Origin of the sequence: Phycicoccus sp. CSK15P-2 (assembly GCF_016888005.1) — a bacterium.
Taxonomy (GTDB): Bacteria; Actinomycetota; Actinomycetes; order Actinomycetales; family Dermatophilaceae; genus Phycicoccus.
Window position 1 is genome coordinate 173,015 of sequence record NZ_JAFDVE010000008.1, and the last position, 52,760, is coordinate 225,774.

Genomic DNA, 52,760 nt, shown 5'->3' on the forward strand with positions numbered 1-52,760 from the left:
CCCCGGCCCGGCCCAGGACTCGGCGACACTGACGATCTCGTGGAAGCAGGGCAGCCCGAACGGCCCGCCGACGACGCGGTACAGCCTCTACCAGCGGGTCGGCGGCGGCGCCTGGGCGAAGGTCAAGGACACCGCCCCGGATGTCCGCTCGGCCAAGGTCGTCATCCCCTACGACGGGCGGACGTACGAGTACACCGCCACGCTGACCAACGGCGCCGGCATCGAGGGCCCGAAGAGCAACTCGACGTCCTTCACCTCCAACGGCATCCCCTCGAACCCGACCGTCAAGACGACCACTCCGGGCAGCGACCGGAAGATCGAGGTCACCGTCGGCGTCGGCCAGCCACGCGCCGGCTCGTTCGACTCCATCCGCTGGAGCAGCAGCGACGGCCGCAACGGCAGCGTCTCGTGCGGGTGTGCCGCGGGCTCGCAGAAGGTCTTCACGATCGGCAACTACGACACGAGCCCCACGAAGAACTACACGGTCACCGTCTGGACCGTGAACTCCGGCGGCAACGAGAGCAACCGTGCCCAGGACGGCGCGACCCCCTACGGCAACACCATCACACCCTCCGGTCTCAAGGGCTCACGCAACGGCGACCAGGTGACCTGGACGTGGAACCTGCCGACGAACGGCCGCAAGATCGACCAGGTGCAGCTCCAGGGCGCGGTCGACGGGACCTTCGGGGGCAACAAGACCCAGGAGTCGATCAACCGGGGTCCGGGTACGTACCGGCTGCGGGTCCGTTCCCAGTCCGCTGCCGGCTGGTCGGACTGGACGGCCTACGAGTCGGTCACCGTGCCGAACCCGCCGCCCCCGGACCCCCAGGTCTACAACGTCCGCAAGTCCGGCCAGCGCTACGTCGACCCGAACGGCCAGGGGTCCTGCAGCCGCAGTCCGGGGTGCCCCGAGGTGCTGTTCGACATCCGCGACTTCCCGCCCAACTCGACCTGGAACGTGCGCTGCCGCAGCGACAACGCCGGTGGCTTCGTGTCCAGCTCCCAGCTCCGGGTCGGAGGCGGCGGCAACGGCTACTCGTGGGGCGGGCGGTGCCTCTTCGGCAACAACGTCGGCCGGGTGTACATCGACCTGTTCAACGGCTCCGGGACCCACACCGGCAGCGTCTTCTGGTCCTAGCGGACCGCATCCGTGCATGAGAGGAACTCACCGCCCATGACCGTCACGACCGACCAGGCCGCCTGGTTCGCCCAGACGTTCGGCGCGATGGTCGCCAACATCGACAAGGCGGTGCTCGGCAAGGAGCACGTCGTCCGGCTCGCCCTGACCTGCATGCTCTCCGAGGGCCACCTCCTCCTCGAGGACTTCCCCGGCACCGGCAAGACCCAGCTCGCGCGGGCCATGGCCGGCACGGTCAAGGGCAGCAACTCGCGCATCCAGTTCACCCCCGACCTGCTCCCCAGCGACGTCACCGGTGTGACGATCTACGACCCCAACAGCAAGGAGTTCGAGTTCCACGAGGGCCCGATCTTCGCGACCATCGTCCTCGCCGACGAGATCAACCGCGCCTCGCCGAAGACCCAGTCGGCGCTGCTCGAGGTGATGGAGGAGGGGCACGTCACCGTCGACAAGGTGCGCCACCCCGTGGGCGAGCCGTTCATGGTCATCGCCACCCAGAACCCGATCGAGCAGGCCGGCACCTACCGGCTGCCCGAGGCCCAGCTCGACCGCTTCCTCATGAAGACGACGCTCGGCTACCCCGACCACGAGGCCACCGTCCGGGTGCTGCGCGACGCCAAGGTCCGCGACCGCACCCGGGCGCTCGAGCCGGTCGTCACCGCCCAGGTCGTCGGCGACATGGCCGACCTCGCCGACGAGGTGCACGTCGACGACGCCATCCTCGACTACGTCTCCCGGATCGCCGAGGAGACCCGGCGGCACGTGAGCATCCGGCTCGGCCTGTCCGTGCGCGGCTGCCTCGCGTACGTCCGCTGCGCGAAGACCTGGGCGATCAGCCAGGGCCGCGACCACGTCGTCCCGGACGACGTCAAGCTCCTCGCCCAGCCGGTGCTCAACCACCGTCTGCTCGTCACGGCCGAGGCCCAGTTCGCGGGCATCACCACCCCGCAGGTCATCGACCAGATCCTCGCCGAGGTCTCGCCGCCCACGGAGCGCGTGCCTGCATGAGCGACCCGTCCCGCCTCCCCGACGACGCCGACTCCACCGTCCGGCGCTCGGACCTCACGCCGCCGCCCGCCGCCCGCGGTGCGGACGCCCCGGCGCGCCCGGACGACGGCGTGGCCTCGGAGGAGCAGCGTGGCCGGGCCTCGGTGGGGCGTGGACCGGCACGCACTCGCGATGCGGCGGCCGGGAAGCGGCGCCTGCGGGTGAGGCTGCCCCGGATCGGGCGTCCGGGACGTGGCGGGACATCCCGGACGATGCCGGTCGGCGGGTCGGGCACCGGTTCCCGTGGTGGTGCCGCGGCCGGCAACACCCGGACGATCACACTGCCCCGGGTGCAGGTGCCGAGCGCGATCACCGACACCGGTGCGCGCATCCTCGTCCTCACCGGTGATCGCATCAGGCCCCTCGCGCAGCAGACCCGGCCGGTGTGGCATCCCGTCCTCGAGGTCCTGCGCTGGGTCTCGCCGCTCGGCTGGACCGTCCTCGGCGTGGGCCTCGTCTCGTGGTGGCTCGCGGCCCGGTTCACCTGGGCCGAGCTCGCCATGGTCGCGGCGGGATGCCTCGTCCTCGTCCTCGCCTGCGTGGTCCTCGCCGTGGGGCGGGCACGGCTGACCATCCGCGCCGACGTCGAGCCGAGCCGGGTCACGGTGGGCGACCCCGCGACCGGCCGCGTGGTCGCGACGAACGTCTCCAGGCGCGTCCTCCTCCCACTCCTCCTCGAGCTGCCGATCGGCCGGACCGCCGCGCGGTTCACCCTCCCGACCCTGGCGGCCGGCCGGGCACACGAGGAGCTCTTCGTCGTCCCCACCCACCAGCGGGGTGTCGTGCCGGTCGGGCCGGCCACCACCGTCCACGGCGACCCGTTCGGGCTCGTCCGGCGCACCGTGGCCTGGACCGAGCGCACCGAGCTCGTCGTCCACCCGCGGACCGTCTCGCTCGAGAGCCTCGGCGCCGGGCTGCTGCGTGACCTCGAGGGTGAGGTCACGCCGGACCTCTCGATGTCCGACCTCGCCTTCCACGCGCTGCGCGAGTACCAGGCCGGCGACGACCGGCGGTACGTGCACTGGCGCTCGTCCGCCAAGCACGGGCGGCTCCTCGTCCGCCAGTTCCTCGACACCCGGCGCTCGCACCTCGCCGTCGTCGTCGACACGAGCACCGAGGTCTACACGCGCGCCGAGGAGGACGTCGAGCTCGGTATCTCCTGCGCGGCGTCGCTCGCGGTGCGCTCCATCCTCGACGAGCAGGACACCACGGTCGTCTGTAACGGCGAGACCGCCTCGCGCACCACCGCCCCGCTCACCCTCGACGCCCTCGCCCGGGCGGTGGTGGCGCCGCTCGACCTCTACGCCTCGGTGGGCGAGGCCGCCGCGCTGGCGCCCGACGCCAGCGTCGCCGTCCTCGTCACCGGGGTCGAACGGCCCTTCATCCAGGTGCAGCGCGTCCTCGACCAGTTCGAGCCGGAGGTCGTGCGGGTCGCGCTCGTCGTCGACCCCGAGGTCCAGGTCGGGGTGCGGCGCCTCGGCTCGATCGTCATCCTCCACGTCCGCGAGCTCGCCGACCTGCGGCGGGTGCTCTTCGCCGGAGCCCTGACATGAGCGCCGTCGACCCCACGCCGGCCGGCGGGTCCACGGGGGCCTCGCCGAGTCTCGCCACCGCGCTGCGCGGCGGCGGGAAGCGTGCCCGGCGCGTGCGCGACCCGGAGGCGCCCGGCGTCCTCGCGCAGGCGCTGCCCGGCCGCGACGCGCTCGTGGACCTCGCGTTCGGCGCCGTGCTCGTGAGCATCGCCCTCGTCGGGATGCGCACCGGCTTCCTCGGCGTCGAGTGGGTGGTCGCGGCCTGGTCCGGCCTCGTCCTGGGCCTGGTCGTCGGGCACCTCGCCGGCGCCTTCCGGTGGATGGCGGTCACCTCGCTGCTCGTGCTCGCCGCGGTGTACTTCCTCCTCGGCGGCCCGCTCGCGGTGCGCGACCACCTCGTCGCCGGGGTCCTCCCCACCCCGCAGACCGTCACCGACCTCGCCGAGTGGTCGGTCCTCGGCTGGAAGCGCTGGCTCACGCTGCTGCCTCCGGTCGACGCCCGCGGTCCGGTGCTCGCGCTGCCCTGGCTGGCCGGCCTCCTCGGCGGCGCGCTGACCCTCGGGGTCGCCCGGCGCTGGGCCTCCGTGCCGCTCACCGCGGTCGCGCCGCTCGTGCTGCTCGGCGGGTCCATCGCGTTCGGCACGCTGCAGCCGGCCGGGGTGCTCGTCCAGGGCGTCGGCTTCGCCACCGTCCTCGTCGCGTGGCTCGCGGTGCGGGCGCACCGGTCCCGCCCGCCCGTCCAGAACGGCGCCGGCCGCAGCGCCCGGGTCGCCACCGGCGCCGGGCTCGCCGTGGTGGCCGTGGCCGCGGCGGCGCTCGCCGGCCCGGCGCTGCCCGGGTTCGCGTCGCCCGACCGCCGTGAGGTCGTGCGCACCGCGCTCGTCCCACCGCTCGACGTCTCGCAGTTCCCGAGTCCGTTGCCCGGGTTCCGGCAGTACACCGAACCCAACGAGGCGGAGCTCTACGAGGAGGAGGTGCTGCGCGTCTCCGGGCTGCCCGCGGGCGCCACCATGCGGTTCGCCACCCTCGACCGCTACGACGGGCTCGTCTGGGGCGCCGCCGACCGCACCGCCGACGGCGTCCCGTTCCAGCAGGTCGGCTCGCGCATCGCCCCGACGTCCGACGGCACGCCCGTCGACGTCGAGGTCACCGTCCCGGACGGCGGGTACCGCGGCACCTGGCTGCCGACCGTCGGTGCGCCCACGCGCGTCGAGTTCTCCGGGCCGCGCGCGGACGACCTCGCCGACGCCCTGTGGCTCAACGTCGACACCGAGACCGCCCTCGTCCCGGCCGGGCTCGGTGGCGGCGAGACCTACCGGATGAGCGCCCTCCTGCCCGACCCGCCCGCGACCGAGCTCCCCGAGGAGCTCGACGTCGCCGGTGGCGGCTCCGTCGGCGTGGACGCCGACTGGCTGGACGCCCGCATCGACGCCTGGACCGGCCGGGCCGAGGGCGGGGCGTGGTCGAAGCTGCGGGCCTACGCGGCGGCGATGTCCTCCGAGGGCACGTACACCGACGGCGGCACCCCGAACAGCTTCGAGAAGGTCTACCTGCCGGGCCACGCGGTGTCCCGGCTCACCCGGTTCGTCGGGTCCTCGAAGCTCGCCGGCAACGACGAGCAGTACGCGGCGACGCTCGCCCTCGTCGGCCGCCGGCTCGGCATCCCGACCCGGGTCGTCATGGGGGCCGTGCCACCCGCCGACGGCGTCGTCCGGGGCAAGGACGTCCACGCGTGGGTCGAGGTGCAGCTCGACGACGGCTCGTGGTTCCCGCTCGGGTGGGACACGTTCGTCCCGAGCCGCGACAAGACCCCGAGCGAGCAGCAGCTGAAGACCGAGGAGCAGCAGGTGGGCGCCCAGGTCCCGCCGCCGGCCGGGGTCAGCCCGCCGTCGGTGCTCCAGGGTCCCGACCAGGCCCAGAACGCCACCGACGTCACGAAGCGCAAGAGGAACCCGTTCGACGTCACGGCGTGGCCGCTGTGGCTCAAGATCCTCACCGGAGCGCTCCTGCTCGCGCTGCTCGGAGTCGGGTACGTCCTCGTCGTCCGTCTGCTCAAGACCCGGCGTCGGCGCCGGCACGCGACCCTCGGGCCGGTGCCCGGGCGCGCGGCCTGGGTGTGGCGCGACCTCGTCGCCGAGGCCCGCTCCCTCGGCGTGGCGGTCCCGCGCGGGGTCACCCGGCTCGAGCAGGCGTGGGCCGTCGACGCCGCGGTCGCGCTCGCCGGGCAACGGACCGCCGAGGCGACCGGTGCCGGCGCCGAGTACCTCGGGCTGCCCGAGGACGCGGTGTCCGCCGCGCACGTCGCCGCCGCGGTGGACGCGGTCGTCTTCGGTCCGGGCGACGGCGACCCCGAGGCGACGAGCGCCGCCTTCGCCGAGGCCGAGCGGGCCCGGGACGGTATCCGTGGTGGCCTCGGGCGATGGTCACGGCTCCGCTCGGACGCCGACCCCCGTCCGCTGTTCGCCCATCGCGAGCGCACCGGCCCGCCCACCCCGTGGTGGCGCCGGGTGCGGCTGCCGAGCCTGCCCCGCCGCGGCAGCACCCCCACCCCCGCCTGACTCGGACCGGCGGTTTCGGTGCGGGATGCGAGCAGGCACGGACGCTGTGCGGAGACGGCCGACCTCGACCACCTCCCCGCTCGCGTCCGTGCCTGCCTCCTGCGACGAAGTGTCAGGTCACCGCCCCGTCGGCGACCCCGGACCGTGCGTCAGGGACATGAGTAGTCCACGCAGACCGGGGGGATCAGGCGGCCCCGGACGCTGATGCTGGAGAACTGCTTGGACTGGTCGCCGAGGATGCGTCCCGACCAGCGCAGCGTGCCGCCGTAGTCGTTGACGAACCCTGTCAGGTCGGCGCGGGTGTTCGGCCCTCGGGCGGTCAAGGTGTAGTCGTTGCCCTGGCGTTGGCCGCTGATGGTGGCACCGGGGCTGAGGACGAGCTCCCCTTCGACGTTGTCGATGCCGGGCGTGCCCGAGGGGGTCACGCGCAGCACCATCGTCGTGGTGGTCTGCCGAGACCGGCCCCGGATCGTGACGGGGTAGCTCGTGGTGGTCGTGTTCGCCTGGGATGCGGTCTGGCTGGGTGCCGCGGGTGCTGCGTGAGCGGTACCCGCGGTCGCCATACCGGCGGGCGCGAGCGCCACGAGGAGTGCTGTCCTGAGTACGAACTGTCGAATCCGCATTGTGGGTCCTTCCGGGTCACGTGCGTGGCAGGGTTGCCAGCTCGTCCCTCGTCACGCTAGGTCGGTCACAGGCCGTGACGAACGGTCGGACTTCTTACGGTCTCGTGACGTGGGCCGGCGGCGCCCCGCTCAGACGGCGACCGCCGGCGCCTCCTGGGTCCCGCCGGCCGGTGTCGCTCGGGTCTCGGGCTCGGCGGCCGGGCGGGTGTGCCGGCGGAAGGCCACGGCGGCCAGGACCGCCCCGGCGGCGAAGAACCCCGCACCCCACCAGTAGGCGGTGGCGTAGCCGTGGACCGCGGCCTCGGCGGCGGTCCCGGCCGTGACCGGGGCGTGCGTCGTCAGGTAGTCGGTGACCGCGGTGGCGGCGAGAGTGTTGAGCAGGGCCGTCCCGATGGAGCCGCCCACCTGCTGGCTCGTGTTGACCAGGGCACCGGCGACCCCGGCGTACTCGCGGTCCACACCGAGGGTCGCGGTCTGCATCGACGCAGGCATGATCGTGCCCATCCCGGCTCCCATGACCATGAGCGGCACGAGGATGTCGGGTGCGTAGGAGCTGTCCACCCCCAGGCGGGTCAGCAGCAGCATCCCGCTCATCGCCAGGGTCATGCCGACCGGGACCATGACCTTCGGGCCGAACCGTGGCACGAGGACGTTGGTCCCCAGCTGCGCGGCGACCACGAGCATCCCGATCATCGGCAGGAAGGCCAGTCCGGTCCCGATCGGCGAGTAGCCGAGCGTGGTCTGGACGTAGTAGGTGACGAAGAGGAACACGCCGAACATGCCGATGGCGGCGATCATCACCGACGCGTAGGCGGTGGCGCGGTTGCGGTCCGCGAGGATGACCGTCGGCAGCAGCGGGTGGCCCACCCGGCGCTGCGAGGCCGCGAAGGCGCCGAGCAGCAGGGCGGCCGCGGCGAGGAAGCCCCAGGAGGTGGGCGAGCCCCAGCCGTCGCGCTCGGCGTTCGAGAAGCCGAAGACGAGGCCGAAGAGGCCGGCCGACACGAGCACGGTGCCCGGGACGTCCAGGCGCGGCCGGCGCCCGGTGCGCTCGAGGGCCGGGACCAGGGCGAGGGCACCGACGAAGGCCACCACGGCGATGACGTCGTTGATGTAGAGGTTCCAGCGCCAGTCGAGGTTCTCGGTGAGGACCCCGCCGAGCAGGAGGCCGATGGCGCCGCCGGCCCCGGCGAGGGCGCCGAACACCCCGAAGGCGCGGGCCCGCTCGCGGGGGATCGTGAAGGTCGTCGTGAGGACGGCGAGGGCGGTGGGCGCCAGGAGGGCGCCGAAGACGCCCTGGAGCGCCCGGGCGGCGATGAGCACGCCGAAGGTCGGGGCGGCCCCGCCGAGGGTGCTGGCCAGCGCGAAGCCGACGAGCCCGACGAGGAAGGTGCGCTTGCGGCCGAGGAGGTCCGAGAGCCGGCCCCCGAGGAGCAGGAGGCTGCCGAAGGTCAGCGAGTAGGCCGTGACGACCCACTGCCGGTCGGCGTCGGAGAAGCCGAGGTCGGCCTGGGCGGACGGGAGGGCGATGTTCACGACGGTGGCGTCGAGCACGACCATGAGCTGGGCGAGCGCGACGACGGCGAGGGTCCACCAGCGGCGGGACGAGGGGGGTGCGTCGGCCACGGCGGACGCGGGGGAGGAGGGAGCCATGACGCCGACCATATACGAAACCCAGCAGTTCCGAAAATGAACAGTTCCGGAATCAGGCCGTCTCGGAACTGAGGTACCGTAGGAGACCGGCAGAACCGGCGGACCAGGAGGCATCGGCGCGATGACGCAGCCCGAGCAGGTCGTGGAGCCCACGGGCACCGGCGACGAGCAGCAGGGCCGCCCCGGGCGCAAGCGCGACCACAGCCGGGACCCCGAGATCCTCGAGGCGGCGCTCGACATCCTCGCCGAGTGCGGGTACGACGGGATGACCGTCGACATGGTCGCCGCCCGCGCCAAGGCGGGGAAGGCCACGCTCTACCGGCGGTGGCCCTCGAAGGCGCACCTCGTCATCGACGCCGTGGCCTGCATGAAGCGGGCCCAGCACCAGGCGCCCCCGCCGGACACCGGCACCCTCCGCGGCGACCTCGTCGCGATGATCCGGCCACCCGGTATCGCCGACGGCCAGCGCAAGATGCAGGTCATGGGTGGCCTCGTCTCGCTGCTGGCCCGCGAGCCCGAGCTGGTCGAGGCCGTCGACGAGGCCATCACCGAGCCACGGGTCCGGCAGAACCGCATCGTCCTGGAGCGTGCGCGGGACCGCGGGGAGATCCGCGCCGACGCCGACCTCGAGCTCGTCGCGCACATCGGCCCGGCCATGGCGTCCTACCGGACGCTCGTGCAGCGCCGGCAGGTCGACCGCGAGTTCCTCGTCCGGATCATCGACGAGGTCGTCCTCCCCGCGCTCGGTGTCCCCCCGGGTGACCCCACCGGGTGAACGAGGACACGCCGTCCGCACCTGGTGCGGACGGCGTGTCCTGTTCGCGTGACGGGGAGGCGGGTCAGCGCTCCTCGTCGCCGCTGATGAAGGCCTCGAGGCGGGCGCGGCCGACGTCGTCCGGGCGCTGCTCCGGGGGGGACTTCATGAGGTAGGACGACGCCGACAGCAGCGCGCCGCCGACCCCGCGGTCCTTGGCGATCTTCGCTGCACGGATGGCGTCGATGATGATGCCCGCCGAGTTGGGGGAGTCCCACACCTCGAGCTTGTACTCGAGGTTGAGCGGCACGTCGCCGAAGGCGCGGCCCTCGAGGCGGACGTACGCCCACTTGCGGTCGTCGAGCCACGCGACGTAGTCGGACGGGCCGATGTGCACGTTGCGGTCCTCGGTCTTGCCGGCGAGCTCGCCGGTGAGGTTCGAGGTGACGGCCTGCGTCTTCGAGATCTTCTTCGACTCCAGGCGCTCGCGCTCGAGCATGTTCTTGAAGTCCATGTTGCCGCCGACGTTGAGCTGGTAGGTGCGGTCGAGCTGCACGCCGCGGTCCTCGAAGAGCTTCGCCATGACGCGGTGCGTGATGGTGGCGCCGACCTGGGACTTGATGTCGTCGCCGATGATCGGCACGCCCGCGGCCTCGAACTTCGCGGCCCACTCCGGGTCGGAGGCGATGAAGACGGGCAGCGCGTTGACGAAGGCGACACCGGCGTCGATGGCGCACTGGGCGTAGAACTTGTCCGCCTCCTCCGAGCCCACCGGGAGGTAGGAGACGAGCACGTCGACCTCGGCGTCGCGCAGCGCCGCGACGACGTCGACCGGGTCGGCCGGGGACTCGTCGATCGTCATCGCGTAGTACTTGCCGATGCCGTCGAGGGTGTGGCCGCGCTGGACGGTGACGCCGGTGGTGGGCACGTCGGCGATCTTGACCGTGTTGTTCTCGGAGGCGTTGATGGCCTCGGCGAGGTCCTTGCCGACCTTCTTGTCGTCGACATCGAACGCCGCGACGAACTCGACGTCGCGCACGTGGTACTCGCCGAACACGACGTGCATCAGACCCGGCACGGTCGAGGACGCGTCGGCGTCCCGGTAGTAGTGGACGCCCTGGACGAGCGACGACGCGCAGTTGCCGACGCCGACGACGGCGACGCGGATGGAACCCATGAGCTTTTCCTCCGAGAGGTCTTGGGGGTGGGCGGGACGGACGGTGGTGGTGCCGGCAAGGGCGCCGGTCACCTACGGCTGGGGGCCGGGGTCGGTGGGGTGACGCCGTTCGGCGTCGATGAGCTCGGTGAGCCAGCGGACCTCGCGCTCGGCGGTCTCCTCACCGTGGCGCTGGAGAGCCGCGGTGTAGGCGTCCATTCGCTCACGGCTGCGGGTGGAGCGCTCGCGGACCCGCTCGAGGTTCTCCTCGAGGCGCGAGCGCCGGCCCTCGAGGATGCGCAGCCGCACCTCGTGCTCGGTGCGGGCGAAGAAGGCGAAGCGGACGTCGAAGCCGTCGTCCTCGTAGGCCGAGGCGTCGATGCGGTCGACGAGCTCGGCGAAGTGCTCCTTGCCGGCCGCGGTGAGCTCATACACGACGCGGGGGCGCTTGCCACCGGCGGACGGGTCCGCGGCCTCGGCGATGAGCCCGCGGCCGAGCAGCGACTTCAGTGCGGGGTAGAGCGTGCCGTACGACAGCGCCCGGAAGGGGCCGAGCGCGGTGTTGAGGCGGCGCCGGAGGTCGTAGCCGTGCGTGGGGGCCTCGTGCAGGAGGCCGAGGACGGCGAACTCGAGGAGCTGGGCGCGGCGAGAGACCACGGTGGGTGCTCCTCTCCGGCGATCGGCGGGACCTGACATACTCGGTCCATGTCCGTTCGACCGTAGCACAGATATATCGACGCGATACATCGTGCCGCAGGTGTTCGTCCCGGACGTCCCGCTGGTCCCGCACGTCACACCGGGGGCCGGACGTCGCGCGCCACCCGCAGGAGCCTCCTGGGGTTTTCCCAGGCTCGACCGTCATACTGAGCGGTGGACGTGGTCGGACGACCCGTCGCCCCCGCCCCGAACCCCGGAAGTCCATGAGCGAACGACAGCCACGTACCCGTGCAGAGGCCAGGAGCCGGCAGGCCGGCCGCGACCGCCAGAACGGCGACGAGCCCTCCGCCCGACGCGTCTGGGTCACGCGAGGGCTCTGGGCGGCGTTCGGTGCCTTCGTCCTCGGCATCCTCGGGTTCTTCACGGCCTACGCCCTGACCGACGTCCCCCAGCCGAACGAGATGGTCCAGGCTCAGGCGAGCGTCGTCTACTACTCCGACGGCACGTCAGAGCTCGCGCGGCTGTCCGACGACGGCGGCAACCGGGAGTCCGTCCCGCTGGCCGAGATCAGCGAGGACATGCAGCACGCGATCCTGGCCGCGGAGGACCGCGACTTCTACGAGAACAGCGGGATCAGCCCCACGGGCATCGCCCGCGCCGTGTGGGTCGCGGTCAAGGGCGGGCAGGCCACCCAGGGTGGGTCGACGATCACCCAGCAGTACGTCAAGAACTACTTCCTGACCCAGGACCGCACGCTGACCCGCAAGGCCAAGGAGATCCTCATCTCCTTGAAGATCGACAAGCAGCAGGACAAGGACCAGATCCTCGAGAACTACCTCAACACGATCTACTACGGCCGCGGCGCGTACGGCATCCAGACCGCCGCGCAGACCTACTTCGGGGTGGACGCCAAGGACCTCGACCCGTCGCAGTCGGCGCTGCTCGCCTCGGTCATCCGCGGCCCGTCGCTCTACGACCCCCAGCTCGGCGAGGAGCAGCAGGCGAACGCCGAGAGCCGCAGCGGCTACATCCTCGACGCCATGGTCGACCAGGGCTGGCTGTCCGCCGACCAGCGGGCCGAGGCGGCCTTCCCGGAGGTCAAGGAGTACAAGCCCAAGGCGCTCGGCGGCACGAACGGCTACATCGTCGACCTCGTCAAGCGCGAGCTCGTCGACAAGCACCAGCTGTCCGAGTCCGACATCCAGCGCGGTGGCCTGCGGATCGTCTCGACGATCGAGAAGCCGAAGCAGGCGGCGGCCGTCGCGGCCGTCGAGGACGAGCGGCCGGAGAAGCAGGACGACATCCACGAGGGCCTGGTCTCGATCAAGCCCGGCGACGGTGCCGTCGTCGCCCTCTACGGTGGTCGCGACTTCGCCGACCGAGCGCTCAACGACGCCAGCCAGGCCAAGATGCAGGCCGGCTCGACGTTCAAGATCTTCGCGCTCATCGCCGCGCTGCAGTCCCGCGACGTCTCGACCCAGACCCGGTTCAACGGCGCGAGCCCGCAGTACTTCGACCAGTTCGCCGACTCCGCGGGCTCGACGGATGCCGCCCGCCGGGGCCGGGTCAAGAACTTCGGCAACGAGGGGTTCGGCAACATCGACCTCCTCAAGGCCACGAAGAACTCGGTCAACACCGTCTACGCCCAGCTGAACATCGAGGCCGGACCCGAGAAGACGATGAAGGCCGCGGAGGACGCGGGCGTGCGCTCGGAGCTGCAGCCGAACGTGGCCAACGTCCTCGGCACCGACTCCGTGACGGTCATGGACATGGCGACCGCCTACGCGACGATCGCCGCCGAGGGACTGCGCGCCGAGCCCTACCTCGTCCAGCAGATCGCCTTCCTCGACGACCGGCTGCCGACCATCGAGGCCGAGCCGCAGACGAAGCAGGTGTTCGACAAGGACCTCATGTCCGACGTCATCGAGGCGATGGAACAGCCCGTCAACGGTGGCACCGCCCGCTACGTCGGCGAGAACCTCGGCCGGCCCGCCGCGGGCAAGACCGGTACGTCCGAGAGCTTCCGGTCGGCCTGGTTCGACGGCTACGTCCCGCAGCTCGCGACGGCGGTCGGCATGTACCGCTCCGACCCGGACACCGGCGACGAGCTGGAGATGGAGAACCTGCCGACCGCGGGCGACATCACGGGCGGCAGCTTCCCGGCGCGGATCTGGACGGCCTACATGAAGAAGGCGCTCGAGGGCACCGAGGTCGTGCCGTTCCCGAAGCCCGCCCACATCAACAGGGACGCCGCGCCGCCGCCGCCCCCAGCGCCGACCCAGGCACCCGAGCCCACGAAGGCTCCGCCGTCGTCGAGCAGCGCGCCGACCACCAGCGCCCCGCCGACCACCAGCGAGCCGCCGGAGCCCACGAAGACGGTCGTCCCCTCGCCGTCGGTGTCCAGGACGAGGACGACGGCACCTCCGACACCGTCGCCGACCCCCACCTCCACCGCGGGCGCGCCGGTCCTCGGGACCGGCTGACCGCTCCTTCGTGACCGACCCGGACGCACCGCGCGTCGTGCTCCCCGGGGGCCTCACCACGGCCCTCGGAGGACCGCGCGGTGCGTTCGGCCGCCCGGGGCCGCGGGGGGTCGCCCGGCTGGCGCCCGTCGTCCTGCTCCTCGGGCTGCCACTGCTCGTGGCCTCCCTGCGGCAGTCGGCGTGCGCGGCGCAGGGGTACGAGGGGCAGGTGCCGGTGTGGCGGATGTGCGCCTCGCCGATGCTCGCGTCGGTCACCGACGACGGCGCCGGCCGGGGAGTCCTCGCCTACCTCTCCGGCGACGCCCCGCTCGACGTGCCGGTGGTCCCGGGCACCGTGACGACCCTCCTCGCGACCCTCGCCCCCGGTGCCGGCCTGGAGCAGCAGCGATGGGTGCTCGTGCTGTGGACGCTCACCGTGGCGCTCCTCCTCGCCGGGCTCGTCGTCGCGGTCGGCACGGTCCGCCGCCACCGCGCGGCCGACCCGGTCGCGCTCGCCCTCTCGCCGGTGCTCGCCCTCACCGTGCTGCTCTCGGCCGAGCTCGTCCCGGTCGCGCTCGCCACCGTCGCGGTCCGGGCGTGGAGCCGTCGGCGCCCCGGGCTCGCCGGCGCGCTCGCCGGGGTCGCGGTGCTCGGTGCGCGTCCGGCCGTCCTCGTCCTCCTCGCCCTGGCCCTCACCCCGCCCGACGGCCTGCGGCACGCCCGGCGCCGGCTGCTCGGCTCGGCCGCCGCGACCGTCGTCATCGTCCTGGGCCCGCTCGCTGCGCTCGACCCCGACCTCGTGGTGTACCCGCTGCGGGAGTGGTGGGCCGCGGGAGCGGGTCCGGGCTCGCCCTGGTTCGTCCCGACCCTGGCGGAGCACCCTCTCGGGCCGTCGCGCGCGGCGGTGCTCTCGCTGCTCGGGCTGCTCCTCGCGACCGGCCTGGTCCTCCTCCTCGCGGCACGGGGCCGGCGTCCCGCGACCGCCGACCTCGCGCTCGTCGGTCTGCTCGTCGCACTCGCGACGGGCGTCGCGTACCCGGTCCAGACGGCCGTGTGGCTCGTGCCGTTCGTCGCCCTCGCCGGCGTCCGGTGGCGCGAGCACCTCCTGTGGGCCGGCGCGGAGGTCGTCCACGCCGTCGCGCTCCACGCCTGGCTCGCCGCCGAGTCCGACCCGGCGCACGGGCTGCCGGCCGGGTGGTACGCCACCGCACTGGTCCTGCGGCTGCTCGCCCTGGGCCGGCTGGGCTGGGTCGTGTGGTCCGGAACCGCGTGGTCCGCCGCCGGGTGGGACGCCGACGGCCCGGGAGAGGGGGCACCGGACGGATTGGGCGATGGCGCAGGGCGACCGGTACCCTGGACCGGTTGCCCTCCGGGGCCTGTGGACAACTCCCGGGCCGTGTGGGCGACGATGCATACCCTCCTGTCACGGAAGGACCGTGACCGCCACAGACCGAAGGAGGCGGGTTAGCGCATGCGTCAGTACGAACTCATGGTCATCCTCGACCCCGAGCTCGACGACCGGACCGTCCAGCCCTCGCTGGAGAAGTTCCTCAAGGTCGTGACCACCGATGGTGGCAGCGTCGACACGATCGACGTCTGGGGCCGCCGCCGGCTGGCCTACGAGATCAAGAAGAAGGCCGAGGGCATCTACGCCGTCGTCAACTTCACCTCCGAGCCCGCCACGGCCAAGGAGCTCGACCGTCAGCTCGGTCTCAACGAGTCGGTCATGCGGACCAAGCTCCTGCGCCCCGGCGCCTGAGCCTTCCGTCACCCGTCCACGACCAACCCCGAAGGGACACCCGTCATGGCAGGCGACACCCTCATCACGATCATCGGCAACCTCACCGCCGACCCCGAGCTCCGCTTCACCCCCTCCGGTGCGGCCGTCGCGAACTTCACCGTCGCGTCGACCCCCCGGATGTTCGACCGCCAGTCGAACGAGTGGAAGGACGGGGAGACCCTCTTCATGCGCTGCTCCATCTGGCGCGACGCGGCCGAGAACGTGGCCGAGTCGCTCCACCGGGGCACCCGCGTCGTCGTCTCGGGCCGGCTGAAGTCGCGCTCGTACGAGACGAAGGAGGGCGAGAAGCGCACCGTCATGGAGCTCGAGGTCGACGAGGTCGGCCCGTCGCTCCGCTACGCCTCCGCGAAGGTCACCAAGGCCGAGCGCGGCGGGTCCGGCGGCGGCTTCGGCGGCGGTGGCGGAGGCTTCCAGCAGAACGACCCGTGGGCCACCGGCGGCCAGCCCCAGCAGGGCGGCGGCCAGCAGGGCGGTTACGGCGGTGGCCAGCAGGCCCCGCAGCAGCCGCAGCAGGGTGGTCAGCAGGGCGGTGGCTGGGGCCAGGCGCCGAGCTACGACGAGCCCCCCTTCTGACCGTCCCGGCCCCCGGGCCGCGACGGCACCCGACAACCAGACACACACCATCCCTGGGAGACCAGGGCTCATCCGCCGGGTGACCCCGGCAGAAGGAGAGCACCACGATGGCCAAGCCCGCCATTCGCAAGCCGAAGAAGAAGGCCAACCCGCTCAAGGCGGCGAAGGTCGAGAACATCGACTACAAGGACGTCGCGCTGCTGCGCAAGTTCATCTCCGACCGCGGCAAGATCCGCGCCCGGCGCGTCACCGGTGTGACCGTCCAGGAGCAGCGGCTCATCGCCAACGCGGTGAAGAACGCCCGCGAGATGGCGCTCCTGCCCTACAGCAGCTCGTCCCGCTGACCCGAGAAGGAGCCAGAACGATGAAGGTCATCCTCACCCACGAGGTCTCGGGTCTCGGCACCGCCGGTGACGTCGTCGACGTCAAGGACGGCTACGCCCGCAACTTCCTCTTCAAGCGCGGTCTCGCGACCGCGTGGACCAAGGGTGGTCAGAAGCAGGTCGACGCGATCGCCAAGGCCCGCGAGTCCCGCGCCGTGAAGTCCCTCGAGGAGGCGCAGTCCATCAAGGGCAACCTCGAGGCCAACGCCGTCACGGTCACCGCGCACGCCGGCACGAGCGGCCGCCTCTTCGGCGCCGTCTCCACGGCCGACATCGCCGCCGCGGTGAAGTCCGCCGGTGGCCCCGAGCTCGACCGCCGCCGGATCGAGGTCCCCACCCCGATCCGCCAGGTCGGCTCGCACACCGCGCTCGTCCGCCTCCACCCGGAGGTCCAGGCGACCGTCGAGCTCGACGTCGTCGCCGGCTGACGCCGCGCACCCCCGAGGGCCCCGGACCACCACGGTCCGGGGCCCTCGCGCGTCCCGTGCGGCCCGGGCGTGCCGGAGTCCGGCAAGTGAATGCTGACGATCCGGTTGACCCCGTTCGGGCGACGGGTGATGCTCTGGCCGTGACCGCACTGCTCGTCGTCGCCCTGCTCGTGGTGCTCGCCCACCAGGCGGTCGGTGCGCTCCGCCCGCGCGCGGAGTGTCCGGCCCGGTCCCGGATGCTGTCGGGCTGGCACGCCGGCATGGCGCTCGGGATGGTGGCGATGCTCGCCCTTCCGCTGCGGTCGGCCGTCGCGGGCCTCCTCGTCGGAGTCTTCGCCGTCGGCACCGGGTGGGCGGTCCGCACCGCGTGGACCCGACGTGCGGAGGGCGACGGCCAGGGTCCCCTCCACACCCGGCTGGGCGTCGCCTGCGCGGCGATGGTCGCCATGCTGTGGCCCGCCCTCTCGACGCCGGCCGCGGCGGCGTCCACGGCATCCACCCCGTCTTCGACCGTCCTGGCCGGCTCCGTCCACCACGCCGCCGTGACCCTGCCGGGTGGCCATGACCACACCGCGGCGCTCGAGCCCGGCTCGCCCCTCCTGTGGCTCTCGGCCGCCCTGCTCCTCGCGGTCGCGGTCGTGGCGGTCCTCGCCGCCCGCCGGACGCTCGTCACGGCCGCGGCAGCCCGCGCCGCCGAGACCCGCGGTGACGCGTGCTGCGAGTCCGTCATGGCCCTCGCCGCCGGCTGGATGCTCGCCGTGCCCGTCCTCGGCGCCCTGGGGGCCTGACGCCGGATCGGCCGTCCGGTCAGCGGGTTCAGTGTTTTCTTGCCAACTGCTTGCGGAGACGCCATCGGTGGGTGAGAGTGCGCACAGCCCCCGTCCGTCGCCGTCGGGGCTGTCCGACCCGAGGAGGTCACGTATGCAGGTGCCCGCACCCTTCGAGTACGAGCGCGCGACGAGTGTCGACCACGCGCTCGACCTCCTGGGAAGACTCGGAGAGGAGTCCCGGCTCGTCGCCGGCGGGCACAGCCTGCTGCCGATGATGAAGCTGCGGCTCACCGACCTCGAGTACCTCGTCGACATCAACGACCTGCACGACGAGCTCGGCTACATCCGGATGGGGGAGGACGAGGTCCGGATCGGCGCCATGACGCGCCACCGCGAGCTCCTCGAGTCCCCCGAGCTCGCCGCGCTGTTCCCGATCTTCGCCGACGCCGAGCGCGTCATCGCCGACCCCCTCGTCCGCAACCGCGGCACGATCGGCGGGTCGCTGTGCCAGGCAGACCCGTCCGAGGACCTCTCGGCCGTGTGCACGACGCTCGCCGCGTCGTGCGTCATCCGCAGCGCGGACGGCGAGCGCGTCGTGTCGATGGACGAGTTCCACCGCGGGCCGTACGAGACGGCGGTCGGCCAGGCCGAGATGCTCACCGAGGTCCGCATCCCCGTGCGGCCGAACGGGTCGAGCGCCTACGCGAAGGTCGAGCGCCGGGCGGGCGACTGGGCCGTGACCTCTGCCGGCGCCGCCGTGTGGATGGACGGCGAGGTCATCACCGAGGCCCGGGTGGGTCTCGCCGCCGTCGGCCCGCACACCACCGGCATCACGGCGATCTCGGACGCCCTGCGCGGCCGGGAGCCCACGGACGAGGCCCTCGCCGAGGCGGGGCGGATCGCCTCCGAGGCGTGCTCGCCGTCCAGCGACGGCCGCGGCACCGCGGAGTACAAGCGCCACCTCGCTGGGGAGCTGACGACGCGCACTCTGCGGACTGCCGTGGACCGCATCCGAACCGGTCGCCGAGGCGACGAACCGAGCGAGAGGGGTCGATGACGTGCAGGTCACGATGACCGTCAACGGCGACCAGGTCACCGCCGAGTGCGAGCCGCGCACGCTGCTCGTGCACTTCCTCCGGGACACCCTGGACCTCACCGGCACCCACTGGGGCTGCGACACGAGCAACTGCGGGACCTGTGCGGTCTGGCTCGACGGCGAGCCCGTCAAGTCCTGCACCGTGCTCGCCGCGATGGCGGCCGGGCGCGAGGTCCGCACCGTCGAGGGACTCGAGACCGCGGACGGCCTGGACCCGATCCAGGAGGGTTTCATGCGCTGTCACGGACTCCAGTGCGGGTTCTGCACCCCCGGGATGATGATGACGTCCCGAGCCCTGCTCGACCGGAACCCCGACCCGGACGAGCAGACCATCCGTGAGGCCATCTCCGGCCAGATCTGCCGGTGCACCGGCTACACGACGATCGTCCGTTCCGTGCAGTGGGCGGCCAAGCACGAGGCCGACCTGCGGCGCCAGCAGGAGCTCGAGGCGGCCGGCGTCGGCCGCTCCGAGGAGATCGAGACCGTGGGGAGCGAGTCATGAGCACACCCGTCCAGACCGGCACCGAGCACAGCGACTGGGAGGCCGCGCCGGACAAGGTCTCCGACTCCACGGCGCAGCTCGGCCAGACCGACCTCGAGGACCTCGAGAACGCCGACAACGACCAGAAGCCGGTCGGCTTCGGCCGGATGCTCCGCAAGGAGGACCCGCGCTTCGTCCGCGGTCTCGGCAACTACGTCGACGACGTCCAGCTCAAGGGGATGCTGCACCTGGCGATCCTCCGGGCTCCCGTGGCGCACGCCAGGATCGTCTCCATCGACACCTCGGCCGCCGAGGCGCACCCGAAGGTCAAGGCGGTCGTCACCGGTGAGGGCCTCGCCGCGCAGAACCTCGCGTGGATGCCGACGCTGTCCAACGACGTCCAGGCGGTGCTCGCCACCGACAAGGTCCGCTTCCAGGGCCAGGAGGTCGCGTTCGTCGTCGCCGAGGACCGCTACGCCGCCCGTGACGCGCTCGAGCTCATCGACGTCGAGTACGACGTCCTGCCGCCGGTCGTCGACGTCCGCTCGGCCCTCGAGCCGGACGCCCCGGTCATCCGGGACGACCTCGAGGGCAAGGCCGACAACCACTGCTTCGACTGGGAGACCGGCGACAAGGCGGCCACCGACGCGGTGTTCGAGCGCGCGGACGTCACGGTCACCGAGGACATCATCTACCCCCGGGTCCACCCGGCCCCGATGGAGACCTGTGGCGCGGTCGCCGACTACGACCGGGTCGACGGCAAGCTCACGCTCTGGTCGACCACCCAGGCGCCGCACGCGCACCGGACGGTCTACGCCCTCGTGGCGGGCCTGCCCGAGCACAAGATCCGGGTCATCTCCCCGGACATCGGCGGTGGCTTCGGCAACAAGGTCCCGATCTACCCCGGCTACGTGTGCGCGATCGTCGGCTCGATCGTCACCGGCAAGCCGGTGAAGTGGATGGAGGACCGCACCGAGAACCTCGTCTCCACCGGGTTCGCCCGCGACTACGTCATGCGTGGCGAGATCGCGGCCGACAAGGACGGCAAGATCCTCGCCATCCGCACCCACGTGCTCGCCGACCACGGCGCCTTCAACGGCACCGCGGCCCCGGTCAAGTACCCGGCGGGCTTCTTCGGCGTCTTCACCGGCAGCTACGACCTCGAGGCCGCGCACTGCTCGATGACGGCGGTCTACACGAACAAGGCACCCGGTGGCGTGGCGTACGCCTGCTCCTTCCGGATCACCGAGGCGGTCTACCTCGTCGAGCGGCTCGTCGACTGCCTCGCCTACGACCTCGAGATGGACCCGGTCGACCTGCGCCGGAAGAACTTCATCCAGCCCGACCAGTTCCCGTACACGACGAAGACCGGCTGGGTCTACGACTCCGGCGAGTACGAGAAGGCCCTCGACGTCGCCCTCGAGCAGGCCGGCTACGCCGAGCTGCGCCGGGAGCAGGCCGAGAAGCGCGAGCGCGGCGAGCTCATGGGCATCGGTGTCGCGTTCTTCACCGAGGCCGTCGGGGCCGGTCCGCGCAAGGACATGGACATCCTCGGCCTCGGGATGGCCGACGGCTGCGAGCTGCGGGTCCACCCCACCGGCAAGGCCGTCGTCCGGCTCTCGGTGCAGAGCCAGGGCCAGGGTCACGAGACGACGTTCGCGCAGATCGTCGCCGAGGAGATCGGCATCGCGCCCGAGGACATCGACGTCGTCCACGGCGACACCGACAACACCCCGTTCGGGCTCGGCACGTACGGCAGCCGGTCGACCCCGGTCTCCGGCGCCGCGGCGGCGCTCGTCGCCCGTAAGGTCCGGGACAAGGCGAAGATCATCGCCTCCGGGATGCTCGAGGTGTCGGTCGCGGACCTCGAGTGGGAGAAGGGCTCGTTCCACGTCGCGGGCGACCCGACCCGCTCGGTGACCATCCAGGACATCGCGATGAAGGCGCACGGCGCCGGCGACCTCCCGGACGGCATCGAGGGCGGGCTCGAGGCACAGATCTGCTACAACCCGGAGAACCTCACCTACCCGTTCGGGGCGTACATCTGCGTCGTCGACATCGACCCCGGGACGGCCGAGGTCAAGGTCCGCCGGTTCGTCGCGGTCGACGACTGCGGGACGCGGATCAACCCGATGATCATCGAGGGACAGGTGCACGGCGGGCTCGTCGACGGCATCGGGATGGCCCTGATGGAGATGATCTCGTTCGACGAGGACGGCAACTGCCTCGGTGGCTCGTTCATGGACTACCTCGTCCCGACCGCCCTCGAGACGCCGCACTTCGAGACCGGGCACACGGTGACGCCCTCGCCGCACCACCCGATCGGGGCCAAGGGCATCGGCGAGTCCGCCACCGTCGGGTCGCCGCCGGCGGTCGTCAACGCGGTCGTCGACGCCCTCAAGCCGTTCGGGATCCGGCACGCCGACATGCCGCTCACCCCGTCCCGGGTGTGGGAGGCCATGCAGGGCCGTCCCACACCGCCGATCTGAGGGGCCGCCGACCATGTCGACTCCCTCGTCCGAGGCGCCCGCACGCCCGTTCGTCCGGGCCACGGTGGTCCGTGCCCAGGAGCCGGCCTCGGCCCGGCCTGGCGACAGCGCGGTCGTCCTGCCCGACGGGACGATCGACGGCTTCGTCGGCGGCCAGTGCTCGGTCGAGGCGGTGCGCAGCACGGCGCTCGAGTCGCTGCGCACCCGCGAGGCCGTGCTCCTGCGCGTCCTCCCGGACCACGGTCCGGCCTTCCCGGACTCGCCCGGGGCGGTCGTCGTCGTCAACCCCTGCCTGTCCGGCGGTGCCCTGGAGATCTACCTCGAGCCGATGCTGCCGACCTCGGTCGTGCGCGTCGTCGGCGACTCCCCGACGGCGCGGGCGCTCGCGGACCTCGCGCCGACGGTCGGCTTCCCGGTGTGCGGCGAGGACGACGCGACCCTTCCGGGGTCCCTGCTCGCCGTCGTCGTCGCGACGCACGGCGGTGACGAGGTCGGGGCGGTGCGGGCCGCGCTCGCCGACGGTGCCGGGTTCGTCGGGATCGTCTCGAGCCGGACCCGCGGCCGGGCGGTGCTCGTCGAGCTCTCCGCGGCGGGCCTCACCGACGACGAGCTCGCGCGGGTCCATCCGCACGTGGGGGTCGACATCGGCGCCCGGACCCCGCAGGAGATCGCGGTCGCCATCGTCGCGGCGCTCGTCCGGGCGGTGCGGGTCGACGGTGCCCGGCCGCTCGAGCCGAGCGACGAGGTCGCCGAGCCGGTGACGGCCGTCGACCCCGTGTGCGGGATGACCGTCGTCGTCCACGACGGGACGCCGCACGCGGTGGTGGACGGCGAGCACGTCTGGTTCTGCTGTCCGGGATGCCGGGACGCCCACCTCGCCGCGGCCGCACCCGGGTCGGCGTGAGCGCGCCGTTCACCGGGCCGGACGAGGTCCGGGACCGCTTCGCCGAGCACGACTACCTCGCCGACCGCGGCCTCGCGACGTCGGTCCACCTCGGGACGCGGCTCGGGATGCCGCTGCTCCTCGAGGGCGAGCCCGGCGTCGGGAAGACCGAGGCGGCCAAGGTGCTCGCGGCCTCGCTCGACAGGCCGCTCGTCCGCCTCCAGTGCTACGAGGGGTTGACCGCCGCCGAGGCGCTCTACGACTGGAACCACGCCAAGCAGCTGCTCGCCATCCGGGTCGCGGAGGCCCGGGGCGACCGGCTCGAGGAGGCCGACCTCTTCGCCGAGGAGTACCTGCAGGAGCGGCCCATCCTCCGGTGCGTGCGCTCCACCGACGGCCCGCCGCCGGTGCTCCTCATCGACGAGATCGACCGCGCCGACGACGAGTTCGAGGCGCTGCTGCTCGAGTTCCTCGGCGAGCAGGCGGTCACCGTGCCCGAGCTCGGCACCTTCCGGGCCGCCGAGCCGCCCGTCGTCGTACTCACCTCCAACCGGTCCCGCGACCTGCACGACGCGCTGCGCCGGCGTTGCCTCTACCACTGGCTCGAGTTCCCCGACCCGCTCCGGATGGTCGAGATCGTGCGGCGCCGGGTGCCGGGTGCGGACGAGCCGCTCGTCGCCGCGGCCGTCGACTTCGTCGGCGGGGTCCGCGGGCTCGACGTCGACAAGCCGCCAGGGCTCGCCGAGGCCGTCAACTGGGTCGCGGCGCTGTCCGTGCTGGGGGTCGGTGAGCTCGTCCGCGAGGACGTCGCGGCCACCCTCGGCGCGCTCGCCAAGACCCCGGACGACCACGAGGTCGTCACCGCGGCCCTCGACGACCTGCTCGCGGGCTCGTCCCCGGGCTGAGCCGGTGAGCCTGCTCGCCGGCGCCGACCGCGCGGCGTTCGTCACCGGGCTCGGTTCCCGGCTGCGCGCCGCGGGGGTTCCCGTCGACCTCACCTCGACCGTCGCCTTCACCGCCGCCCTCGACGTCGGCTTCCCGCGGGACGTCGAGTCCCTCTACTGGGCCGCCCGGGTCACCCTCGTGCACCGGCACGAGCACCACCCGACCTTCGACGCCGTCTTCGACGCGGTGTTCCGCGACACCGTCCTCGCCACCGACCCGCAGGCGCGGCGGGCGGCACGCGGCGGCGACACGTCCTCCACGGGCGACACGTGGGCGCGCGCGGCCGGCCGGCCGGCCGGCGACGTCGAGGGCGACGGTCTGCCCTGGGCGACGCTGCCGCGGGTCACGGCCGGAGGGTCCTCGGACGACGAGGACGACGTCACGCTGCCCGAGCCGCTGCCCTCGGCGGCGGCCGCGCTCGCCGACACCCCGCTCGAGGAGCTCGACGACGCCCGGCTCGCCGTCCTGGAGTCGTGGTTGCAGCGCACCGTCGACCGCTGGCCCACCCGGCGGAGCCGGCGCCGGCGGCCGCACAAGCAGGGCACGCACGTCGCGCTGCGCGATACCCTCGCCGCGTCCCGCCGCACCGGGTGGGAGACGACCCGGCTGCGCTACCGGCGTCCGGAGCGGCGGCCCCGCCCGGTCACGGTCCTCGTTGACGTCAGCCGCTCGATGCAGCCGTACGCCGTGGCGTACCTGCACCTGCTCCGCGTCCTCGCCCGCACCGGCCGGTGCGAGACCTTCGTCTTCTCGACCGAGCTGACCCGCCTGACCCCGGCGCTGGTCCACCACTCCGCGCAGGAGGCGCGCGAGCGGGCCGAGGCCGCGACGGCCGACCGCTTCGGCGGGACGCACCTGGCCGGCAGCCTCCGGGCGCTGCGTCGCTCCCGGTGGGGCGACGGGCTGCGCGGTGGCGTGCTCGTCCTCGCCTCGGACGGCTGGGACAGCGACCCTCCGGAGGAGCTCGCCGCCGAGCTCGCCCGGCTCCGCCGCCGGGCGCACCGGATCCTCTGGCTCAACCCGCGCGCGGCCGCTCCCGGTTTCGAGCCACGGGTCGGCTCGATGGCCGCGGCGCTGCCGTACTGCGACGCCTTCCTCCCGGCCCACTCGCCGGACGCACTCGTCGACGTCGTGGCCGCGCTCGTCGACGACTGACGCGGTGTCGGCCGCTCAGCTCCAGAGCGTCACGTGCACGGCCGGGCGGAACCGGCCCGCCCGCGCACCACGTCCCCGGACCATCGCCTGGGTCGCGCGCGGGGTCGTGACGAACCGCAGCAGCTCGGCGGCCACCGGCGACTGCTGCTCGGTGGGCAACGCGAACGCCGACCACTTCCCGGTGCCGCGCAGGCCGCGGCCCTCGAGGACGACGAGCCGCTGGTCGGCCAGGCACGCCTTGACCGCGGAGTGCACGGCGAGCCCGACGGCCGCTCCGCGCTGCAGCTCCTCGACGGCCGCGGCGTCGCTCTGGAAGATGCGCTGGTTGGCCTCGGGGACGCCGAGGTGACGCATCATTCCCGGGACGACGCCGTGGTGCTCCGCGGCGGACGGCCCGAGCAGCCACGTCTGGCCGCACAGCTGCGCGGGGGAGGGGGCGTGCCCGACGAACGGGTGCCGCGGACCGGCGACCGTGACGACGTCGTAGTTGAGGAACGGCTGGTGGGCCAGTCCGCTCGGGACCTCCCGCGGCGTCGGGCCGATGGCGACGTCGACCGTGCGGCTCGCGAGCAGCGCGGAGAACTCGGTCACCCGGTGCACGCTGAGCTCGACGTCGAGGTCGGCGGCCCGGGCGGCGAAGAGCTCGATGAGGCCCGGCGCCGCGTGCTCGGCGAACATCGCGGAGGCGGCGAGCCGCAGCATCCGCCGCCCCGACCCGGCCTGGGTGACCTCACGGACCGTGCGGTCCTGGAGCCCGAGGATCTCGACGGAGCGGCTCGCGAGGCGCAGGCCGCCCGGCGTGAACGCCAGACCCGACGAGGTGCGGCCGAACAGCCGGTCGTCGAACTCCTTGCGCAGCTGACCGACGTGCATGGACACGGCGGCCTCGCTGACCCCGAGCTCGTCCGCCGCAGCCTTGAGGGACCCGAGCCGCACGACCGTGGCGTAGGCGCGCAGCTGTGTCGGCGTCACGTGCTCATCGTAGGTCCGCCTTCGACGCCGGTCACCCCGCACGGGACAAGTGCTGGTCACGGGACGCGTGGGTGGTTACCGTGAGTCGTCGACCGACTTCCCGGGCCCCTGCCACAGGAGGAGCAAGACGCCGTGTCCGTCACAGACCGCCCCGAACCAACCGTCGCGGAGACCGAGCCGCCCACCGGGCAGCCGCGCCCCGACAAGCGGATCACCGCACCGCGGGTCTTCTGGCCCGCCCTGGCCGTCATCGGTGGCTTCGTCGTCCTGGCCCTCATCGCCCCGGAGCGCACGGGCGAGATCTTCAGCTCCATCAGCGGGGCCGTCGTCGGCGACCTCGGGTGGTACTACATCCTCATCGTCAGCGGCTTCGTCGCCTTCTCGCTGTGGGCGGCGGTCGGGCCCACCGGCCGGGTCGTGCTCGGCGCGGACGACGAGAAGCCCGAGTTCGGGCTGATGGCCTGGTTCGCGATGCTCTTCGCCGCCGGAATGGGCATCGGCCTCGTCTTCTGGGGCGTGGCCGAGCCGCTGAGCCACTTCGCGTCGCCGCCGCCCGGCACCGGCGAGACCGCGGGCGAGCAGGCCCGCGCCGCCACGGACGTCACGTACCTGCACTGGGGGCTGCACGCCTGGGGCATCTACGTCGTCGTCGGCCTGGCCGTCGCGTACGCCGTGCACCGCAAGGGGCGTCCGGTGTCCATCCGCTGGGCCCTGGAGCCACTCCTCGGCGAGCGCGTCAAGGGCGTGCTCGGTGACGTCATCGACGTCATCGCCGTCGTGGGCACGCTCTTCGGTGTCGCGACCTCGCTCGGCTTCGGCGTCTCGCAGGTCGGCTCCGGACTGCAGTTCCTCGGCGCCGTCGACGAGGTGGGCAACGTCCTCCTCGTCCTGCTCGTCGTCGGGATCACCGGTCTCGCGACCCTCTCGGTCGCCACCGGGCTCGACAAGGGCATCAAGATCCTGTCGAACGCGAACATGGTCATCGCCGCGGCCCTGCTCCTCTTCGTGCTGTTCGCCGGGTCCACGGTGTTCCTCCTCGGCGACTTCGTGTCGTCGGTCGGCAGCTACATCGCCAACTTCTTCCAGCTCTCGTTCCAGACGCTCGCCTTCCAGGGCGAGGAGGGGACGGACTGGGTCTCCGGCTGGACCACGTTCTACTGGGGCTGGTGGATGAGCTGGGCGCCCTTCGTCGGTGTGTTCATCGCGCGCATCTCCAAGGGCCGCACGGTCCGGGAGTTCGTCGCCGGCGTGCTGCTCGTCCCGACGCTCGTCACGTTCCTCTGGTTCGCCGTGTTCGGCGGCTCCGGGATCCACCGGGAGATCTTCGGCGACGGAGGGCTCATCGGGGAGGAGGGCGTCGACACCACGAGTGCGCTGTTCCAGCTGCTCGACGGCTTCCCGCTCGCGGGGCTCACCAGCGTCGTCGCCATCGTGCTCGTCGTCGTCTTCTTCGTCACGAGCTCGGACTCGGGCTCCTACGTCGTCGACATGCTCTCCAGCGGTGGCAACCCGAACCCGCCCGTGTGGAGCCGTGTCATGTGGGCTCTGCTCGAAGGCGCCGTCGCGGTCTCGCTGCTCCTTGCGGGCGGTGGGGGGCTGGACGCCCTGCAGACCGCTGCCATCCTCCTCGCCCTGCCGTTCAGCCTCGTGATGATCGGGATGGTGCTCGCGCTCAGCCGGGCCCTGCTGCACGAGCACGGCCGGATGGAGCGCGCCGAGCGCCGCCTGCTCGCCGACGAGATCGCCGGTCAGATCGCCCGCCGGAGGGACTTCGTCGCCCCCGTGGACGGTGCGGCGTCGGTGCCTGCGGCGACGGCCGACCCGGCCGAGACCCGGGAGCCTCCGCAGAAGGTCTGACCCCGGCCCACCCCGACGGCCCCGCCGACGTCCGCGTCGCCGGGGCCGTCGTGTGTCGGGCGTCGGGTGCGGACGTGAGGGGTGCGATGGGGTGCGGACGTGAGGGGTGCGGGGTCGTCCGGGGTGCGTGAAGGGTGCATGACGCCGCCCGGGTCGTCCGACGGTGCCGTGGGCTGTCTGGGGTGTCCGGTGGTGAGTGGGGCTGCCCTGGGGTGTCCGACGGTGCCGTGGGCTGTCTGGGGTGTCCGGTGGTGAGTGGGGCTGCCCTGGGTCGTGTGAGCATGTCCGAGGTCGACCGCGGACCCACCGCGCGATGGCCCGGCCCGGACGCCCCCTCCCGTACCCGTCCCGCCGCCTGTGCTCTGCTTCGCATGGCGAAGCAGAGCACAGGCGGGGGAGAAGGGGGTGCGATGGGACGGGGCGGGAGAGCACGGGCGCCCAGCCGGCACTCGCGCGGTGTCGGAGACGCAGGAGTGAGGGTTGGGGAGCGTGCGGGGTTCTGGGCGGCCGGTGTGGGGTTGGGGAGTGTGCGGGGTTCCGGGCGGCCGGTGTGGGGCTGGTGCCGTGCGGGGGTCGAGGGCGGCCGGCGTGTGGCGGCGGAGCGGTGTCGGCCTTCGAACCTAGGCTGGGGCCATGGCCACCTCGACCCGTCGCACCGCCCGGGCCACCGCGTTCAGGTGCACCGAGTGCGGGTGGCAGACGGCGAAGTGGGTCGGCCGGTGCGGTGAGTGCCGGGAGTGGGGGTCGGTCGCCGAGGCGGGTGCCGTCACGGCCCGCACGCCCGCTGCCGCCTCGGTCGAGCGCCCGGCCGTGCCGATCGCCGAGGTCGACCTCAGCCACGCCGTCGCCCGCCCCACGGGGGTCGCCGAGTTCGACCGCGTCCTCGGCGGCGGTCTCACCCCCGGTGCGGTCGTCCTCGTCGCGGGGGAGCCGGGCATCGGCAAGTCCACGCTCCTGCTCGACGTCGCGGGCCGCGCCGCCCGGGCCGGCGAGCACGGCGACCGCACGGTGCTCTACGTCAGCGGTGAGGAGTCGGCCGCACAGGTCCGCGCCCGCGCCGAGCGGATCGAGGCGATGGCGCGCTCGCTCTACCTCGCCGCCGAGACCGACCTCGGCACCCTCCTGGCCCACGTCGAGCAGGTGCGGCCCGAGCTCCTCGTCGTCGACTCCGTGCAGACGGTCTCCAGCAGCGAGGTCGAGGGCTCGGCCGGCAACGTCGCCCAGGTTCGCGAGGTCGCGGCCTCCCTCATCCAGGTCGCCAAGTCCCGCGGCATCGCGGTCCTCCTCGTCGGCCACGTCACCAAGGACGGCTCGATCGCCGGGCCGCGCGTGCTCGAGCACCTCGTCGACGTCGTCGTCCAGTTCGAGGGCGACCGGCACTCGCGGCTCCGCCTGGTCCGGGCCGTGAAGAACCGCTTCGGGCCAACGGACGAGGTCGGCTGCTTCGACCTCTCCGACGTCGGCATCGTCGGGCTCACCGACCCCAGCGGCCTGTTCCTCTCGGGGCGGACCGCCCAGGTGCCGGGCACCTGTGTCACGGTCACCCTCGAGGGGCGTCGTCCGCTGGTCACCGAGGTCCAGGCGCTCGTCACGTCGTCCTCGCTGGCCACCCCGCGCCGCGCGACGAGCGGGCTGGACGCCGCCCGGGTCAACATGGTCCTCGCCGTCCTCGACAAGCGGGCGTCGGCGCCGATCGGCGGCAGCGACGCCTACCTCTCCACCGTGGGCGGGGTCCGGCTCACCGAGCCCGCGGCCGACCTCGCGGTGACGATGGCCCTCGCCGGGGCGATCACCGACCGCCCGCTGCCGCCGGGCACGGTCGCGTTCGGTGAGGTCGGGCTGGCCGGCGAGATCCGCCCGGTCACCGGCGCGCACCGCCGCCTTGCCGAGGCGGCCCGGCTCGGCTTCACCCGCGCGGTCGTCCCGCCCGGGGTCCTCGGCGGCGGGCCGGTGCCCGAGGGCGTCCAGGTGCTCGAGGTCGCCACGGTCGCCGAGGCGGTGACGCGCGCCCTCCACGAGGCGCCCGCCGGCCATGCGGCAGCCGGTGGCCCACGATGACGCGCGGTCGGGTGGCTGCGGTCGGGTCCGTCGTCCTCGAGCTCCTCGCGGGCGAGGTCCGTCTCCTGCGCGCCGTGTGGCTCGTGGCCCGTCGGCGCGTCCACGTCCGCTCCGGCGACGACGTACCCCTCCCGTACGCGCGAGGCGGCGCGGTCCTCGCCCTCGTGCTCGCGGGTGTCTCCCTCGTCGAGCTCGTGGCGGTGCACCTGCTCGTGCCGTGGGAGCGGTTCGGGAGCCTGGCCGGGGTGCGGTGGGTCGTCCTCGGGGTGAGCGCCTACACGCTGCTGTGGGTGCTCGGCTGGTGGGCAGCGCTGCACGCCTACCCGCACCTCGCGGGTGCCGACTCCCTCGTGCTGCGGCAGGGCCCGTGGACCGTGCTGGAGGTGCCCTGGGCGCACCTCGCCGGGGCCGAACGAGTGCAGCGCCTCACCCCACCCGAGGACCGTCACACCATCGGGCTCCCCGGCCAGGGCCTCGACCTCGACCTCGCCCTGGACCCCTCGGCCAGGCCGCGTCGTGCGGTGACCGGCCGGGAGGGGCCGCCGGTCGACGCGGTCTCCCTCGCCGTCGACGACCCCCGCCACGCCCTCGAGGTCATCCGCTCCCGGGGGCCCGCCCGTCCCGTCCGCTGACGTCCCGAAGGGCCGGGCCCGGCGATCGAGACCGCGCCGTGACCTCGCGGCGGTTAGGATGCCGCGGAATGGCCGGGCACTCCGCCGACGGCCGCAGGGCCGAGGAGCGGTGAGGAGATGAGCGTGGCCGTGCCCACCGACGACGAGCTGCTGCGGGCGACGCTCGCCGCCGTCGCCCCCGGAACCGAGCTGCGCGACGGCCTCGAGCGCATCCTCCGTGGCAGCACCGGCGCCCTCATCGTGCTCGGCCACGACCGGGTCATCGACCAGATCGCCACCGGCGGGTTTCCCCTCGACATCGAGTTCTCCGCCACGCGCCTACGCGAGCTCGCGAAGATGGACGGCGGCGTGGTCGTCGACCGCGACGTCACCCGCATCCTCCGCGCCGCCACCCAGCTGCTCCCCGACGCCGGAATCGAGACCAGCGAGTCCGGCACCCGGCACCGCACCGCCGAGCGCGTGGCGAAGCAGACCGGCTTTCCCGTCGTCTCGGTCAGCCAGTCGATGCGGATCATCCAGCTGTACGTCGCCGGGCGCCGCATCGTCCTCGAGGACTCCAGCGCCATCCTCTCCCGGGCGAACCAGGCCCTCCAGACCCTCGAGCGCTACAAGGCGCGTCTCGACGAGGTCACCGGCACCCTCTCGGCGCTCGAGATCGAGGACCTCGTCACCGTGCGCGACGTCGCGAACGTCCTGCAGCGTCTCGAGATGGTCCGGCGGATCAAGGACGAGATCGCCGAGTACGTCGTGCAGCTCGGCACCGACGGCCGGCTGCTCAGCCTCCAGCTCGAGGAGCTCACCGGGGGTCTCTCCGACGACCTCGGCCTCGTCATCCGCGACTACCTGCCCGAGACCAAGGCCGGCTACACGCACGCCGAGGCGGTCGCGAGCCTCACCGCGATGGACAACACCGAGCTCCTCGACCCCGCCGCGGGCGCCCGTGCGATGGGCTTCACCGTCATCGGTGACTCTCTCGACTCCTCCGTGAGTCCCCTGGGCCACCGGCTGCTCTCGAAGGTCCCGCGTCTCCCCGGAGCCATCGTCGACCGCCTCGTCGGCCACTTCGGCTCGCTGCAGAAGCTCCTCGCGGCGAACGTCGACGACCTCATGGACGTCGACGGCGTCGGCGAGGGCCGGGCCCGTCTCGTCCGCGAGGGCCTCTCCCGGCTCGCCGAGACGAGCATCCTCGAGCGCTACGTCTGACGCGTGCGCCCCGCGCGATGACGCTCGACCCTGCGACGCTGCACGACCGGGTTCTCGACTGGTACCGCGGCGCCGCCCGCGACCTTCCCTGGCGCGACCCTTCTTGCACGCCCTGGGGCGTCCTCGTCTCCGAGGTCATGTCGCAGCAGACCCCGGTGGCACGGGTCGAGCCCGTGTGGCGCGCGTGGATGACCCGCTGGCCCACCGCCGCCTCCCTCGCCGCGGCGTCCCCGGGTGACGTCGTCCGCGCGTGGGGGCGGCTCGGCTACCCCCGGCGGGCGCTGCGGCTGCGGGAGGCGGCCGTCGCGCTCGTCGACCGGCACGGCGGCGAGGTGCCCGACGACGAGGACGACCTCCGCGCCCTGCCCGGCGTCGGCGCGTACACGGCCGCCGCCTTGGCCGCTTTCGCGCACGGGCGCCGCACCGTCGTGGTCGACACCAACGTGCGCCGCGTGCTGGCCCGGGCGGTGCAAGGACGGGCGCTCGCCTCGCCCTCCCTCACGGCGGCGGAGCAGCGGCTCGCCGCGTCGCTCGTCCCGGAGGACCCCGCGACCTCGGCGGTGTGGAACGTCGCCGTCATGGAGCTCGGCGCGCTCGTCTGCCGGGCCCGCGGACCGGAGTGCGGGTCCTGCCCGCTCGAGGACGTCTGCGCGTGGGTCGCCGCCGGCAGCCCGCCCGACGACGGGCCACCCCGCCGCGGCCAGGCGTGGGCGGGCACCGACCGGCAGGTCCGCGGAGCACTCGTCCAGGTGCTCCGGGAGGTGAGCCACGCGGTGGCCAGGGAGGCGCTCGAGGAGACCGTGCTCGGCCGCCTCGGGCTCCCGGCCGACCGCCACACCGACCAGCTGGACCGCTGCCTGGCCTCGCTCGTCGAGGACGGCCTCGTCGAGCCCGTGGCCGGTGAGCGCTACCGGCTACCCGCCTGATCGGAACTCGGGTGCCGGGCCGCTCCCGGATCCGCCACACTGGGGCCCATGACCGACACCCCCGCCATCGTGCACCGCACGCCCGTCGAGCTCGAGGCCTTCCTGCCCGAGGTCCTCGACGCCCCGAAGGACGCCGGCACGCTCGATCTCGTCGTCCGCCGCCCGGCCGAGAACGAGCGCGAGGTCCTCGCCGAGGGCGAGCTCGACGTCGAGGCCGGCCTCGTCGGGGACCGTTGGTGCGAGCGCGCGGGTGACGTCGCGGCCGACAGCAGCTACCTCGACATGCAGCTCAACGTGATGAGCGCCCGGATGGTCGCGTTCCTCGCGGGTGACCCGGAGCGTCGGGCCCTCGCCGGTGACCAGCTCTACCTCGACCTCGACCTCTCGCACGAGAACCTGCCGGCGGGCAGCCGTCTGGTCATCGGCGACCCCGACGAGCGCGGTGCGGTCATCGAGGTCACCGAGGAGCCGCACACCGGCTGCTCGAAGTTCGTCGAGCGCTTCGGTGCCGAGGCGATGCGGTTCGTCAACGGCCGCACCGGGCGCCCACTGCGGCTGCGCGGCCTGAACGCCCGGGTCGTCGTGCCGGGCCGGGTGCGTCCCGGCGACCCCGTCACGGTCGTCCGCCCCGGCTGACGGCGCTGCCCGACCCGGGACGGACGGGCACCGCAGGACGGCCGCCGCGCGGGGCGGCCATCCGCGGGCCGTCGCGCGGGTGTCAGCGGCGCGAGGAGCGGTACACCGGCTGGGACTGCGGGTTGAGCTCGTCCAGCCGGACCTTCGCGGCGCCGCGCAGCCACCAGTCCTTCAGGCGGAGCACGTCGAAGCCCTTGCGGATGTCCGAGCTGTAGACGTAGCCGTTGTAGTAGTACGCCGACCAGGACCCGCCCACGTTCGTCGGCTCCAGCGGGCCGCGCTCGAAGTACCCGAGTTCACGGGGCCTCTTGCTGTTCGTGAAGTCCCACAGCGAGACCCCGCCCTGGTACCAGGACTGCACCATGACGTCCCGGCCCCGGACCGGGACGATCGAGCCGTTGTGCGCGACGCAGTTCTCGGTGTCGAACTGGTGGCGCGGGATCTTGTAGTACGACTGGAACGTCAGCCGGTTGCGCTTGGAGAGCGAGTAGATGGCGTTCGCGCCGCGCGTGGGGCCGATGTCGGCGTTGCACGTGGCCGCTCCGCCACCGCCCAGCTCGTCGGTGAAGACGACCTTCGTGCCCTTCTGGTTGAACGTGGCCGAGTGCCAGAAGGCGAAGTTCTCGGTGTCCTGGACGCGCTCGACCACCTTCGGGTCCACCGGGTCGGAGATGTCCATGATGATGCCGTCACCCATGCAGGCCCCGGCCGCGATCTTCTTCGCGGGGTAGGCGGTGATGTCGTGGCACCCGCTCGTCGCCGAGTAGCCGTGGCCCTCCGAGTCGGTGCCGCCCGGGTTGCCGCCGTCCGGGAAGAGGTTCGGGGTGGCGACGACCGCGGCGCTCTCCGGGTCGTCCTTCGGCACCTCGACGATCGAGATGCTGTCGTGCGGGGTCGTGCAGTCGGGGTAGCTGTCGCGCGGCCCGTAGCTCGAGACGTAGATGTAGTCCGAGCCCTCGCCGGGCACGAGCGAGTTGGTGTGCGAGCCGCAGTCGGTCTCGACCGCGGTCACGTAGACCGGGTTCGCCGGGTCGGACACGTCGAAGACCTTGATGCCCTCCCACGACTCCTCGATCGTCGCGGACTGCGGCTCCGAGGAGCACGAGTCGTCGGTGCGCGAGCTGTCCGTCGAGAGGTAGAGCAGGTCGCCCGAGACCGTGACGTCGTTCTGCGCGCCGGGGCAGTTGACCTGGCTCAGCGTCACCGGGTTCCGCGGGTCGGAGATGTCGTAGATGACGAAGCCCTGGTAGTTGCCGACGTAGGCGCGGTCCCCCTGGAACGCGAGGTCGGAGCCGACCTGCCCGGTGAACGGGCCGACGTGCGGCACGTTCGCGAGGTGCTCGACGTTCTTGCTGTAGCCCATCTGGTCCGGGGCGAGGTCGGTGCCGGAGAGCCCGGCCCCGTCGCCGGCGCCCGCCGCGCCGGCTCCCCCGCCGAGGACGAGAGCCGCCCCGGCCAGCACGCTCATCATCCGGTGTCGTCGCACGTCCACTCCTGACGTCATGGGTCAGGCCCTCACACCCGCCCGATGTCCGCCTACCATGCCGGGAGGACGCACCGGCCGAGGTCTGGCGGACGTAAAGATTCCGCAAGGGTGCAGCGGACCGGTCGGGACGCCGTCGGGGCGGCCTACAGTGACGCGGTGCCCACGCCCGCGCCGACCCGCGCCGCCCACCTCTCGGTGTCGGCCGCGGCACTCGTCGTCCTCGGCCTCGGGGGATGCTCCGGGGAAGCCCGGCCGGCGGTCACGGCGAGCCCGGCCAGCGTGCCGGTCCTGCAGCCGGGACGCCCGGGCGAGCCGAACGCGACGCTGACCGGCGAGGCCGCCACCCCGGTGGTCCGGGAGACGGCGTCCGCCGAGGACACCCGCTTCCTCCAGGACATGGTCGTCCACCACGCGCAGGCCATCGTCCTCGTCGAGACCGTCGGCGACCGGTTCGAGGACCCGCAGGTGGCGTCCCTCGCGTCGCGGATCCGCGACGAGCAGGGCCCGGAGATCTCCTTCATGGCCACCTGGCTCGAGGCGCGTGGCCAGGCCGTCCCTCCGGAGGCGACGAACCCGCGGCTCACCGACCACGGCAGCCACCGCGGCATGCCCGGGATGGCCGGCGAGTCCGAGCTGGACGCCCTGTCCCGGGCTGCCGGTGCCGAGGCCGACCGGATGTTCCTCACCCTCATGGTCCGGCACCACGAGGGCGCGCTGGAGATGGTCGACGAGCACGCGGGCGTCGCGGCCGAGGCCACGGTGGGGGAGCTGGCCGACGAGATCGCGGTCACGCAGACCAAGCAGATCTCGCAGATGCGCGCGATGCTCGAGCGCCTGGGCTGACAGACGCGGATGGCGGCCCGGGATATCTGATCCCTCGGCCCGTCTCCTCGGGCCGGACGCGTCCACCGTTCGTCGAGGGGCGGTCCGAACGAGCGTCCTCAGCCGGTGAACGGGTCGACCCAGCGGACCTCGGGGAACCGGGCGAAGTCGGTGTCGGCGCTGACGACGGGCACGCCGTGCTGGATGGCGAGCGCCGCGAGCTGGGCGTCGGGGACCAGGTTCCCGGTGATGCCGTGTGTCCGCAGCAGCCGACCGAGCACCTCCCAGGTACGCGTCGACACGTCGGGTACCCAGGCCGCGGGGGCCGCCAGCCAGTCGTCGACGAATCCGGCCGCGGCGTCGGCGGACAGGGGGTTCGCCATGACGCGGGGATGCGTGGCGATCCGCAGGAACGCGCTCAGGCTCTGCCACGGCAGACCGACGCGGGTGTCGCCGTTGAGGTGTGCCTCGAGGAGCTCGACAGCCCGGGCGTGCCGAGGCGAGTCGGCGTCGACGGAGTAGAGGAGGACGTTGGCGTCGACGATCATGCGTCGTCGAGCAGGTCGAGGACCTCGGCGACGTTGCCGACGTCTATCCGAGCACCGAGACTCGCGCTGCGCTGTCGGAACGCCGGCCCCTCCGGCCTGGGGCGCAGGCCGCGCCGGGCCAGCGTGACGACGGCCTCGCTCGTCCCCATGCCCTCCTCACGGCGCATCCGGGCGACCTCGGCCTCGATGTCCGGGGTGAGGTTGACGGTCGTCCGCATGACTCCAGACTAGCATCACCGATGCGAGATCCACCGCATCGGTGATGCGGTCCTGTCCCGCTCCGGGCACGGTGCCGGGAGTCAGCGGGAGTGCATGGCTGCCGATGCGGACCACAGGAGGGGCTGGCGGACCAGCGCGACCGTCCAGAGGAGGGAGAACGCGATGACGGTGGGGTTCTTGACGGCGAGCAGGACCGCCCAGGCGAGCGCCTGGTCCCCGGGCGCGACCATGGTCCGGACGAGCAGGTCGGGCACGACGTCGAACACGACCAGACCGGTCGCGAGGAGTGCGAGGTGCCAGGGCACGAGACCGGGATGGCGGCGGTAGAGGCCCAGCGCGGACGGCCGGGGCCGCTGCGACGCCGCGCGCCACGTCGGGTCGCGGCTCACGCCGTGGACGACCACGTAGGCCACGAGGGCCAGGCGGACCAGCGTGGTCGCGATCTCCGCCGCGGGCTGGGGGAGCCCGGTCAGCTGGTCGGCGGCCCGCTCGGCCGAGACGAGGACGGAGAGACCGGCCACGAGCGGCCAGTGCCGGCGGTAGAAGGCGGCGGACCAGTGGAGCGGCTCGAGGGCCAGCCGGAGCGATGCGGGCATCGTCCCTCCCGGGATCGACGGGACATTTGTTTCAGTGTACTGAAATATATTGGACGGTAAAGTATCTGGTATGGAGCCGATCGCGGACGACGACCTGGGGAGAGCGCTCAGCACGGCGGTCGTGATGTTCCACGAGGCCGTCGGTCGCAGGCTGGGGCTCAGCGCCGTGGACCAGCGCGCCCTGGCCCTCGTCCACCGGACGGGTCCGGTCACGGCCGGGCGGCTCGCCCAGGAGACCGGGCTCACCCCCGGAGCGGTCACCGGTCTGCTCGACCGTCTCGAGTCACGGGGCCTGGTCCACCGGGCGGTCGACCCGGACGACCGCCGGCGCGTGCTCGTGAGCCCCGCCGCGAGCCCCGACGGGGCCGACGACGCCTTCGAGGGGCTGCGGCGGGAGATGGCCGAGGTCATGGCGGGCTTCCGGCCGGAGGAGGCGCAGGTCATCGGGGAGTACGTACGGCGGACGGTGGAGGTGCTGCGCCGCCAGACCCGGCTCCTGTCCGAGGGCCCGTAGGGGGCGGGTACCGGACGTCCCGGCCGGCACCGCAGAATGCGTCCATGCCCGAGGGACACACGCTCTTCGCGCTCGCCCGCGACCTCCACGCCGCGTTCGCCGGTACCCGGCCCACCGTCACCAGCCCCCAGGGCCGGTTCGCCGAGGGTGCGGCGCAGGTCTCCGGCCGCACCCTCCTCGGCGCCACGTCCCGCGGCAAGCACCTCTTCCTGGAGTTCGAGGGTGACCTGTGGGTCCACGTGCACCTCGGGCTCATCGGCACCTTCACCGTCGACGAGGGGGAGTGGACGGCCGAGGCGCCGGTCGTCGGACAGGTCCGGATGCGGCTCGCGACGCGCGAGCACGTCGCCGACCTGCGCGGCCCGAACCTCTGCGCGGTCGTCACCGGTGGCGAGGTCGAGGCCGTCCTGGACCGGCTCGGCCCGGACCCGCTGCGCCCGGACGCCGACCCCGAGCGTGCCTGGCGGCGGATCGGCCGCTCCTCGCGACCGGTCGCCGAGCTGCTCATGGACCAGTCGGTCCTCGCGGGGGTGGGGAACGTGTACCGCTCCGAGGTCCTCTGGCGGCACCGTCTCTCGCCGTTCACGGAGGGCCGCGCCGTCCGGCCCGCCTCCTGGCGGCTCGTCTGGGACGACCTCGTGCGGCTCATGCCGCTCGGTGTCGCGACCGGCCGCATCGTCACCGTCGAGGACCAGGTCCTCGAGGTCGAGGCCGCGCTCGGCCGCGGTGAGCGTCCCCGGCTCACCGAGCGAACGTCGTCGGTCTACCGACGCACGGGTCGGCCCTGCGAGCGGTGCGGGTCGCGGGTCCGCACCCAGGTCGTCGCGGGCCGCAACCTCTTCTGGTGCGGCGGCTGCCAGCGCAGACGCTGAACACGCCTGGCGCACATCGACTCCGGCCCGACACTCGGCCCGATGCGCCGACCTCTCCGGTCACCGTTTCGTGGACGGGGTCGCGCCGCGCCGACGCGCCCTGGTACCAAAGGCCCATGACAGAGACCTCCGACCCGCGCGTCCTCGAGCCGGGCCATCTGCCGACCCCCTTCACCGCCGACGAGATCCGTGCGGCCTGCCCCGACGGCCGCACCCTCGTCATCCGCACCGCGCCGGCCGGTTTCCCCACGTCGCTGCGGTCCGTGGTGTTCGCCGAGGGCGACGCGGAGGGGACGGTCATGGTGCGCACTCCGCGGCGCCCGGACGGCGAGCCGGACGACGAGCCGGTCCGCGAGCGGATGAGCTGGCAGGAGCTGCAGTCGCACGGCTCGTACCCCGCCGACCAGACCCAGGTCCAGGAGGCTCCGCTCAAGCACCCGCTCGGCGAGCTGGAGTGTCTCGTGTACACGATCGACGACGGCGGCGGCACCGTCGACCGCTTCTGGTTCGACCGTTCGCGCCCGGGGCTGCCGATCCACATCGAGTCCTTCCGCGGGCAGCACTGCGTGCTCGAGGTCACGGTCGTCGTCGACGACATGCCCACCCGGGCCTGAGCACCCCCTTCCCGAGTACGCCGAGGGCGAACGCGGAACACGGATCCGGTCCTTCTGCGTTGACCAGTCCGTAGCCACGCCCGCGACCAGCCTGAACAAGAGGGCACCGTGCCCGGATGGCGCGGCTAGCATCGAGGGGACTCGACGTCAGGAGTAGCACCATGTTCGAACGGTTCACCGACCGCGCACGCCGCGTCGTCGTGCTCGCCCAGGAGGAGGCACGGGGGCTCAACCACAACTACATCGGGACCGAGCACATCCTCCTCGGCCTCATCCACGAGGGCGAGGGGGTCGCGAGCAAGGCCCTGGAGAGCCTCGGCATCAGCCTCGAGGCCGTCCGCGAGCAGGTGCAGGAGATCATCGGGCAGGGCCAGCAGGCCCCCACCGGCCACATCCCGTTCACGCCGCGGGCCAAGAAGGTCCTCGAGCTCAGCCTCCGCGAGGCGCTGCAGCTCGGCCACAACTACATCGGCACCGAGCACATCCTGCTCGGGCTGATCCGCGAGGGCGAGGGCGTCGCCGCCCAGGTGCTCGTCAAGCTCGGCGCCGACCTCTCCCGCGTGCGCCAGCAGGTCATCCAGCTCATCTCCGGCTACGGCACGGGCAAGGAGGGCGCGGCCCAGGGTGCCGGTGCCGCCCAGGGCGGGCCTGCCGAGGGCACCCCCGCGGGCTCCCTGGTGCTCGACCAGTTCGGCCGCAACCTCACCCAGGCCGCCCGCGAGGGCAAGCTCGACCCGGTCATCGGGCGCGAGAAGGAGATCGAGCGGGTCATGCAGGTGCTGTCCCGCCGGACGAAGAACAACCCCGTCCTCATCGGCGAGCCCGGTGTCGGCAAGACCGCCGTCGTCGAGGGCCTGGCCCAGGACATCGTCAAGGGCGAGGTGCCCGAGACCCTCAAGGACAAGCAGCTCTACACCCTCGACCTCGGCGCACTCGTCGCCGGCAGCCGCTACCGCGGTGACTTCGAGGAGCGGCTGAAGAAGGTCCTCAAGGAGATCCGCACCCGCGGCGACATCGTGCTGTTCATCGACGAGATCCACACCCTCGTCGGGGCCGGGGCGGCCGAGGGCGCCATCGACGCCGCGAGCATCCTCAAGCCGATGCTCGCCCGCGGCGAGCTGCAGGTCATCGGGGCCACGACGCTCGACGAGTACCGCAAGCACATCGAGAAGGACGCCGCGCTCGAGCGCCGCTTCCAGCCGATCCAGGTCGCCGAGCCGACGCTCGCGCACGCCATCGAGATCCTCAAGGGCCTGCGCGACCGCTACGAGGCGCACCACCGGGTGTCCATCACCGACGGCGCCCTCGTCGCGGCGGCGAACATGGCCGACCGCTACGTCAACGACCGCTTCCTGCCCGACAAGGCGATCGACCTCATCGACGAGGCGGGCGCGCGGCTGCGCATCCGCCGGATGACCGCGCCGCCGGACCTGCGCGAGTTCGACGAGAAGATCGCCTCGGTCGTCCGTGAGAAGGAGTCGGCCATCGACGGCCAGGACTTCGAGAAGGCCGCGCGCCTGCGTGACGACGAGAAGAACCTGCGGAACGAGAAGGCCAAGCGCGAGGCCGAGTGGAAGTCCGGCGACATGGACGTCATCGCCGAGGTCGACGAGGAGCTCATCGCCGAGGTCCTCGCCGCGTCCACCGGCATCCCGGTGTTCAAGCTCACCGAGGAGGAGTCCAGCCGGTTGCTCCACATGGAGGACGAGCTGCACAAGCGGGTCGTCGGCATGGACGACGCCATCAAGGCGCTCTCCCAGGCGATCCGCCGCACCCGGGCCGGGCTCAAGGACCCGCGTCGCCCCGGTGGCTCGTTCATCTTCGCCGGCCCCACGGGCGTCGGGAAGACCGAGCTCGCCAAGACGCTCGCGGAGTTCCTCTTCGGCGACGAGGACAGCCTCATCCAGCTCGACATGTCGGAGTACAGCGAGAAGCACACCGTCTCGCGGCTCTTCGGCAGCCCGCCCGGGTACGTCGGGTACGAGGAGGGTGGCCAGCTCACCGAGAAGGTGCGGCGCAAGCCGTTCTCGGTCGTCCTCTTCGACGAGGTCGAGAAGGCCCACCCGGAGATCTTCAACTCGCTGCTGCAGGTGCTCGAGGACGGCCGGCTCACCGACTCCCAGGGTCGGATGGTCGACTTCAAGAACACCGTCATCATCATGACGACCAACCTCGGCACGCGGGACATCTCCAAGGGCACCCTCGGCTTCTCGGCCGGCCCGGACTCGCGCAGCGACTACGAGCGGATGAAGAACAAGGTCCAGGACGAGCTCAAGCAGCACTTCCGGCCCGAGTTCCTCAACCGCGTCGACGACACGATCGTCTTCCCGCAGCTGACGCAGCAGGAGATCGTCCAGATCGTCGACCTCGAGATCGCCAAGCTGGACACGCGGCTCAAGGACAAGGACATGGGCATCGAGCTCACCCCGGCGGCGAAGGACCTCCTCGCCACCAAGGGCTACGACCCGGTCCTCGGTGCACGGCCGCTGCGCCGCACGATCCAGCGCGAGATCGAGGACGTGCTCTCCGAGAAGATCCTCTTCGGCGAGCTCAAGTCCGGCGAGATCGTCGCGGTCGACGCCACCGGCGAGACCAAGGACGACTCGTTCAGCTTCGAGGGCACGCCGCACAGCCGGGGCATCGAGCTCCCGGTCGTCGCGGCGGAGGCCAGCGAGGGCTGACCCGACGCGCAGATGCGACAGGAGCCCCGGCCGCCCGGCCGGGGCTCCTGTCGCATCTGCGCGGGAGTGTTCCCGGAGCGGCGTCCGGTCCGTGCCGTGCGCCGTCCGGAGTGGTCCACGAGGACACCGATACTTGGCCAACACGTGAGGTGTTCTTGAACCCTTCTTTACCCTGTTTCCAGAGCCGATGGCTCATCCTGGAAGGGCAAGGGCCTCCGGGGCACCTTGCAGCGGCCCGCCACCACCCCTGCGGTGGCGGGCCGCGCCACGTCCGCCATCGGGTGTGCCCCATCGCTCGTCCGGCGCGCGACTACGCTGCCGAGGGTGACGAACTCCGCCTCGCAGACCGACGCCGCGCCCCCTGATGCCGTGGTCGTGAGGCCGGCCCGGGCGGCCGACGTGCGGGCCATCCGGGCCCTCGTCGCGCCCCTGGCCGAGCGCCGCGTCCTCCTCCAGAAGGAGGCCGTCGCGTACTACGAGTCGGTCGGCGACTTCGTCGTGGCCGAGGTGGGCGGCACGGTCGTCGGCTGTGGCGCGCTGCACGTTCTGTGGGAGGACCTCGGAGAGGTGCGCACGCTCGCGGTCGAGCCGGCGCACCTCGGCCGGGGCATCGGCGCGGCCGTCCTGGACCGTCTCGTCGCGCGGGCCCTCGAGCTCGGCCTCTCCCGGCTGTTCTGCCTGACCTTCGAGACCACGTTCTTCGGCGCGCACGGGTTCGAGCCCATCGAGGGCCAGGCCGTCGACCCCGCGGTGTACACCGAGCTGCTGCGTTCCTACGACGAGGGTGTCGCCGAGTTCCTCGACCTCGAGCGGGTCAAGCCGAACACCCTCGGCAACACCCGGATGCTGCGCGTCCTCTGAGCCACCGGGACGGCGGCCCTGGGTCGCGGGGGAGCGGGGCTACGGTTCGGTCGGCCCCGGGGCCGACGGCCGGGCATCCACCCGTTCGGCGGGCGGTGGGCCGACGAGCGCCGGCCCGGGCCGCGTCGGGAGGGCGGCCGGAGAGGGGGCGTCGCCCGTCCGGCGCCGTGCGACGAGCACGACCCATGCACCACCGGCGAGCGCGACGAGGAGGAGCACCGGGACGGCGAGCCCGAGCGGCAGGGACCATCCCTGCCGCGTCGTGGTCGTCTCCGCCTCCTCCTGCGCGCCCGCGATGTCGCCGTCGGCGAGGAGCGCCACGGCCTGGTCGGCCCGGGAACCGACGCCGAGCATCCAGGCGCCGAGCGAGGTGAACGGGTCGTGGTCGGCGTCGGCCACCGCCCGGGCCCGGCCCACGGCCGTGACCGACCGCGCCGCAGCGGGCAGCGACGACTCCAGGGCCGTGTAGTCGTCCTCGAGCGCGGCGTTCTCGTACGCGGTGCGGACGGCCTCGGGGACCTCGAGGCCGGCGGTCTCGGCAGCCGCCTGGACCGCTGTCGCGTCGTCGCCGAGGTCGGTGACCGCCTCCCGCACCGAGCGGGCGCGGTCGAAGTCCCACGACGACATCGCGTCCCGCAGTCCCTCCGGGGGCAGCCACGCGCCGTCGGCCTCGTCGAGCTCGGCGTAGGCGGTGCGCTCGCGGGCCCGGTCGTCGAGCCGGCCCTTCTGCTTCGCCGTGAGCACCCATTGCGTGAACACCTTCGGGGCGTCCGCCACCTGGCCGCGGGTCTCGACGAGGTCGAGCCAGTCCGACCAGGTCGTCCGGCCGGCACTCGGCGTGACCGTGCCCGGCGGGTCGTACGCGCGCTCTCCCCGGATCCCGGCCCCCACGACCGCGGCGAAGGCCTCGTCGTCGAGGTCCTCGAGGAGGCTCGTCATCACCTGGTGGCTGGCGGGGTAGGCGTACTGGTCGACCTCCGCGGAGCGGCTGCCGGCCGAGCCGTCCCACGCGTTGAGGGCCACGGCGAGGTCGCTGCCACGCGAGACGTCGCGCCGCTTCGCCGGCGTGCCCCCGGTGGCCGTGACGGCCCGCTCGGCGATCGTCTGCGCCAGCCCCTCGTACACCCAGCGTTCGTCGAAGGTCTCCCCCGAGACCCAGGCGTGGGAGAGCTCGTGGAAGATGAGGTCGTCGTCGAGCTGCTCGCCGACGACGATCTCCTCACCGGTCGGGTCGAACCACCCGTCGAAGCCCTGCAGCGAGGGCGAGGCGTCCTCCCGGATGCGTTCGAGCCCCCCGGGCCAGGTGTTGCCGACGAGCGCCTCCAGCGCGGGGATCCCCTCGGTGACCCGGCCGGCGACGAACTCGGACCACTGGTCGTCGCCGGGGAAGGCCTCGAGGACGAAGGAGAGGTCCCCGACGTCGACGACGCGCTCGCTGACCTGCTCGGGGTCGCGCACCGACACCGCAGCCCACAGCCCGGCGCCGCCGGTGGAGGAGCCGCTGGCCTCGTACACCGTGCGGCCGTCGTCCTCGGTGTCCTCGAAGCCGTCGAACGTGCTCGCGAACGACATCGACGACGGGGTGTCGACGCGGAGGGTGTTGCTGCCCTCGTCGCCCGGCCCGTAGGCGACGAAGGTGGCGAAACCGCGGCCGACCCGTGTCGGGTCCTCCGACCGGGGTGCGGCGCCCTCGATGTCGAAGGTGACGACGATGCTCCGCTCCTGCCCGTACAGCAGGTTCGGGAAGGACACCTCGGCCAGGGAGATGCCGGGCTCGTCCGTGCGCGACGTCGTGGTGTCCAGGTCGCGGCCGCCGCTCTCGGCGCGCAGCCGGGTGGCGGTGGCGGGCACGGGCAGGGTGTAGGCGCTGAAGTAGTAGGTGTACACGCCGCCGTCGGCGCGCCGGTCGGGGCTGACGTTGCGCAGGTCGAGCTCGACCCTGGCGTGGACGACCTCGTCCTCGACGTCGACCGTGTACGTGCTGCGCGCCGCGACCGTGAGGCCCTCGACCGCGGCGGCGGGAGCGGCGGCGACCACCAGTGAGCCGCCCGCGAGACCTGCGGAGACGACGGCACCGAGGAGCCGGCGCAGCGTGGTCAGCATGAGTGGTCCTTCCCCGGGTCGCCGTCACGGGTCGTGACGTCACGATGATGGTAGGCGGCGAGCCCGGCCCCCGGGTCCGTACCGCTAGCTCGCCCGCTTCTCGGACTTCTTCGGACCCTTCTTGCCGTCGGTGGACGACTTCTCGGAGGCCTTCTTCCCGCCGGCCTTCGTCGACCCCGAGCCCGAGGACGCCGGCTCCTTCGCGGGGGTCTCCCCCCGGGATGCCTTGGCCTTCTCGACCGAGCGGGAGAGGGCCGCGAGGAGGTCGACGACCTCACCGGACTCCTCCTCCTCGGCCGCGGCGACCTGCACCTCGCCGCCCTCGACCTTGGCCTTGACGAGTTCCTTGACGGCGATGGCGTAGTCGTCCTCGTACTCGGCGGGATCGTAGTCGCCGGCGAGCTGGTCGATGAGCAGCTTCGCCATGTCCATCTCCTGCTCGGACGCCTGCTGGTCGTCGTCGAGGGCGGCGAAGCCGGCGGCCCGGACCTCGTCGGGCCAGAGCATCGTCTGCATGACGATGACCCCGTCGCGGACGCGCAGCACCGCCATCGTCATCCGGGTTCGGATGGAGACGGTGACGATCGCGACCCGCCGCTCGGTCTCGAGCGCGTCGCGGAGCAGGACGTAGGGCTTGGTCGCGGACTTGTCCGGCTCGAGGTAGTACGACTTGTCGAGCCACATCGGGTCGATCTGGTCGGCGGGGACGAACTTCGTCACGCCGATCTCCCGCGAGGTCTTCGACGGCAGGTCGGCGAAGTCCTCGTCGGTGAGCACGACCATGTCGCCGTCCTCGGTCTCGTACCCCTTGGCGATGTCGTCGTAGCTGACCTCCTCGCCGTCGATCTGGCAGATCCGGCGGTACCGGATGCGCCCACCGTCCTCGCGGTGCACCTGCCGGAACTGGACGTCGTGGTTCTCCGTGGCGGAGTACAGCCGGACCGGCACGTTGACGAGGCCGAAGGAGACCGCGCCCTTCCAGATCGCGCGCATCGCGTGTCACGTCCTTTCGGCGCCGCGGGGTCGGCGGCGTGTCGTCCCAGGGTAGGCGGGGTCGGCCCGGTCCGGGAGGGGTCCGTCGGTGGCGCCGGCGGCCACGGGGACCAGCGTCCCGGCGTCGGAGCGCCACTGCGTCGGGGCCTCGACCGCGACGGGCCTGCGACGCCGGCGCGTGGGCCACGCCCGCTCACCCAGCAGGACCAGCAGGGCCGGCAGCATGACGAGCCGGATCACCGTGGCGTCCACGAGGACACCTACGGCGAGCCCGACGCCCAGCATCTGCATCTCGGTCATCGACAGGGTCGCGAACAGCGCGAACACCGACACCATCACGGCGGCGGCGCTGGTGATGACGCCCGCGGTGTCCGCGATGCCACGGTGCACCGCGGCACGGACCGGCTGCCCGGCCTCGACGAGCTCGCGGACCCGGCTCAGCACGAACACGTGGTAGTCCATCGAGAGGCCGACGAGCACGACGAGGACGAGGACCGGGATCCACACGACGACGAACCCCGGGCTCCGGACGCCGAGCAGGTCCTGGCCCAGGCCGTGCTGGAACACGAGCGACAGGACCCCGAACGCGACCCCGACGGACGCGAGGTTCAGGACGGTCGACACCACTCCGAGGACCGCGCTGCGGAAGGCGGCCATCATCATGAGCATGGTCAGCGCGAGCACGATGCCGAGGAGCAGCGGCATCCGCCCGCCCTGCCGGTCGGAGTAGTCGAGGTCCTCGGCGGCGTCGCCACCGACCGCCCACGTCACGTCCTCGCCCTCGAGCCCGGCCAGCGCGGCCGGGACCAGCTCGGTGCGCAGCTCGCGGACCGCGTCCTGTGCGCGGTCGTCGCCACCGTCCCAGGCGATCGGCAGCTCGACCACGGCGGCGGAACCGTCCTCCGAGGTCCGCACCGTGCCGTTCCCTCCGGGAACGCCCAGGACGGGGGCCGCGTCCGCGGCGAGACCACGCAGCGCCGCGGACGCCTCGTCCGGCCGGGCCCCGGCGAGGACCACCCGGGTCGTGCTGCCCTCGCTCGGGAACGCCCGGGCGATGTCGTGGGCCGTCCGGACCGGCGCGAGGTCCGGGGGCAGGGTCTCCAGCGACGGCTGCTGCGTCCGCATGGTGACGGCGGGGACGGCCAGCGCGGCGACGGCGGCCATCGAGACCACGAGGGCGGCCACCGGGTGCCGGACCACGGGCCCGAGGACGGTCCGCCCCACCGAGCCCGTGGGGACGCGGCGGGCCAGCCGCCACAGGAGAGGGACCCGGGGACGGTCGACCCAGCGGCCGAGCGCCGACAGGAGCGCGGGCAGGACGGTGACCGAGCCGAGCACGGCCACCGCCACGACGATGATCGCTCCGGTGGCCAGCGAGTCGAAGGTCGCGTCGGTGAGGACGAACAGTCCCGCGAGCGCGGACACGACGGCGCCGCCCGAGACGAGCACGGCGTGGCCGGAGGTCTCGGCCGCGATGGTCACGGCGTCGAGGCGGGTGCGGCCGGCGGCTCGCTCCTGGCGTTCTCGTGTGAGGTAGAACAGCGAGTAGTCCACCCCGACGGCCATGCCGATGAGCACGATCATGCTGTAGACCGTCGGCTCGGCCGGCACGACGTGCGAGATCGGGGCCATGATGCCGATCGTCGCCGCGACGCTCGTGGCCGCCAGGAGCACCGGGAGGCCGGCGGCCACCAGTGCGCCGAAGGTCAGCACCATGAGCAGGAGCGTCACCGGCAGGCTGCGGAGCTCGGCCGAGCGCAGGTCCGCGGCGACGCGCTCGTCGATGGCGGCGCCGATGGTGATGTCCCCGGCCTGCCGGATGGTGAGGTCGGGGTGGCCGGCCTGGACCGCCGCGGTGGCCGCGAGCAGGGGTCCGGGCTCCACGTCGCGCGAGACCAGCTCGACGGGCACGAGGAGGGAGCGCCCGTCGGCCGCGGGCAGGGGATCGCCGACGGCGACGACACCCTCGACGCTCCTCAGCCGCTCGGCCAGCACACGCACGGCGGGCGCTGCGGCCGTCCCGACGTCACCCTCCGGCGCGGTGACGAGGACGTTCTCCGACGGCGGGGAGGCCAACCCGGCCTGCTCGACCATCGCGTCGGCCCGGCCGGACTCGCCGACCCGGTGGTCGGCCTCCTGGGTGTCCCGGGTGGAGACCGTCGCGGCGAGCGCCACGGAGACCGCGACGAGCACCAGCCAGCCGCAGATCGCCCACCACGGATGAGTGGCGCTCCAGCGGGCCGCCCGGATCGGGACGGCGGACACGGGGTGACGGGACATCGGGGCTCCTCCACTGCGGTGATCAGGTCCCGTCCACCCTGGTCGGCCGATCCTCCGGCGTCAGGGGTGCTGTGACCACTCCTCGGTGGCGGTGCCTGTACCCCTGCGCCGGCCGCGGAACGTCCGCGAGGATGGCCGCGTGCCGTCCGACGACCCGTCCCGCCCCGCAGGGCCGTTCCGGCTGACCGGGTACGCGGCCCTCCACGTGCTCTGGGTCGTCCCCGTGATCCTGCTGTTCGTCCTGACCGTGGTCGGCGGGCTGCTCGTCGTGGTGTGGGTCGGGATGCCGATGCTCATGGGCCTCCTACCGGGGGTGCGCGCCGCGGCCGAGTCGCACCGGCGGCTGGCGGCACGCACGCTGGGTGGCCCCGTCCCCGCCTCGTACCGGCCGCTGGCCGGGGACCCGCTGCGGGACCTCCGGATCCGCGCGGCCGACCCCGCGACCTGGCGTGACCTGCTGTGGCTGGTCTGGGCCGCGACGGGCGGCCTCGTGCTGTCCCTCGCGGTCGTCGTCGTCTTCCTCGCCGTCGCCACCTTCCCGATCTGGCTGTACGGCGTCGGCCCCCTCATGCGCATCCGGGCCACCGTCGACCGGGCCATCCTCAGCCCGGACCACGTCGAGCTCCTCGAGCAACGGGTGCACACCCTCACCGAGTCGCGGGCCGTCGTCGTCGACCACTCGGCCGCCGAGCTGCGCCGGATCGAGCGAGACCTGCACGACGGCCCGCAGGCACGGCTCGCGGCCATCTCGCTCAACCTCGGGCTCGCCGCCGACCTCCTCGGCTCCGACCCGGAGGCGGCCCGGCGTCTCGTCGAGAGCGCCCGCTCCACATCGTCCTCGGCGCTGGCCGAGCTGCGCGAGGTGGTCAGGGGCATCCATCCGCCGGTGCTCGCCGACCGCGGCCTGCCCGGCGCGGTCTCGGCGCTCGCCCTCGACATGGCCGTCCCGGTCGACCTCGCGCTCGACGTCCCCGACCGTCTTCCGGCACCGGTGGAGTCGGCGGTGTACTTCACCGTCGCCGAGTGCCTGGCCAACGTCGGCAAGCACGCGCACGCGTCGGCGGCGACGGTCCGGCTGCGGCACGACGGCGAACGGCTGTGCGGCGAGGTCTCCGACGACGGTGGCGGCGGCGCCGACCCGGACCGTGGGGAGGGCCTGCACGGGATCGCCGCCCGGCTGGCCGCGTTCGACGGCACGATGTCGGTGTCGAGCCCGGCCGGTGGCCCGACCGTCGTCCGATGGGAGGTGCCGTGCGCGTCGTCGTCGCCGAGGACCATGCGCTCCTCCGCGCCGGGCTGACCCAGCTGCTGGAGGCCAAGGGTTTCGAGGTGCTGGCGGCCGTCGACACCCTGCCCGAGCTGCGGCGTGCCCTTGCGGACCCGGCGGCGGACGCGGCGGTGGTGGACGTCCGGATGCCCCCGTCCCAGACCGACGAAGGGCTGCGGGCCGCCATCGAGGCCAGGGCCGCCCGGCCGGGGTTCCCGGTGCTCGTCCTGTCGCAGTACGTCGAGCACCTCTACGCCCGCGAGCTGCTCGCGAGCGGGGAGGGTGCGGTCGGCTACCTCCTCAAGGACCGGGTCGCCGACGTCGCCGAGTTCGTCGACTCCCTCCGGCGGGTGGCCGACGGCGGCACGGTCCTCGACCCCACGGTCGTCGCGATGGTCCTGGCGCGGCGGGGCGGCTCACCGGTCGCCCGGCTCACCGAGCGCGAGCGGGACGTGCTCGCCCTGATGGCCGAGGGCCGGGGCAACGCCGGCATCGCCCGCCGGCTCAGCGTCACCGAGAAGGCGGTGGCCAAGCACATCAACAACATCTTCACCAAGCTCGACCTCCCCGGCGACACCGACGACCACCGTCGGGTCCGGGCCGTCCTGGAGTGGCTCCGCATCTGACCTCGGCCTGATCGACCGTCCCGGGACCATCCGGCCGCGTGGAGGTCGGCCGTCCCGGCATCCGGGCCCACCCGGGGGCGGCAGGATGGGCCCATGCGCCCGATGCTCGCGACGACCGCGGAGAGGCCACCGCGCGGCGCCGACTGGGTGCACGAGGTGAAGTGGGACGGGATGCGGGTGCTCGTCGACGCCCGGGGTGGCCGGCTCACGGTGCGGTCGCGCACCGAGCGGGACGTCACGGCGGCCTTCCCCGAGCTGGGCGGCCTGGCCGACGCCTACGACGACCTGCTGCTCGACGGCGAGGTCGTGGCACTGGAGGGCGGGCTCCCCAGCTTCCACGCGCTCACCGAGCGGATGCACGTGACCAAGCGGCGCCAGGCCGAGAGCCTGGCGCGGAGCCGGCCGGTGACTCTTATGGTCTTCGACCTGCTGCGGCTGTTCGGCGAGGATCTCACCGGGCAGCCGTGGACGGCGCGCCGGCGGCTGCTGGAGGAGCTCGAGCTGGACGGTCGCGCCTGGCGGGTTCCGCAGGTGCACGACGACGGCGAGGTCCTGCTGGCCGTGACCGCCGAGCAGGGCCTGGAAGGGGTCGTGAGCAAGCGCCGGTCCGCCCGCTACCTGCCGGGTCGGCGCTCACCGGACTGGCGCAAGGTGGCGCACCGGAGGACGTACTCGGTCGTCGTCGGGGGGTGGCGGGCCGAGGAGGGCTCGGGGATGTCGTCCGCCGGCCGCCTCGGGGCGGTGCTCGTCGGGCTGCCGGACGGCGACGGCGGGTGGCGGTACGCGGGTCGGGTGGGCTCGGGTCTCGCCGGCGCGGCGGGAGCGGCCCTGCTCCGGCGGCTGCGTGCCGCGGAGCGGGCGACCTCGCCCTTCACCGACGTGGTGCCGCGGGAGGACTCCGTCGGCACGACCTGGGTGCAGCCCGGCGTCGTGCTCGAGGTCCGCACCCTGATGCTCACGACCGACCACCGGCTGCGCCAGCCGACGTATCTCGGGGTCCGGCACGACCTCACCGTCGACGAGCTCCAGGAGGTCGAGGATGGCGGCTGAGCCGCAGGTGACGCGGGTCGAGGTGGACGGCCGACGCCTGCGGCTGACGAGCCTGGACAAGGTGATGTACCCGTCGAGCGAGACGACCAAGGGGGAGGTGCTCGACTACTACGCGCGGGTCGCTCCCGCCCTGCTGCCCCGGCTGGCCGGCCGTCCGGTGACCCGGGTGCGTTGGCCGCACGGTGTCGAGGGCGCGCAGTTCTTCGAGAAGAACCTGCCGTCGGGCGCGCCGTCCTGGCTGCCGCGGGTCCCGGTCGACGACGTCACCTACCCACTCGTCCCGGGTCTCGCGGAGCTCACCTACCTCGTCAACCTCAACTCGCTCGAGCTGCACGTCCCGCAGTGGACCGTCGACGGCGACGAGCGGCAGAACCCCGACCGGCTCGTCATCGACCTCGACCCCGGCAAACCGGCGGGGTTGCACGAGTGCGCGCGGGCGGCCCTGCTCGTCCGCGAACGGCTCGGCCGCCTCGGCCTCGACCTCTTCCCGGTCACGTCCGGGAGCAAGGGGATGCAGCTCTACGCCGGGCTCGGTGGCGACCTGACGTCGGAGGAGGTGCGCGAGCTCGCGATGCAGCTGGCGCAGGAGCTGACGAAGAAGCACCCCGACCTCCTCCTGTGGAAGATGACGAAGTCGCTCCGGCCCGGGAAGGTGTTCCTCGACTGGAGCCAGAATGTCGCGGCGAAGACGACGGTCAGCCCGTACTCGCTGCGCGGGCGGGAGCTGCCGCACGTCGCCGCCCCACGGACGTGGGCCGAGGTCGAGGCCGGGGCGGAGCGGCCGGACGTGCTCCGGCAGCTGATGTTCGACGAGGTGCTCGACCGCATGGAGGCGGACGGCGACCTACTCGCCGACCTCCCGTAAGGATGGCGGACGCGGCCCAGGCGCCTCGTTGCTGACCAGTCCTTCCTGTTCTCCGATACGCCGGAGTCCAAGATGCCCCGAGGGCTTCGCCCTCCCGAACCTCGGGCACCACCCTCAGAGGGGGTACCCGGGACGATGGTGCCGCCCGACTCGTGCCACTTGATGGGGTTTCGGGGTCGGCGTCAGCGTTTGCGCTGTTCAGGGGCTCGCACGGTAGCAAGTTGACGTACCCCGCATGTCGCTAGGGTTGGCGGTGTGGCGCTTGTGCGGAAGTCGGCTGGCCGGTCCGGCGCGACGTTCAAGAACGGCCTCCTGGTCCAACGCGACGATGATCCGGCCGCTCAATCGCGGCGGTCATAGCCGATCCAGCTCGTTACCGGAAGAATCGAACACGATGTAATCCCCTGGGAACTGCACCCACACCGCGATGCCGTTCGGCCAGGCAACAAACTCCACCTGAGCAACTGCGCTGATGGCGAGTTCCAGCGTCACCCAGTCACCCCCGTCAAGGGTGAAAGACGTCCCGATCGGCTCGAACCCAATCTCTGACGAGGCCCCTTGCGCGACCGAGATCTTCAGGGTCGTCCTCTCTTCGTTTGTACCCCTAGTTCCAAGCATCAATGATCTCCTGAGCGAGACGAACCCTGATCGGTGCTGCCGCGCCGCCGCGGCCAGCGTCTGCGGCGCCTCACGACTCAAGGCTGGTGTCACCAATGTCACGAGCAGTTACATCTAGTTCCACCCACGCCGTCTCTACCGCGCCTGAGTAAAGAGTCTGCCCGTTTTCGTCGACCACCTCGATCTCGAAGGCTTCGTAGGGGTCTTCATGAATCTCGATGACAACAGCCCGGCTGCCCGGCGACACCCCGAACTGGGGCAGGCCAGCCGGTAGCACGACGACATCAAAAGGAGCGATCGGCCGAGTCATCGCGGGAACGCTGTCGTCAGTCGAGAGGTGATCGAACCAGGATCGTAGATCCAGCCGGTGCGGACGATGCCGGAGCCGCTCGGGCCGGTGACCGGGATGTCGACTGTGGACCGGCTCCCAAACTTGTCGACAACACCCGGCGTTGGCGTCCGCTCCATCACTCCCTGCGCAATTGTGCGATCAGACGAAGTCCGACATCTACTCAGACACACCGCAGGGGTACCCGGGACGATCGTGCCGGTCAGGTTCGAAGACCAGCATTGGTGCCATCGCGCGTCAACGACGCTGCAAGCCTTTGCAAACACGCCTGACTTCGGTCACCGGGGCGTGATCCTCGGTTCGTCGGGTTCCTGACCTGCGGGGATGTGCTGGGCGCCTGCCGGTCTGGGGCACTAACGAGTGCCCTCTAGTGGTTCGTGTTTGAAGTTTTCTGACGGTTGGCATTCTTGAGGATGTCGTCGGCGGTCTTGGTCCACACGAAGGGGTGGGAGCGGTCGTTCCAGCCGTTGATGAAGACGCGGATCTTGGCGTTGAGCTCGCGCACGGATCGGAACGTGCCGCGGCGGATGG

49 protein-coding genes and 1 pseudogene (1 of these 50 cut by a window edge) are annotated in these 52,760 nt (G+C 72.7%); 34 read left to right on the plus strand and 16 right to left on the minus strand.

All coding sequences use genetic code 11. The features are described 5' to 3' along the window. The 4 genes in view from JQN72_RS18840 to JQN72_RS04645 are tightly spaced (at most 36 nt apart) and all read left to right on the plus strand, a layout consistent with a single transcriptional unit that may run on beyond the window. Nucleotides 1-1,138: the 3' end of an Ig-like domain-containing protein gene (locus JQN72_RS18840; RefSeq protein ID WP_204133989.1), read on the plus strand. Its footprint begins 5,228 nt before the window's first position; 1,138 of the gene's 6,366 nt are visible here — the last part of the coding sequence; its start codon lies beyond the left edge, outside the window; its stop codon occupies nucleotides 1,136-1,138. Between the two features lie 36 nt (nucleotides 1,139-1,174). Then, nucleotides 1,175-2,146: a MoxR family ATPase gene (locus tag JQN72_RS04635; protein WP_204133990.1), complete on the plus strand. Its 972-nt coding sequence runs from the start codon at nucleotides 1,175-1,177 to the stop codon at nucleotides 2,144-2,146. Then, nucleotides 2,143-3,738, plus strand: a complete 1,596-nt coding sequence (locus JQN72_RS04640) for a DUF58 domain-containing protein (protein WP_204133991.1) — start codon at nucleotides 2,143-2,145, stop codon at nucleotides 3,736-3,738. The genes JQN72_RS04635 and JQN72_RS04640 overlap by 4 nt, the downstream gene beginning before the upstream one ends. After that, a complete protein-coding gene (locus tag JQN72_RS04645) occupies nucleotides 3,735-6,275 on the plus strand; it encodes a transglutaminase domain-containing protein (RefSeq protein ID WP_204133992.1) in 2,541 nt (846 codons plus the stop codon). The genes JQN72_RS04640 and JQN72_RS04645 overlap by 4 nt, the downstream gene beginning before the upstream one ends. A gap of 149 nt (nucleotides 6,276-6,424) precedes the next feature. On the opposite strand, the gene JQN72_RS04650 is transcribed toward JQN72_RS04645, so the two are convergent. Together JQN72_RS04650 and JQN72_RS04655 are read right to left on the minus strand one after the other, a co-directional pair. Beyond that, nucleotides 6,425-6,859: a hypothetical protein gene (locus JQN72_RS04650; RefSeq protein ID WP_204133993.1), complete on the minus strand. Its 435-nt coding sequence runs from the start codon at nucleotides 6,857-6,859 to the stop codon at nucleotides 6,425-6,427. Between the two features lie 168 nt (nucleotides 6,860-7,027). Continuing rightward, a complete protein-coding gene (locus JQN72_RS04655; protein WP_239100098.1) occupies nucleotides 7,028-8,548 on the minus strand; it encodes an MFS transporter in 1,521 nt (506 codons plus the stop codon). Nucleotides 8,549-8,669: 121 nt separating this feature from the next. On the opposite strand from JQN72_RS04655, the gene JQN72_RS04660 reads away from it, so the two are divergent. Continuing rightward, a complete protein-coding gene (locus tag JQN72_RS04660) occupies nucleotides 8,670-9,323 on the plus strand; it encodes a TetR/AcrR family transcriptional regulator (protein WP_204133995.1) in 654 nt (217 codons plus the stop codon). A gap of 64 nt (nucleotides 9,324-9,387) precedes the next feature. On the opposite strand, the gene JQN72_RS04665 is transcribed toward JQN72_RS04660, so the two are convergent. Beyond that, complete coding sequence (locus tag JQN72_RS04665) at nucleotides 9,388-10,479, minus strand: inositol-3-phosphate synthase (protein ID WP_204133996.1); 1,092 nt, start codon at nucleotides 10,477-10,479, stop codon at nucleotides 9,388-9,390. Nucleotides 10,480-10,551: 72 nt separating this feature from the next. After that, nucleotides 10,552-11,154: a PadR family transcriptional regulator gene (locus tag JQN72_RS04670; RefSeq protein ID WP_204133997.1), complete on the minus strand. Its 603-nt coding sequence runs from the start codon at nucleotides 11,152-11,154 to the stop codon at nucleotides 10,552-10,554. 224 nt (nucleotides 11,155-11,378) lie between these two features. Between JQN72_RS04670 and JQN72_RS04675 the strand changes: the two genes are divergently transcribed. From JQN72_RS04675 to JQN72_RS04735, 13 genes are all read left to right on the plus strand, one after another. Beyond that, nucleotides 11,379-13,598: a transglycosylase domain-containing protein gene (locus JQN72_RS04675; protein WP_204133998.1), complete on the plus strand. Its 2,220-nt coding sequence runs from the start codon at nucleotides 11,379-11,381 to the stop codon at nucleotides 13,596-13,598. A gap of 10 nt (nucleotides 13,599-13,608) precedes the next feature. Further along, nucleotides 13,609-15,045 (plus strand): hypothetical protein, encoded by a 1,437-nt coding sequence (locus JQN72_RS04680; protein WP_204133999.1) that lies wholly within the window; start codon nucleotides 13,609-13,611, stop codon nucleotides 15,043-15,045. A 3-nt stretch (nucleotides 15,046-15,048) separates the two neighbouring features. Continuing rightward, nucleotides 15,049-15,336: a 30S ribosomal protein S6 gene (rpsF, locus tag JQN72_RS04685; protein WP_204134000.1), complete on the plus strand. Its 288-nt coding sequence runs from the start codon at nucleotides 15,049-15,051 to the stop codon at nucleotides 15,334-15,336. Nucleotides 15,337-15,381: 45 nt separating this feature from the next. Next, nucleotides 15,382-15,951 (plus strand): single-stranded DNA-binding protein, encoded by a 570-nt coding sequence (locus JQN72_RS04690; RefSeq protein WP_204134001.1) that lies wholly within the window; start codon nucleotides 15,382-15,384, stop codon nucleotides 15,949-15,951. Nucleotides 15,952-16,058: 107 nt separating this feature from the next. Beyond that, complete coding sequence (rpsR, locus tag JQN72_RS04695) at nucleotides 16,059-16,295, plus strand: 30S ribosomal protein S18 (protein WP_166101244.1); 237 nt, start codon at nucleotides 16,059-16,061, stop codon at nucleotides 16,293-16,295. Between the two features lie 20 nt (nucleotides 16,296-16,315). Next, nucleotides 16,316-16,762, plus strand: a complete 447-nt coding sequence (rplI, locus tag JQN72_RS04700; protein WP_204134002.1) for a 50S ribosomal protein L9 — start codon at nucleotides 16,316-16,318, stop codon at nucleotides 16,760-16,762. A gap of 140 nt (nucleotides 16,763-16,902) precedes the next feature. Further along, complete coding sequence (locus JQN72_RS04705) at nucleotides 16,903-17,550, plus strand: DUF5134 domain-containing protein (RefSeq protein WP_204134003.1); 648 nt, start codon at nucleotides 16,903-16,905, stop codon at nucleotides 17,548-17,550. Between the two features lie 133 nt (nucleotides 17,551-17,683). Continuing rightward, entirely contained in the window at nucleotides 17,684-18,589 is a 906-nt protein-coding gene (locus JQN72_RS04710) for a xanthine dehydrogenase family protein subunit M (protein WP_204134004.1), read from the plus strand. 1 nt (nucleotide 18,590) lies between these two features. Further along, nucleotides 18,591-19,130 (plus strand): 2Fe-2S iron-sulfur cluster-binding protein, encoded by a 540-nt coding sequence (locus tag JQN72_RS04715; protein ID WP_307812420.1) that lies wholly within the window; start codon nucleotides 18,591-18,593, stop codon nucleotides 19,128-19,130. Continuing rightward, entirely contained in the window at nucleotides 19,127-21,598 is a 2,472-nt protein-coding gene (locus tag JQN72_RS04720) for an aerobic carbon-monoxide dehydrogenase large subunit (protein ID WP_204134005.1), read from the plus strand. The genes JQN72_RS04715 and JQN72_RS04720 overlap by 4 nt, the downstream gene beginning before the upstream one ends. Nucleotides 21,599-21,611: 13 nt before the next feature. Beyond that, nucleotides 21,612-22,502, plus strand: coding sequence for an XdhC family protein (locus JQN72_RS04725; protein ID WP_204134006.1), 891 nt, complete (start codon nucleotides 21,612-21,614; stop codon nucleotides 22,500-22,502). After that, the gene (locus JQN72_RS04730; RefSeq protein ID WP_307812421.1) at nucleotides 22,499-23,386 is read left to right on the plus strand and encodes a MoxR family ATPase; all 888 of its coding nucleotides are present in this window, start codon (nucleotides 22,499-22,501) and stop codon (nucleotides 23,384-23,386) included. Before JQN72_RS04725 ends, JQN72_RS04730 begins: the two co-directional genes overlap by 4 nt. A gap of 4 nt (nucleotides 23,387-23,390) precedes the next feature. Further along, nucleotides 23,391-24,581: a VWA domain-containing protein gene (locus JQN72_RS04735; protein ID WP_204134008.1), complete on the plus strand. Its 1,191-nt coding sequence runs from the start codon at nucleotides 23,391-23,393 to the stop codon at nucleotides 24,579-24,581. 15 nt (nucleotides 24,582-24,596) lie between these two features. Here the strand turns inward: JQN72_RS04735 and JQN72_RS04740 are convergent, their stop codons facing one another. After that, nucleotides 24,597-25,553, minus strand: coding sequence for a LysR family transcriptional regulator (locus tag JQN72_RS04740; RefSeq protein WP_204134009.1), 957 nt, complete (start codon nucleotides 25,551-25,553; stop codon nucleotides 24,597-24,599). 132 nt (nucleotides 25,554-25,685) lie between these two features. On the opposite strand from JQN72_RS04740, the gene JQN72_RS04745 reads away from it, so the two are divergent. The 6 genes from JQN72_RS04745 to JQN72_RS04770 all read left to right on the plus strand — a co-directional run bounded on the left by JQN72_RS04745 (nucleotide 25,686) and on the right by JQN72_RS04770 (nucleotide 32,865). Continuing rightward, on the plus strand, nucleotides 25,686-27,410 hold the full coding sequence (locus JQN72_RS04745; RefSeq protein ID WP_307812422.1) for a BCCT family transporter: 1,725 nt from the start codon (nucleotides 25,686-25,688) through the stop codon (nucleotides 27,408-27,410). A 633-nt stretch (nucleotides 27,411-28,043) separates the two neighbouring features. Beyond that, nucleotides 28,044-29,468 (plus strand): DNA repair protein RadA, encoded by a 1,425-nt coding sequence (gene radA / locus JQN72_RS04750; protein WP_204134010.1) that lies wholly within the window; start codon nucleotides 28,044-28,046, stop codon nucleotides 29,466-29,468. A gap of 11 nt (nucleotides 29,469-29,479) precedes the next feature. After that, nucleotides 29,480-30,100: a hypothetical protein gene (locus JQN72_RS04755; protein ID WP_204134011.1), complete on the plus strand. Its 621-nt coding sequence runs from the start codon at nucleotides 29,480-29,482 to the stop codon at nucleotides 30,098-30,100. A gap of 117 nt (nucleotides 30,101-30,217) precedes the next feature. After that, nucleotides 30,218-31,303 carry a DNA integrity scanning diadenylate cyclase DisA gene (disA, locus tag JQN72_RS04760; RefSeq protein WP_204134012.1) on the plus strand — a complete coding sequence of 362 codons (1,086 nt, stop codon included), beginning with the start codon at nucleotides 30,218-30,220 and terminating at the stop codon, nucleotides 31,301-31,303. A gap of 17 nt (nucleotides 31,304-31,320) precedes the next feature. Then, nucleotides 31,321-32,229 carry an A/G-specific adenine glycosylase gene (locus JQN72_RS04765; RefSeq protein ID WP_204134013.1) on the plus strand — a complete coding sequence of 303 codons (909 nt, stop codon included), beginning with the start codon at nucleotides 31,321-31,323 and terminating at the stop codon, nucleotides 32,227-32,229. A gap of 48 nt (nucleotides 32,230-32,277) precedes the next feature. Further along, a complete protein-coding gene (locus JQN72_RS04770; protein ID WP_204134014.1) occupies nucleotides 32,278-32,865 on the plus strand; it encodes a hypothetical protein in 588 nt (195 codons plus the stop codon). An 82-nt stretch (nucleotides 32,866-32,947) separates the two neighbouring features. Here JQN72_RS04770 and JQN72_RS04775 read toward each other — a convergent pair whose 3' ends face one another. Beyond that, entirely contained in the window at nucleotides 32,948-34,369 is a 1,422-nt protein-coding gene (locus JQN72_RS04775; protein ID WP_204134015.1) for an LVIVD repeat-containing protein, read from the minus strand. 138 nt (nucleotides 34,370-34,507) lie between these two features. Between JQN72_RS04775 and JQN72_RS18680 the strand changes: the two genes are divergently transcribed. Beyond that, nucleotides 34,508-35,194, plus strand: coding sequence for a DUF305 domain-containing protein (locus JQN72_RS18680; RefSeq protein ID WP_204134016.1), 687 nt, complete (start codon nucleotides 34,508-34,510; stop codon nucleotides 35,192-35,194). Nucleotides 35,195-35,292: 98 nt separating this feature from the next. Here JQN72_RS18680 and JQN72_RS04785 read toward each other — a convergent pair whose 3' ends face one another. The 3 genes from JQN72_RS04785 to JQN72_RS04795 all read right to left on the minus strand — a co-directional run bounded on the left by JQN72_RS04785 (nucleotide 35,293) and on the right by JQN72_RS04795 (nucleotide 36,536). Further along, nucleotides 35,293-35,721, minus strand: coding sequence for a TA system VapC family ribonuclease toxin (locus JQN72_RS04785; protein WP_204134017.1), 429 nt, complete (start codon nucleotides 35,719-35,721; stop codon nucleotides 35,293-35,295). After that, nucleotides 35,718-35,939 (minus strand): CopG family transcriptional regulator, encoded by a 222-nt coding sequence (locus JQN72_RS04790; RefSeq protein WP_204134018.1) that lies wholly within the window; start codon nucleotides 35,937-35,939, stop codon nucleotides 35,718-35,720. The genes JQN72_RS04785 and JQN72_RS04790 overlap by 4 nt, the downstream gene beginning before the upstream one ends. A gap of 81 nt (nucleotides 35,940-36,020) precedes the next feature. Continuing rightward, the gene (locus tag JQN72_RS04795) at nucleotides 36,021-36,536 is read right to left on the minus strand and encodes a hypothetical protein (RefSeq protein WP_204134019.1); all 516 of its coding nucleotides are present in this window, start codon (nucleotides 36,534-36,536) and stop codon (nucleotides 36,021-36,023) included. Nucleotides 36,537-36,606: 70 nt separating this feature from the next. On the opposite strand from JQN72_RS04795, the gene JQN72_RS04800 reads away from it, so the two are divergent. The 5 genes from JQN72_RS04800 (at nucleotide 36,607) to JQN72_RS04820 (ending at nucleotide 42,078) form a co-directional block, all read left to right on the plus strand. Continuing rightward, complete coding sequence (locus tag JQN72_RS04800) at nucleotides 36,607-37,050, plus strand: MarR family winged helix-turn-helix transcriptional regulator (RefSeq protein WP_204134020.1); 444 nt, start codon at nucleotides 36,607-36,609, stop codon at nucleotides 37,048-37,050. A 44-nt stretch (nucleotides 37,051-37,094) separates the two neighbouring features. Beyond that, nucleotides 37,095-37,922: an Fpg/Nei family DNA glycosylase gene (locus JQN72_RS04805; protein WP_204134021.1), complete on the plus strand. Its 828-nt coding sequence runs from the start codon at nucleotides 37,095-37,097 to the stop codon at nucleotides 37,920-37,922. A 116-nt stretch (nucleotides 37,923-38,038) separates the two neighbouring features. Further along, nucleotides 38,039-38,536, plus strand: a complete 498-nt coding sequence (locus JQN72_RS04810) for a hypothetical protein (protein WP_204134022.1) — start codon at nucleotides 38,039-38,041, stop codon at nucleotides 38,534-38,536. Nucleotides 38,537-38,697: 161 nt separating this feature from the next. Further along, nucleotides 38,698-41,217: an ATP-dependent Clp protease ATP-binding subunit gene (locus JQN72_RS04815; RefSeq protein WP_204134023.1), complete on the plus strand. Its 2,520-nt coding sequence runs from the start codon at nucleotides 38,698-38,700 to the stop codon at nucleotides 41,215-41,217. Nucleotides 41,218-41,541: 324 nt separating this feature from the next. After that, complete coding sequence (locus tag JQN72_RS04820) at nucleotides 41,542-42,078, plus strand: amino-acid N-acetyltransferase (protein WP_204134024.1); 537 nt, start codon at nucleotides 41,542-41,544, stop codon at nucleotides 42,076-42,078. A gap of 39 nt (nucleotides 42,079-42,117) precedes the next feature. On the opposite strand, the gene JQN72_RS04825 is transcribed toward JQN72_RS04820, so the two are convergent. From JQN72_RS04825 to JQN72_RS04835, 3 genes are all read right to left on the minus strand, one after another. Next, nucleotides 42,118-44,181, minus strand: coding sequence for a hypothetical protein (locus tag JQN72_RS04825; protein ID WP_204134025.1), 2,064 nt, complete (start codon nucleotides 44,179-44,181; stop codon nucleotides 42,118-42,120). A gap of 84 nt (nucleotides 44,182-44,265) precedes the next feature. Beyond that, nucleotides 44,266-45,174: a Ku protein gene (locus JQN72_RS04830; protein WP_204134026.1), complete on the minus strand. Its 909-nt coding sequence runs from the start codon at nucleotides 45,172-45,174 to the stop codon at nucleotides 44,266-44,268. A gap of 6 nt (nucleotides 45,175-45,180) precedes the next feature. After that, the gene (locus JQN72_RS04835; RefSeq protein WP_204134027.1) at nucleotides 45,181-47,454 is read right to left on the minus strand and encodes an MMPL family transporter; all 2,274 of its coding nucleotides are present in this window, start codon (nucleotides 47,452-47,454) and stop codon (nucleotides 45,181-45,183) included. Between the two features lie 139 nt (nucleotides 47,455-47,593). On the opposite strand from JQN72_RS04835, the gene JQN72_RS04840 reads away from it, so the two are divergent. From JQN72_RS04840 to ligD (JQN72_RS04855), 4 genes are all read left to right on the plus strand, one after another. Beyond that, complete coding sequence (locus tag JQN72_RS04840; RefSeq protein ID WP_204134028.1) at nucleotides 47,594-48,754, plus strand: sensor domain-containing protein; 1,161 nt, start codon at nucleotides 47,594-47,596, stop codon at nucleotides 48,752-48,754. Next, nucleotides 48,706-49,347, plus strand: coding sequence for a response regulator transcription factor (locus tag JQN72_RS04845; protein WP_204134046.1), 642 nt, complete (start codon nucleotides 48,706-48,708; stop codon nucleotides 49,345-49,347). The genes JQN72_RS04840 and JQN72_RS04845 overlap by 49 nt, the downstream gene beginning before the upstream one ends. Before the next feature lie 93 nt (nucleotides 49,348-49,440). After that, on the plus strand, nucleotides 49,441-50,397 hold the full coding sequence (gene ligD / locus JQN72_RS04850; protein ID WP_204134029.1) for a non-homologous end-joining DNA ligase: 957 nt from the start codon (nucleotides 49,441-49,443) through the stop codon (nucleotides 50,395-50,397). Then, on the plus strand, nucleotides 50,387-51,262 hold the full coding sequence (gene ligD, locus JQN72_RS04855) for a non-homologous end-joining DNA ligase (RefSeq protein ID WP_204134030.1): 876 nt from the start codon (nucleotides 50,387-50,389) through the stop codon (nucleotides 51,260-51,262). The genes ligD (JQN72_RS04850) and ligD (JQN72_RS04855) overlap by 11 nt, the downstream gene beginning before the upstream one ends. A gap of 354 nt (nucleotides 51,263-51,616) precedes the next feature. On the opposite strand, the gene JQN72_RS04860 is transcribed toward ligD (JQN72_RS04855), so the two are convergent. The 4 genes and pseudogenes from JQN72_RS04860 to JQN72_RS18245 form a co-directional block, all read right to left on the minus strand. Then, complete coding sequence (locus tag JQN72_RS04860) at nucleotides 51,617-51,754, minus strand: hypothetical protein (protein WP_204134031.1); 138 nt, start codon at nucleotides 51,752-51,754, stop codon at nucleotides 51,617-51,619. Nucleotides 51,755-51,950: 196 nt separating this feature from the next. Beyond that, complete coding sequence (locus JQN72_RS04865; protein WP_204134032.1) at nucleotides 51,951-52,190, minus strand: DUF4926 domain-containing protein; 240 nt, start codon at nucleotides 52,188-52,190, stop codon at nucleotides 51,951-51,953. Further along, complete coding sequence (locus JQN72_RS19040) at nucleotides 52,187-52,348, minus strand: DUF6883 domain-containing protein (RefSeq protein WP_374190872.1); 162 nt, start codon at nucleotides 52,346-52,348, stop codon at nucleotides 52,187-52,189. The genes JQN72_RS04865 and JQN72_RS19040 overlap by 4 nt, the downstream gene beginning before the upstream one ends. A 248-nt stretch (nucleotides 52,349-52,596) precedes the next feature. After that, nucleotides 52,597-52,760: pseudogene (locus tag JQN72_RS18245) on the minus strand (IS630 family transposase); the annotation flags it as partial.

What these genes read in the sequence shown, in the direction of transcription:
- JQN72_RS04725 (WP_204134006.1), top strand. Translation starts at nt 21,612, where the DNA reads ATGTCGACTCCCTCGTCCGAGGCGCCCGCACGCCCGTTCGTCCGGGCC.
- JQN72_RS04865 (WP_204134032.1), bottom strand. Translation starts at nt 52,190, where the DNA reads ATGACTCGGCCGATCGCTCCTTTTGATGTCGTCGTGCTACCGGCTGGC.
- ligD (WP_204134030.1), top strand. Translation starts at nt 50,387, where the DNA reads ATGGCGGCTGAGCCGCAGGTGACGCGGGTCGAGGTGGACGGCCGACGC.
- JQN72_RS04720 (WP_204134005.1), top strand. Translation starts at nt 19,127, where the DNA reads ATGAGCACACCCGTCCAGACCGGCACCGAGCACAGCGACTGGGAGGCC.
- JQN72_RS04645 (WP_204133992.1), top strand. Translation starts at nt 3,735, where the DNA reads ATGAGCGCCGTCGACCCCACGCCGGCCGGCGGGTCCACGGGGGCCTCG.
- JQN72_RS04690 (WP_204134001.1), top strand. Translation starts at nt 15,382, where the DNA reads ATGGCAGGCGACACCCTCATCACGATCATCGGCAACCTCACCGCCGAC.
- rpsR (WP_166101244.1), top strand. Translation starts at nt 16,059, where the DNA reads ATGGCCAAGCCCGCCATTCGCAAGCCGAAGAAGAAGGCCAACCCGCTC.
- JQN72_RS04675 (WP_204133998.1), top strand. Translation starts at nt 11,379, where the DNA reads ATGAGCGAACGACAGCCACGTACCCGTGCAGAGGCCAGGAGCCGGCAG.
- JQN72_RS04635 (WP_204133990.1), top strand. Translation starts at nt 1,175, where the DNA reads ATGACCGTCACGACCGACCAGGCCGCCTGGTTCGCCCAGACGTTCGGC.
- JQN72_RS04765 (WP_204134013.1), top strand. Translation starts at nt 31,321, where the DNA reads ATGACGCTCGACCCTGCGACGCTGCACGACCGGGTTCTCGACTGGTAC.
- JQN72_RS19040 (WP_374190872.1), bottom strand. Translation starts at nt 52,348, where the DNA reads ATGGAGCGGACGCCAACGCCGGGTGTTGTCGACAAGTTTGGGAGCCGG.
- JQN72_RS04775 (WP_204134015.1), bottom strand. Translation starts at nt 34,369, where the DNA reads ATGACGTCAGGAGTGGACGTGCGACGACACCGGATGATGAGCGTGCTG.
- JQN72_RS04655 (WP_239100098.1), bottom strand. Translation starts at nt 8,548, where the DNA reads ATGGCTCCCTCCTCCCCCGCGTCCGCCGTGGCCGACGCACCCCCCTCG.
- JQN72_RS04830 (WP_204134026.1), bottom strand. Translation starts at nt 45,174, where the DNA reads ATGCGCGCGATCTGGAAGGGCGCGGTCTCCTTCGGCCTCGTCAACGTG.
- JQN72_RS04815 (WP_204134023.1), top strand. Translation starts at nt 38,698, where the DNA reads ATGTTCGAACGGTTCACCGACCGCGCACGCCGCGTCGTCGTGCTCGCC.
- JQN72_RS04800 (WP_204134020.1), top strand. Translation starts at nt 36,607, where the DNA reads ATGGAGCCGATCGCGGACGACGACCTGGGGAGAGCGCTCAGCACGGCG.
- JQN72_RS04670 (WP_204133997.1), bottom strand. Translation starts at nt 11,154, where the DNA reads ATGTCAGGTCCCGCCGATCGCCGGAGAGGAGCACCCACCGTGGTCTCT.
- disA (WP_204134012.1), top strand. Translation starts at nt 30,218, where the DNA reads ATGAGCGTGGCCGTGCCCACCGACGACGAGCTGCTGCGGGCGACGCTC.
- JQN72_RS04665 (WP_204133996.1), bottom strand. Translation starts at nt 10,479, where the DNA reads ATGGGTTCCATCCGCGTCGCCGTCGTCGGCGTCGGCAACTGCGCGTCG.
- JQN72_RS04710 (WP_204134004.1), top strand. Translation starts at nt 17,684, where the DNA reads ATGCAGGTGCCCGCACCCTTCGAGTACGAGCGCGCGACGAGTGTCGAC.
- rpsF (WP_204134000.1), top strand. Translation starts at nt 15,049, where the DNA reads ATGCGTCAGTACGAACTCATGGTCATCCTCGACCCCGAGCTCGACGAC.
- rplI (WP_204134002.1), top strand. Translation starts at nt 16,316, where the DNA reads ATGAAGGTCATCCTCACCCACGAGGTCTCGGGTCTCGGCACCGCCGGT.
- JQN72_RS04770 (WP_204134014.1), top strand. Translation starts at nt 32,278, where the DNA reads ATGACCGACACCCCCGCCATCGTGCACCGCACGCCCGTCGAGCTCGAG.
- JQN72_RS04795 (WP_204134019.1), bottom strand. Translation starts at nt 36,536, where the DNA reads ATGCCCGCATCGCTCCGGCTGGCCCTCGAGCCGCTCCACTGGTCCGCC.
- JQN72_RS04805 (WP_204134021.1), top strand. Translation starts at nt 37,095, where the DNA reads ATGCCCGAGGGACACACGCTCTTCGCGCTCGCCCGCGACCTCCACGCC.
- JQN72_RS04825 (WP_204134025.1), bottom strand. Translation starts at nt 44,181, where the DNA reads ATGCTGACCACGCTGCGCCGGCTCCTCGGTGCCGTCGTCTCCGCAGGT.
- JQN72_RS04810 (WP_204134022.1), top strand. Translation starts at nt 38,039, where the DNA reads ATGACAGAGACCTCCGACCCGCGCGTCCTCGAGCCGGGCCATCTGCCG.
- JQN72_RS04785 (WP_204134017.1), bottom strand. Translation starts at nt 35,721, where the DNA reads ATGATCGTCGACGCCAACGTCCTCCTCTACTCCGTCGACGCCGACTCG.
- JQN72_RS04640 (WP_204133991.1), top strand. Translation starts at nt 2,143, where the DNA reads ATGAGCGACCCGTCCCGCCTCCCCGACGACGCCGACTCCACCGTCCGG.
- JQN72_RS04835 (WP_204134027.1), bottom strand. Translation starts at nt 47,454, where the DNA reads ATGTCCCGTCACCCCGTGTCCGCCGTCCCGATCCGGGCGGCCCGCTGG.
- JQN72_RS04790 (WP_204134018.1), bottom strand. Translation starts at nt 35,939, where the DNA reads ATGCGGACGACCGTCAACCTCACCCCGGACATCGAGGCCGAGGTCGCC.
- ligD (WP_204134029.1), top strand. Translation starts at nt 49,441, where the DNA reads ATGCGCCCGATGCTCGCGACGACCGCGGAGAGGCCACCGCGCGGCGCC.
- JQN72_RS04660 (WP_204133995.1), top strand. Translation starts at nt 8,670, where the DNA reads ATGACGCAGCCCGAGCAGGTCGTGGAGCCCACGGGCACCGGCGACGAG.
- radA (WP_204134010.1), top strand. Translation starts at nt 28,044, where the DNA reads ATGGCCACCTCGACCCGTCGCACCGCCCGGGCCACCGCGTTCAGGTGC.